We start from the raw sequence: 56912 nt of genomic DNA on the forward strand, positions 1-56912 counted from the left end.
TAGAGCCGGTAGTTGCTCACGCCCTGGTCGTCGAGCAGCAGGGCGAAGAAGATGACCACCGCCCCCAGAAACGAGATGCGCGCCAGGCGGATAATCTCGCCCACCCGGGACTTGCGGAAAATGTCGCGGTACTCGCCGATGAGCGCGTACAGGGCCACCCAGAAGGCGGCAATCATCAGGGCCGAGCCCGTGAGGGTGAACAGCTGGTCGCCGGTAAAGCGGTAGCCGGCGTTGATTTCGCTCAGCAGGTACTTGCGCAGCAGGTAAAAGCAACCCCAGGCCAGCAGGCCCGCCCCGAAATCGGCGGCCAGCAGCTTAAACTTTTGCAGGGAGCGAATCAACGCGGCAGAAATGAAAATCGTAGAGAACCGAAACTCGACCGGCGGCACCAATACCGCGCCGCCGTAGCTTTGCGGGAGGAAACCACCGCCCGCCGCGCGCAAAGGTAGGGCGGTTTTGTCCGCCGTCCGCCATGCCCGCCTTCCCCACCTCTCCCGCCGACTCCGCCCCCGACTCCTACCGCCACCGCGGCCAGCGCCGCGCCCTGGTGACGGAGCTGAACCGCAAGGGCATCCGCGACGAGCGGGTGCTCGGGGCCATCGGGCAGGTGCCGCGCCACCTCTTCTTCGACCCGGCCTTCGAGTCGCACGCCTACCACGACAAGGCCTTTCCCATCGGCGAGGGCCAGACGATTTCGCAGCCCTACACGGTGGCCTGCCAGACCGAGCTGCTGCAGGTGCAGCCGGGGCAGCGCGTGCTGGAAGTGGGCACCGGCTCGGGCTACCAGTGCGCGGTGCTGCTCACGCTCGGGGCCGAGGTGTACACCATCGAGTACAACCGCGTGCTCTTTGAGCGCACCCGGCAGCGGCTCGGGCAGCTGGGCTACCGCGGCGCCCACCTCTTCTGCGGCGACGGCTCGGTGGGCCTGCCCGCCCACGCCCCCTTCGACCGCATCCTGGTGACGGCCGCCGCCCCGGCGCTGCCCCGCCCCCTGCTGGAGCAGCTGCGCGTGGGCGGCCTGCTGGTGGTGCCCGTGGGCTCGGAGCAGACGCAGCGCATGGTGCGCGTCACGCGCGAATCGGCCGAGGGCTTTGCCCGCGAGGATTTCGCGGAGTTTCGTTTCGTGCCGCTGCTGGGGGCAGCGGGCTGGGGCGGATAAGGGGCTCGTGGCGGGGCAAATCTGCCCATTTGTGCGTATCTTGGGCAACCCTTTGACCTTTAGCGTGGTCAGTAGGGCGGCGGGCTTATTTGGCGCGTCTACCACCCCCTTTTCACCCTAACCCCCTTCATGTTACGCAAAGCTCTACCCGCCTTGTGGCTGGCCGCTGCGGCCCTGTTTGGCTCGGCCACTGAGGCTGTAGCCCAGCGCCAGCTGCGCCCGGCCCACACCTACGGCTTCCGCTGCGCCTACGACAGCGTGCAGCAAGACGCGTTCCAGCGCAACCCCGGCATGGAACAGGACTACAACAACTTCCTGAAGCGCGTGGCCCAGATGTCGCCGGCCGAGCGGGCCCGCATCAACGCCGCGCCCGACGTGGTGGTACCGGTGGTGTTTCACGTGATTCACAACGGCGGGGCCAGCAACATCTCCGATGCCCAGGTGCTGGACGCGCTGCGCATCATCAACCGCGACTTCAACAAGGAAAACCCCGACACGGCTACCATCGACGCGCGCTTCGTGGCGCTGGCCGCGCGCCCGGGCTTCCAGTTCCGCCTGGCGCAGAAAGACCCCAATGGTAACTGCACCACCGGCATCACGCACACCTACTCGACGGAAACGCTGGTGGGCGACGCCAACATCAAGAACGTCATCCGCTGGGACGTGAACCGCTACCTCAACGTGTGGGTGGCGGAGCGCGCCAACGGTGCCGGCGGCTACGCCATCCTGCCCTGCGGCGGCGGCTCCACCCTCGACGGCATCGTGATTACCAACACGCAGTTCGGCAGCATCGGCCGTTCCTGCCGCACCAACTTCTGCATCCGCTCGCTCACCCACGAGCTCGGCCACTACTTCGGCCTGCGCCACACCTGGGGCCCGACGAACACGCCGGCCGACCCGGCCAACTGCAACGTGGACGACGGCATTGCCGACACGCCGAACACCATCGGCTCCTCGGGCGGCTGCAACCTGAACGAGGCCTCCTGCGGCCCGGTGGCCAACACCGAGAACTACATGGACTACGCCAGCTGCGCCAAGATGTTTACCATCGAGCAGCGGGCGGTGATGCGCGCCTCGCTGGCCCTGTCCTGCCGCTCCACGCTGGTATCGGCCGCCAACCTGGTGGCCACCGGCACCAACACGGGCTACGTGGCCCCGACCTGCCCGCCGGTAGCCGCGTTCAGCGCCACGAGCAGCGTCATTTGCCCCGGCGGCAGCGTCAACTTCGTGGATGGCTCGTACGGCAACCTGGGCACGGTCAGCTACTCCTGGAGCTTCCCCGGCGGCTCGCCCAGCTCGGCTACCACCCAGAACGCGACGGTGACCTACGCCACGCCCGGCACCTACAACGCCACGCTGACCATCACCGGTCCCAACGGCTCGAGCACCGTCACGCAGCAGCAGGTGGTGCGCGTGCTCGGGACCAACGCGGCCTTCCCCGCCCCGTACGCCGAAACGTTTGAGAACGACACCTGGCTGGCCAATGCCTCGGACGCGGACAAGAACTGGCGTAACGAAGCCGCCGGCAGCGGCACCGAACGCTGGACGCGCCTGAACGGCGTGAACGGCCCGAGCGTGGCCGGCACCTCGGCCCTGCGCCTGCGCCCCACCAACATCAGCGCCGGCGCCGTCACTACGCTCTACTCGCCGCTGTTCAACCTGACCTCGGCCGGCGGCGTCAGCGACTACCAGGTATCGTTTGATTACGCCTACGCCCGCCTGAACTCGTCTTCTTCTGACGTTTTGCGGGTAGCCTTCAGCTCCGACTGCGGCGTGACCTGGACCACCAACCTGACCATCGCGACGGGCTTGCTGGTGAGCAACACCGGCGGGCAGCCGGTAACGGGCAGCTTCGTGCCCACGGCCTCGGAGTGGCGCACGCGCACCATCACGGTGCCCACGACCATGCAAGGCGCCGCGCGCCTGCTGGTGCGTCTTGAGCAGGTGGCCGGCGGGGGCAACAACCTCTTCCTGGACAACTTCCGCGTGACCTCGCCGACGGCCACGCGCACCCGCGACATGAGCACCCGCAACTTCAGCGTGATGCCCAACCCGCTCACCCACGAAACGGCCGTGCAGTTCACCCTCGACCAGCCCGCAACGGCCCAGGTGCAGGTGCAGGATCTGCTGGGCCGCACCGTGCTGAGCTTGCCGGCCCAGCGCTTCGGCGCCGGCCAGCAGCAGATTGCGCTGGGCACCGAGGGCAAGCGCCTGAGCCCGGGCGTGTACCTGGTGCAGCTCACCCTGGGCGAGCAGCGCCTCACCTCGCGCGTGCTGGTGCAATAGCCCCAGGCTCCGCGTCGAACCCCGCAACCGCCCCCGCGCCGAAAGGTGCGGGGGTGGTTCATTTTTGGGCCGGGGCCGCGGCGGGGCGGCCGGGGCGCTATCTTTGCGGCCGAATTTTCCGTTTTCCCTGCTATGCGCAAACAGAAGCCCGTCAGCGAGTCCTCCGTGCGAATGACCGAGCTGGTGCTGCCCAACGATACCAACACGCTCAACAACCTGATGGGCGGCCGCATGATGCACCTGATGGACGTGGCCGCCGCCATTTCGGCCCAGCGCCACTCCAACCGCATCGTCGTGACGGCCTCCGTCGACAATGTGTCCTTCCGCGAGGGCATCAAGCTCGGCAGCGTGGTCACGCTCGAAGCCAAGGTCACGCGCGCGTTCAGCTCGTCCATGGAAGTGCACATCGACGTGTGGGCCGAAGACATTCCCTCGGGCACCAAGATCAAGTCCAACGAAGCCTTCTTCACCTTCGTGGCCGTCGACCAGTCGGGCCGCCCCATCGACGTGCCCGAGGCCGTGCCCGAAACGAGCGAGGAAATCAACCACTACGACGGGGCCCTGCGCCGCCGGCAGCTGCGCCTGGTGCTGGCCGGCCGCCTCAAGCCCCAGGAAGCGACCGAGCTAAAAGCCCTGTTCGACTTGGAATAGCCCGCGGATTCCTGCCCGCCGTTGGGTATCTTCGGTGGCCGACGCCATTCGTTTCGCCTAGCTTTTTTTCGCCCGTGGACGACGCCACCCTCGCCTTTTACCAGCAGCTCTACGCCGGCACGCCCCTGTACGTGGTGCCCGAGCCCGGCGCTGCGCCGCTCACCGCCCCGGTAGCACCGGTGGCTCCAGTGGCAGCAGCTTCGCAGCCCGCGGCGGCTACTCCGCCGGCCGCTGTTTCTCCGCCGGTAGCTCCGCCTACGCCGCCGGCCCCGGTACCCCAGCTCGGAGCTGTGGCCGTTCCGCCCGCGCCTGCGCCCGAACCGGCCCCAGCTGCACCCGTCCGGCTGCCGTCGCTGGCCGATCTGCGGGCCGCCCGTACCGCGGCCGCTTCGCCCCAGCCGGAGCCCGCGGCCGCGCCCCCTACTCCGCCGCCCGCGCCAGCTTCCGTACCGCCCGCCGCAGCGGCACCCGCCCCGGCTGCCCCGCCCGCGCGCCAACCAGTCCCGTTCGATACGCTGGGCAGCAACGCCAACGGCCTGGTCCTGCTCGTGCGCCTCGACGACCCGGAGCGGCTGCCGCGCATTCAGCGCAACGTGTTCCTGAACAACATGCTCAAGGCCATTCAGCGAGTGATGGAGGAATGCGTCGTGGTAAACGTCCGCTCGCCCTACCCGGTGAGCCTGGAAGACCTGCGGGCCCGTGGCCTGGCGGTGCGCGAGGTTATCGGCTTCGGCAAAAACCTGCTCGACGTGGCCACCAAGCGCACCGAGCCCTACGAGCCCGTGCGCATCGGCGACGTGGCCTACCTGCCCGCCGCCGAAGTGGAAATCATCGAGTACGACAACGGCCGCAAGAAACAGCTCTGGCAGGCGCTGCAACGGATGTTTCTGGGATAGTTGCCAGTTGCCAGTTGCCAGTTGCCAGTTGCCAGTTGCCAGTTGCCAGTTGCCAGTTGGTGTACTAGCCTGCTGACCAGGAGTTACAAAAAAAGGCTCGCGGCTTGCGCTGCGGGCCTTTTTTGTTGCCATCAGTCTGACAACCGGCAACTACCAACTGACAACTTACTTCAGCACCGTGGCCAGCTTGGCAGACAGGGCTTCGCCGCGCAGGTTTTTGGCGATGATGCGGCCCTGCGGATCGAGCAGGAAGTTCATCGGGATGGACTGCACGCCGTAGGCCTGCCCGGCGGCTGACTGCCAACCCTTCAGGTCCGAAACGTGGGTCCAGGTCAGGCCGTCGGCCTGGATGGCCTTTTCCCACTTGCCCTTGTCCTGGTCAAGCGAGACGCCGTAGATGGTGAATTTCTTGTTTTTGAACTGCTCGTAGGTCTTCACCACGTTGGGGTTTTCCTGGCGGCAGGGGCCGCACCACGAGGCCCAGAAATCGAGCAGCACGTACTTGCCGCGCAGCGAGCTAAGCGGCACCACTTTACCCGCGGGGTCGGTCAGCTGAATGTCGGGCGCGACGGTGCCGATGGCGGTTTTGCGCAGCGGTTCCAGCGTCTGCACCAGGGCCTTGGTGTAGCGCGACTCGGGCTGGGCCTTCTTCAGCTGCGTAGCCATCGAGTCGGCGAAAGGGAAGTTCTCGTCGGCGTTGAAAATCTGGGGCGTGCCCAGGGCAAAGGCCGACACCACCGAGGTCGGGTTCTGGCGGATCAGGTTCTTCAGCGCGCCGGTGTTCCGGGCCTGAGTGCTCATAAACCGGGCTTCCAGCACCTTCATCGAGTCCTGGCGGCCGGCCTGGGCATTGGCCTGGTAGCGCTCCATGATGCCCTGCAGCTGGCCGCTGCTGCGCTGCATCTGGCGCGTGAGCTGCTGCATCATCTCCGAGTCCTTGGAGCCCTTCACCGAGTAGTCGGCGGCCAGCTTCTGGGCGTCGCCGCTGAGCTGCATTTTGGTTTTGTTGTCGAGCACCAGCCACACTTCCTGCTTCTCGCCTTCCAGCTTCAGCTGGTAGAGGGCGGGCTCGGAGGCGGTGCCTTTCAGCGTGAAGCGGCCCTGCGCGTCGGTCGTGGTCGACTCGCGGGCCACGAACTGGTTGTCGGTCAGCTCGGCCAAGGACACCTTGGTGCCGGCCGTGGCGTTGCGCAGCTGCCCGCTGATTTCGTAGCCGGTCTGGGCGGCGGCTTCGGTGGTCGACGACGAGGCGTCGGTGCAGGAGGTGGAGGAAAGGCTCAGCAGCGAGGCCACCAGAATCAGGCTGGTCATAGGGTATTTCATGAAATCAGAAGTCGACGGCGGCGCGCCGGCAGACGCACCGAAGGCAGAACGACGCAAGTTGCCGATTTATGGTGATTTGTACACCAAAAGCCACCTGCCACAGCCCGGCTACAGCGGCGGGCCGGCGTTTGGTTCCCGGCCGGGCACGCTCAGTTCAGCAGCGCGGCCACTTTCCGTTCCAGTTGCCGGCCGCGCAGGTTTTTGGCGATGATGCGGCCCTCGGGGTCGATGAGCACGGCGGCCGGAATGGCCCGCACGCCGTAGAGCTGCCCGGCCATCGACTGCCAGCCCTTCAGGTCCGATACCTGGGGCCAGACCAGCCCGTCGGCCTGAATGGCCTTCACCCACTTGTCGCGCTCCTGGTCGAGCGAGACGCCGTAGATTTCGAAGCCCTTGGCCTTGTAGGCGTTGTAGAGCCGGACCACGTTGGGGTTTTCCTGGCGGCAGGGCCCGCACCACGAGGCCCAGAAGTCAATCATGACGTACTTGCCGCGCAGGCTACTCAGGCTCACCACCTTGCCATCGACGCCGGCCAGCTGGATATCGGGGGCCGGGGCGCCCACGGCGGTGGCGCGCAGGCGGGCCTGGTTGGCCAGCAGGGCTTTGGTGTAGCGCGACACCGGCTCGATTTTCTGGTATACGGCCGTCACCGAGTCGAGAAAGGCCGCCTGGGCTTCGTCGCCCAGCAAACTCAGGGCGGCAAACGGTGCCAGGTAGGTAGGCCGGCGGGCCAGCGCCCGGGCCGCCGCCAGCTGGGCGGCTTCCAGCGCCCGCCGCTCCTGGTTGAGTGCGGCCCGGGTGGCCGCGTCCTGGGTGGCGTTGTAGCGCTGCATCAGCGCCTGCATTTTCTGCACGTTGGCCAGCCGGGCCTGCTCGTAGGCCATCAGCGCCTCCGCCTCGGGCGTGCCGCCTACTTTGCCGGTGCTGCCCAGCCGCTCGGCGTCGCCACTGACGTCGACGTGGGCACCCGGGGCCAGCGGTACGGCCAGCAGCTCGCGCTTCTCCGGCACGGCCACGTAGTACACGGCCGCCTCGCTCACCTTGCCGCGCACCGTGAAGTGCCCCTTACCGTCGACGGTGCCCGAGCCGAGCACAGTTGCCGGTTCGGCCTGCGTATCGACCACGAACACCCGACTGCCGGCCGGCAGGCTCTGCAGGGTGCCGCGCACCTCGAAGCGGGAGTCGGCTTTGGCGGGCTTTTCGCGCTTCTGGGCCAGCGCGGGGGTGGTCAGCAGGGCAGCCAGGGCCAGCAGCGGGTACACGGGCTTGTTCATCGGCTAACGGTAATGAATTGAGCCGAAAGATACGCGCCGGGCGTCAGCCTTGCACCAGGCCCGTGCGGCGAGTTAGTCGAGCGGAATGTACTCGGCTATTTTCTGCCCCAGCACCCAGCCCTGCAGACCCCGGGCCAGGATGCGGCCGTCGGGCCCGATGAGCACGGTGTGGGGCAGCGGAAACGTGCCGAGCCCGTAGGCACCGGCCACCGGGCTTCGCTGCCCCGCTAGCATCGCCGCGTGATGTCCCGGCAGGGCGGCCCGGTAGGCGGACGACCCAAACTCCCCTACCGACACATGCACAAAGCGCAGCCCGCGGCTGGCAAAATGTTGGTGCAGCCCGCGCAGGCCCGCCCACTGGCTGGCGTTGTAGGGGTCGGCCGGGTCCCAAAAGCTGAGCAGCACGTAGCGGCCCCGAAAGTCAGCCAACCGTAGGTCCCGCCCGTTGGTATCGGGTAAGCTGAAATTTGGAGCCTGTTTTCCGGGGACGGTTTGCTGCACGGCCCGCAGCCGCCGCAACAGCTCGCGGGAGACGCGCGCTTCGGGCTGCTGGCGGCGCAGCTGCTGACTGATTTCCAGCAAAAAGGCGTACTGGCCGGGGTCGATTATCAGCTCCCGCAAGGCTAGATAAGGGCCCAGATACTCCCGGGGCTGTTCCTGTCGCCGACGCTGGAGGTGGGCCGCCAGTTGGCGGCGCCAAGCGGTGTGCAGCTGTTCCCTCTCTATCAACCAGGTTGCCAGCCGCTCATCCGATGGACGCCGATACACCGTCTCCCCGTAGCCGCTGGAGTAGCTTACCGTCTCTGCCGGTCCCAGCAACTGCTCATGGCGGCGCTGGACGTTGGCTTGGTGCCGGGCTTGCAAGCGTTGGTATTCCATCCAGGCGGCAGCAGCCGGGGTGCCGCGCAGGGGCACGTAGGAATGCGGCTGGTACCGCTCCACACGCCCGACTTCCACCGTGTCGCCATTGGCCAGGGGCACGGGAGTGTATGGAGTAAGCCAAGTTGGGCACGAGGGGCAAGCCTTCCAGCCTGCCATCAGCTGATACACGCCCGGCTCCGGCACCCGGCCCTGCAGCACAAAGCTGCTGTCAGGCCCCACCCACGCGGAATCCAGCCGCGCCGCGGGTTGCCCGGGCAGCTGGTCCACGAGGTACACGGGCGTAACGGGCGGAAAATCCGAACGGGCTTGGCGCAGTACGTAGCCCGGCTCCTGAGCCCCTAGGGGGACACACCCCGCGCTACCCAAGCCCAGCAGCAGCCAAATTGTATTTCGGATCATAAATGAATACGGTGTGCCCAGGTAACGCTGCTCCCAGTGTTTGCGTGTGGGCGGCCGGCTGAATCACCCCAAGCTCAGCAGGACCTGGCACCGGAGTAAAAGCAGCGGCAAACTGCGACCGGAAACACAAAACCCGCCCGCCGTACTCCGGCTGGCGGGTTTGATGACTGCCTGGAAAACGGCCCCTTACGCCTGCTCCAGCTTGTCGCGCAGCAGCTGGTTAGCCAGCTTGGGGTCGGCTTTGCCCTTGGTGAGCTTCATCAGCTCGCCCATAAACATGCCGGTCAGCGACTTTTTGCCGGCGCGGTACTCGGCCACTTTGGCCGGGTTGGCGTCGATGACCTGCTGCACCAGGGCTTCCAGCTCGCCCGAGTCGGCTTGCTGCAGCAGGCCCAGCTGCTCGGCGGCGTGGGCGGCCGACTGCACCGGGTGCTCCAGCAGGTGCGGGTAGAGCTGCTTGGAGGCCACCGAGTGGTTGATTTTGCCCGCGTCGATGAGGCCAATGATGTCGGCCAGCTGCTGGGCGCTGAGCGGGAAGTCGCCGATGGTCACGGCCCGCTCGTTCAGGAAGGACTTCACCGGGCCCGACATCCAGTTGGCGGCGGCCTTGGCGTTCGGGGTCAGGCGCGTCAGCTCGTCGAAGAACAGGGCAATTTCCTTTTCGGCGGTCAGCACGTTCGCGTCGTAGTCCGAGAGGCCCAGCTCGCCGGTGAAGCGGGCGTAGAGCTGCTGCGGCAGGGCCGGCAGCTCGCTTTGCACGCGGTGCAGCCAGGCGTCGTCGACGATGACCGGGGGCAGGTCCGGCTCCGGGAAGTACCGGTAGTCGTTCATCGTCTCCTTGGTGCGCTGGGCCTGGGTGGTGCCGGTGGTGGCGTCGAAGCCGCGGGTCTGGCTGATGACTTCCTCCCCGGCCTCCAGCAGCGCAATCTGCCGCTCGATTTCGTGCTCGATGGCGCGCTGCACGTTGCGGAAGGAGTTCATATTCTTCACCTCCACCTTGGTGCCGAACTTCTCGGCCCCGCGCAGCATCACCGAAATGTTGGCGTCGCAGCGCAGCGAGCCTTCCTCCATGTTGCCGTCGCAGATGTCGAGGTACTGCACCAGCTTCTTGATTTCGGCCAGGTAGGCGTAGGCCTCGTCGGCGTCGCGGATGTCGGGCTCCGACACGATTTCGATGAGCGGCACCCCGGCGCGGTTCAGATCCACCAGCGTCTCCGTTTCCCCGGCCAGGTGCATCGACTTGCCCGCGTCCTCTTCCATGTGGATGCGGGTGATGCCCACCGGCTTCACCGTACCGTCCGAGAGCCGGATGTCGACGTGGCCCTTGGTGCAGAGCGGGGTCTTGTCCTGGGTTATCTGGTAGCCCTTGGGCAGGTCGGGGTAGAAGTAGTTTTTGCGCGCAAACAGGTTGTCGCGCGTAATCTGGCAGTTGGTGGCCAGGCCCATCTTGATGGCGTACTCCACGGCCGTGCGGTTGACGCGCGGCAAGGTGCCGGGGTGGCCCAGGGTGATGACGGAGAGGTTGGAGTTGGGCAGGGCGCCGTACTCGTTTTCGTCCGACGAGTACATTTTGCTGCGCGTGAGCAGCTGCGCATGCACTTCCAGGCCAATAACGGGCTGGTATTTCGATTTGATGCTGTCGTCCATGAATCACTGGTTTCCGCGAAGCCGACCGGCCCCAGAAACTGGGTTAGTCGAACTACGGGGCGGAATGAGGGGCGTAAAAGTACGAAGCCGAACGGCTTGTTGGGTGGGCTTATTCGAGGCGAAACGTGACCGGTACGCCAAACTGCACGTCGACCACGTCGCCGTCGAGGCGGGCGGGCGTCCAGCCGCTGAGTGTGCGCACTACGCGCAGGGCTTCCGCGTCGAGCAGCGGGTGAGCGGCCTGGCTCACGTTCGCGTTCTGCAGGCGGCCCTGCCGGTCGACCACGAAGCTGATGAAGACCTTGCCCGTAATGTCGTTACGCTGGGCCTTGGCGGGGTAGCGGGTGCGCGTGGCTATTGCCTGCATCAGGCCCGTAATGCCGCCCGGAAATTCCGGAAACACCACGTAGGGCGCGTACGGCACGGTTTGCCCATCGGGACCGAAGCACTGGGCGGCGGTTTGCTGGCCGTCGGCGTACTGCTCCTGCCGGCGCAGCTGCCCGGTGGGATAATACGTGCGCAGCCAGCCGTGGCGCTTGTTGTTCACAAACTCCTCCTCGGCCAGCAGCTGCCCGCTCTCGTAGTAGCGCCGCTCGGTACCCTCCACAATTTTCTTGCGCACGTGGGCGTAGGGCATCACCTGCCACACCTTGCCCGAGGGGTAGTAAGAGGTAATGATGCCGCGCACCGAGTCCAGCAGCTGCGTTTCGTCGCGGAAGCTGTGTCCGGGGCCGAAGCCAAAATCAGCGTTGAGGCCTTGCGCTTGGAAATGCTCATTGACCGTCCGGCCGCCCATGCCCTGCGCGGCCGACTCAGCCACGCCACCGGGCAAACTGACCAGCATCAGCAGGGCGCCAGCCGCCCCAAGGGCACGCTTCACAGAAGTACAAATCATGGGAGTATCGGATTATTCCTCCCGGGCCGCCGTGCGCCGCGCGGGGTAATAGAAAAAGTCGCCCTCCAGCACGCTGCTCACCGGCTGGTCTTCGGCGGTGGCCGGGGCCAGGCGCGGCAGCTTGCGCACGGCCTCCAGCGCGGCGGCGTTCAGCTGCGCGTCGTCGGAGGCCAGCACGCGGGCGCCCTGCACGTAGCCCAGGCTGTCGACCTGAAACGCGACGTGGACCACGGCGTCGGTGGCGCGGGCGTAGGTTTTGGGCACAAACTGCGCGAACTGCTTCTGCAGGCTCTGAAACACCGCGGCCTGCCCGGCACCCTTGCCGGCCAGCCTGGCGCTGCTGCGGTAGCCGGGGCACACGTCCAGCGCCTGCCCGTCGGGCCCAAAACACTCGCTCTTGACCACGGCGCCGGCTTTGTTCTGCTGGTCGCGGCGCAGCTTGCCCGAGGCGTAGTAGGTTTTCATGGGGCCATCGGGCTTGCCGAGGCGGTAGCTCACCTCCTCGCGCAGCTGCCCGTTCGGGTACCACTCGCGCACCCGGGCGTGGGGCACCTGGCCGGGCAGCTCGCCGGCGTAGCCCGCGTCGAGCAGGGGCTGGTGGCCCTGCACGGTGAAGCGGCGCACGCGCCAGCGCACACCCAGGCTGTCGGCGCGGCGCAGGATGTCGTAGGCGTAGGCGCCCTCGGCCGAGGGCAGCGGCACCAGATTGCGGTCGAGGTAGCGCAGGGCCACGCGCTGGCCCTCGAGCTGGTCGAGGCGGGTTACCACTTTCACCTGCGCGGTGGCCGCGCTGCTCAGCCCGAGGGCCAGCCCGGCCGCGCCGGCCAGGGCGGCGCGGCGTTGAACATGTAGAGTAGCCATGCGGGCAAGATACGAAGGCCGCCCGCTAAGCCCAGGTTACGCTTTTCGCTCAGGGCTTGCGGCGCTTGGCCACGGCAGGGCTGTAGAGCACGAAGCCTTCGATGGGGTCGGGCGCGAGGCGACCTTCCAGGCGGGCCGGCTCGAAGCGCGGCAGGCGGCGGATGGCCTCCAGCACGGCCGCGTTCAGGGCCTCGTCGTCGCCGCGCAGGATGCGCGGGGCGGTGGCCCGGCCCAGCGTGTCGACGTAGAACGCGAAGTACACGATGCCCTTGCCGGGCCGGGCGTAGCCAGCGGGCAGGTAGTGCGGGTAGTCCTGGCTGAGCTGCTGCTGCACGTCGGGGCTGCCGCTGGTGGGCTGGGCGAAGGTGTGGTAGGGCGGGCACTCGGCCGGGTCGCCGGTGGCGGTGTAGCACTCGGCCCGCACGGCTTTCTGCTTGTAATAGTCTACGAGGCGGCGCGTCTCGCCGTTGGGGTAATAGGTCTGCAGGCGGCCCTCGGCCATACCCTTGCGGTAGCTGGCCTGCTCGCGCAGCTGCCCCGAGGGGTACCACTGCCGGCTCGGCCCCTCGGGCACGCCCCAGGGCAGCGCCCCGCCGAAGCCCAGGGCCAGCAGCGGGCGGCGCGTGGTCAGGTCGTAGCGGCGCACACGCCAGCTGATGCCGGCGCTGTCGAGGCGCTGCAGCACTTCGTAGCTGGCGGCGCCCGCGGCCGCGGGCAGCGGGGCGCCGGCCGCGTCGTAGTAGCGCAGGCCGGCGCGCTTGTCCTGCAGCTCGTCGAGCACGGCCACGACGGGCAGATCGGGCACGGGATTATTTTGGGCGCGGGCGGCCAGGGGCAGGGCGGCGAGGCAGGTCAGCAGCGGCAGGCGGAGGGTCGAGCGTAGGGCCATAGGCGGGTGGAGCGGTGGTTGGGCAGGCCTATAAACGCAGCGCCCGCGCTTCCGTTGGGCGGAAGCGCGGGCGCGGGTAGTCGAACTGACCGGGGCAGCCGTTTAGGAGCGGCGCTGCGGGGGCCCACCGGCGGGGCCGCCGGCGGCGGGCAGCTGCTGCATGGCCATCAGCTGCTGAATGCTTTTCTGCATGCCCTCGTTGGAGCCGTCGAGGAAAATCACGTTGCCCTTGCCCTGCTCGGCGAAGTGCTTGATGGCCTCGGTCCACATCGAAAAGTACACCAGGGAGGGGTCGAGGTTGTTTTCCGTCAGCTCCTGCACGGCGTGGGCCATGCCCTTGGTGACTTCCTCGCGGAACAGGGCCACGCCCTGCCCGCGCAGCTGGGCGGCCACTTTCTCGGCTTCGGCCGCAATCTTGATGGCGTTGCCCTCCGCCTCGGCGGCCTTGGTTTTGGTGATGAGCAGGGCCTGGCCCTCGTTTTCAGCGGCGGCGCGCAGGTTGCTGCTGGCCACCACCTTGGCCATGGAGCGGATGATTTCCTCGTCGAAAGTGATGTCGTTGAGCTGCAGATCGATCAGGTGGTAGCCCCAGCTTTCCAGCGTCGCGTCGAGCTGCTCCTTCACGTGGGCCACGATTTCGCCGCGCAGGCTGAGCACGGCCGCCTGCCGCTGGGTGGCCACGAAGGTGCGGATGCTGCCCTCCACGGTGCGCACCAGCGCCTGCATCAAACTCATTTCGTCGACGAACTTAAAGGCCACGTTCTTGATGGCTTCTTCCTCGTGGTTGAGCACCGCGTACACCAGCATGGCCTTGAAGTTCACGTTGGCCTGGTCGGAGGTAATGGCCTGGAACTGCAGTTCCAGGGAGCGGTTTTGAATGCTGATGCGCTTGTAGACGAACTCGATGAAGGGAATCTTGAAGTTCAGCCCCGGCCGCATGATGCGCTGGTACTTGCCGAAAATGGTGATGACCGCCACGGTGCCCTGCTGCACCACGACGAAGGAGAGAAACAGAAGCAGCCCGAGCAGGAGCAGCGGAACCAGCAGAAAAGGCATACGGCGGGAATAAGGTGAGAGTGCGGCCGGAAAGTAAGCGGAATAAAACCAATCGGCCGCTACAGCCCCAGCTGGCGTATGGCTTTGATAACGCCGGGCGCCTTGAAGGTGATGGGTACCAGCATGGCCATGGGTACCCGCTCCCCGTCGACGCGGCCGGGCTCGAAGGCCGGCAGGGTGCGCACGGCGGCTACGGCCGCCGCGTCCAGCTCGGGGCTGATGCCGGACTGCACGCGCACGTCCGTCACGTCGCCGCGGGCCGTCACGTTGAAGGCCACCAGCACCTGCCCCTCGCCCACGTCGGTCAGGGACTTGGGGTACGTGAGGTGGGCCTGCAGGTAGCTGACCAAGGCCGTGTTGCCGCCGGGAAAGGCCGGCTCCTGCCGAAACGGAATGTGCGGCTCCACCAGCTGGCCCTCGGGCGTGAAGTACTGGCCCTTGACCAGCCGGCCGTGGGCAAAGAGGTCGTTGCGCCGCAGGCTGCCGTCGGGGTAGTAGGTGCGCAGGTAGCCGTCGATTTTCCCGTCGTCGGAGCGGTACTCCAGCCGGGGCTGCCCGTCGGGGTACCAGGTGCGCACCGGGCCCTGCACCACGCGCCGGTCGGGGGCGCTGTAGCTGACCTCGGAGTAGAGGCGGCCGTCGGGGAAGAAAATCTGCGTCACCACGGGCGCCCCGGCCCGGGCGGGCAGTTTCACTTGGGTGTAGTGGGCATTGGCCGGCTTCACTTCCAGCAGATCGGTATCGTAGAAGCTCACCAGCGAGTCTTTGATGCAGTCCTGGGGCGCCTGGGCCCAGGCGGGAGCCGCGCCCAACAGGCCACCGGCAACGAGTAATAGCACTTTCATAAACAATCGTTTGGGTAAAAATAACACCTCCAGGCCGGATGATTGTCGGCGGCAGCCGGAAGAAAAATAAGCGGCCTCGCCTTCGGGCTTCCGCCGGGCGGTCAGCGGCCCGGGCCGGCCGGCCCCGCCAGCAGCTCTTGCAGCGCGGCAGCTTCGGTTTCCAGGGCTTCGGCCCGCAGGCGCAGCAGGTGGTATCGGGCGCTCAGGTCGGAGCGGAGCGCCGGTTCGCGGATAGCCAGCCAGCGGTGCCGAAACCAGTTCAGCCAGGCCGCCCGGCTGACGCGGATATCGGGCCGGTCCGCGTCAGCCGGGCCGGGGTCGGGCGCCAGGGCGGCCCGCAGGGCGGGCAGCGCGGCGGCCCAGTGGCCGGCTTGTTGGGCCTGCTCCTCCAGGGGCCGCAGCTCCCGGCGCAGGCGGCGGGCGTGGTGCTGGCAGTAATCAAGGCGGGCTTCGAGCGGAGCCCGTTCGGGTGCCTCCAGTACCGGGGGCGGCGGCGCGGCGGTGGCCGCGTCGAGGGCGGCCATAAAGGGTTCCAGCCCGTCGAATACTGCCTGGTTCAGCCCCCGCTCCCCCGTACCCATGCGGCTCAGCAGCGTCGCATCAACGCCTACGTACTGGGCCAGCTCGTAGACTTTTAACCCAAAATGCGCCCCCAGACGCGAAAAGCGGGAGTGTGTAGCGGGACGGGCCATAGCTTGTCAGGAATTTTGACTCAAGATGATGAATTCTTGACAACAGCTGTCATTAATTCCCAACAGACATGCAGAATTCTTGACAGCGCTTGTCAAGAATTTTCGGCAATGAACTGTAATTCTTGACAAGTCATGCGCACGCACAAATGCAAGGTGGCGTCCTCACATCGTTCAAACGGTCCTGAAACGCCAACGGCCCCGGACGTTGCCGCCCGGAGCCGTTGCTTGATTTAGTATCAGTCAGGAATTAGCCCAGCAGCCCGCTCACCAGCCCTTCGGCCTTGCCGATGGCCGCGTCCAGCCCGGCCGCGTTCTTGCCGCCGGCGGTGGCGAAGAACGGCTGTCCGCCGCCGCCGCCCTGGATGTCCTTGGCCAGCTCGCGCACCAGCTGCGAGGCGTTGAGCTTGCCGCCTTTCGCCAGCTCGTCATCCAGCATCACGGCCAGCTGGGGCTTGCCGTCGATGTCGGCGCCGAGCACCAGCACCAGGTTTTCCGTCACCTGCCGCAGGCCGAAAGCCAGGGTTTTGAGCGCGTCGGCGGAGCGGGCGGGCACTTTGGCAGCCAGGAAGTTTACGCCGCCGAGCGGCTTCACCTGGGCGGCCAGCTGGTCCTTGAGCTGCCCGAGCTGCTGCTGCTCGGCCTGCTCCAGCTGCTTGCGCAGGGCGGCCGTTTCCTCGCTCAACTTCTGGATGGTGGTGGTCAGGTGCTGGGGGTTGCCCAGCAGCTCGCGCACCTGCGCCAGCAAATCCATCTGCTCGTCCACAAACTGCTCAGCCAGCTCGGCCGTTACGGCTTCGATGCGGCGCACCCCGGCCCCCACGGCCGACTCGCTCACAATCTTGAAAAAGCCGATTTCGCCGGTGTTCGGGGCGTGAATGCCGCCGCACAGCTCTACCGAGTAGTCGGCATCGAAGGTGATGACGCGCACCACGTCGGCGTACTTCTCGCCGAACAAAGCCGTGGCGCCCCGTTCCTTGGCCACCTGCAGCGGCACGGCGCGCTCCTCGCCCAGCGGAATCTGCTGGCGGATGCGCTGGTTGACAATCTGCTCCACCTCGCGCAGTTGGGCCTCGGTCACCTTGCTAAAGTGCGAAAAGTCGAAGCGCAGCAGCTTTTCATTGACCAAGGAGCCGCGCTGGGCCACGTGCGTGCCGAGCACCTGGCGCAGGGCCGCGTGCATGAGGTGGGTGGCCGAGTGATTCTTGCGAATCTGCTGGCGCCGGGCCTCGTCCACCTGGGCCGTCACCGGGGCGTCGATGTCCTGCGGGAGGTCCAGGGTGGTGTGCACGATCAGGTCGTTTTCCTTGCGGGTATCGATGACGCGCACCTTGGCCAGCGGCGTGAGCAGGTAGCCCGTGTCGCCCACCTGCCCGCCCGACTCGGCGTAGAACGGCGTCTGGTCGAGTACGATCTGGTACTCGGTTTTGCCCTTCTGCGTCACGGCGCGGTAGCGCAGGATGCGGGCCTCGGCGGTGGTAGCGTCGTAGCCCACGAAGCGCGGCTGCTCCTGCGACGGTTCCACGATGGTCCAGTCGCTCTGCTCCTGCTCGGAGGCGTTGCGCGAGCGGGCCTTCTGCTGCTCCAGCTCCTTCTTAAACTCCTCCTCGCTCACGGTCAGCCCCTTTTCGCGGGCCAGCAGGGCGGTCAAATCGAAGGGGAAGCCGAAGGTATCCGACAGCTCGAAGGCTGACTTGCCGTCGACGTGGCCGCCGTGCTGGCGGAAGCCTTCTTCCAGGGCATCGAAGCGGCGCAGGCCGTTTTCGAGGGTGCGCAGGAAGGCAATTTCCTCCTCCTCAATCACGCGCGTGACGAACTTCTCCTGGGCTTTGAGCTCGGGGAAGATGCTCTTCATGTGGTCGGCCAGCACCGGCACGATCTTGTAGAGGAAGGGCTGCTTCTGGTTCAGCGACGAGAAGGCGTAGCGCACGGCCCGGCGCAGGATGCGGCGGATGACGTAGCCGGCCTTCACGTTGGAGGGCAGCTGCCCGTCGGCAATGGTGAAGGCGATGGTGCGGATGTGGTCGGCAATGACACGCACCGCAATGTCGGTTTTCTCGTTTTCGGTGGCCGGCGGGGTGTTCACCGTGGCCGGGGCCGTGCCGTGGTACTCCACGCCGGCTTCCTTGGCAATGAACTGAATCAGCGGCTGGAACACGTCCGTGTCGTAGTTGGACTTCACGCCCGACACGGCCATCATCAGGCGCTCGAAGCCCATGCCGGTGTCCACGTTCTGCTGCGGGAGCTTGATGAGCGACTTATCGGCGCGGCGCTCAAACTCCATGAACACGTTGTTCCAGATTTCGACCACCTGCGGGTGGTCGGCATTCACCAGCTCGGCGCCGGGCTTGGCGGCCCGCTCCTCCTCGCTGCGAAGGTCGACGTGGATTTCGGTGCAGGGGCCGCAGGGACCGGTGTCGCCCATTTCCCAGAAGTTGTCCTTCTTATTACCTGGAAGAATCCGGTCATCCGAGGTGTACTGGCGCCACAGCTGCTGGGTCTCGGTGTCGGCGGCGGTGCCGTCGGCCTGGTCACCCTCGAAGTAGGTCACGTACAGGCGGTCCTTGGGCAGCTTGAACACGTCGGTGAGCAGCTCCCAGGCCCAGGCAATGGCGTCGGTCTTGAAGTAGTCCCCGAACGACCAGTTGCCCAGCATCTCGAACATGGTGTGGTGGTAGGTGTCGTAGCCTACCTCCTCCAGGTCGTTGTGCTTGCCGCTCACGCGCAGGCACTTCTGCGTGTCGGCAATGCGCTTGTAGGGGGCGGGCTTGTTGCCCAGGAAATAGTCCTTGAACGGGGCCATGCCCGAGTTGATGAACATCAGCGTCGGGTCGTCCTTCACCACGATGGGCGCCGAGGGCACGATGTGGTGGCCCTTGGAGGCGAAGAAGTCGAGGAACTGCTGGCGGACTTGAGTGGCGGATGGGAGCGACATGAGCGGCGTAGCGCGAAGTTTCACTTCGCGTCTTTCGGTTGGTATCTTTAGAAGGAGCGGCGCGGCTAACTTGGCCGCCGCCGGTTTTTGGCTACTTTTCGGCTTCCGAAGCCGCCGCTGCGGCCCCGGAAAGCACTTCCGGCAAAGGTAGAAAGGTATTAGGTATTGGGTAATAGGTCGTGGGACATTGTTTCACGCCCCACCACCCAGCCTTTTTATCCTGATACCCACTACCCCCTACCTACTACCAGTCCATGCCCTACAAAGAGCGCGACATCGAGAAGCAGTACTACACCATCGGCGAGGTGGCCGCGCAGTTCGACGTGGCCCCGTCGCTGATCCGCTTCTGGGAAACCGAGTTCGACGACCTGAAGCCGCGCAAGAGCAAGAAGGGCAACCGCCTCTACTCCCCCCAGGACATCGAGACCTTCCGCACCATCTACCACCTGGTAAAGGAGCGCGGCTACACCATCCCCGGCGCCCGCGACATCATGAAGCAGCGCGGCCCCCAACTCAAGGAAAAAGTCGACGTGATTCACTCCCTGGAGAAGGTGCGCAACTTCCTGGTGCAGCTGCGCAAGGAGCTGGACGTGGCGGGGAAAAATCAGCCGGGCGCGTGATGGAACGCCCCAGTCAGCCCGAGCGGAATACTGCCGAACCGTGGTGGTATGCGGTTCTCTCATTTTTTCTGGCTGCGATGACGGCAATTGCCGCCTTGGTTGTGGGCTTGGTTACCGGCTATTCAAACTCTGATGGCCGCGACCGGACCTCAATGGGAAGCCGTGGCTCCGCTATTCTGCACTCTATCCTTATTTTTTGGATGTTAGGCTGGCGGCCCTTGCGACTCACTGGCTTCGCAAGGGCAGATATGCCAGTGCGGCGGGTCTGTTCATAGGTTTGTTAATCTTTGTAATATTCTACCTGAGAATTTTAAGCGTTTATTACCGTGTCTGATACCTCTCTCCTATCCGAAGTCGCCCTGACGCTGCTGCCCGGCATCGGGCCGCTGGTCACGCGCCAGCTGATTGGCTACCTGGGCTCGGCCCAGAACGTACTTAATGCCGGCCCCAACCAGCTGCTGAAAGTGCCCGGCGTGGGCCCGGCGCTGGTGCAGGTGCTGCGCAACAGCACCCAGGCCCTGCGCCAGGCCGAACAGGTGCTGCACCGGGCCGAAAAAGACGGCGCCCGCCTGCTCTACTACACCCGCCCCGACTACCCCGCCCGCCTGCGCCCCGTGCCCGACGCGCCGGTGCTGCTCTACTACCAGGGCACGGCCGAGCTGAACAACACCCGCACCCTGGCCGTGGTGGGCACCCGGCAGGCCACCGACTACGGCCGCGAGCAGACCGAAAAGCTCATCAAAGGCGTGGCGCCCTACCAGCCGCTCATCGTCAGCGGGCTGGCCTACGGCATCGACATCGTGGCGCACCGGGCGGCGCTGCAGGAAAACCTGCCCACGGTGGCCGTCATGGCTACGGGGCTGGACTCGATTTACCCGCCCGCCCACCGCCGCACGGCCGAAAAGATGCTGGAGCAGGGCGGCGGCCTGCTCACCGAATTCACCTTCGGCACCCCGCCCGACAAATACAACTTCCCCGCTCGGAACCGCATCATTGCCGGCCTCTGCGACGCCACCGTAGTAGTGGAAGCGGCAAAAAAAGGGGGCGCGCTCATCACCGCCGAGCTGGCCCAGGACTACAACCGCGAGGTGCTGGCCGTGCCCGGCCGGCTCGATCAGCCCGCTTCGGAGGGCTGCAACCACCTGATCCGCAGCCAGCGGGCCGCTATCTATACCGGGCCGCAGGACGTGGAGCAGCTCCTGAACTGGGACGGCGCCCTGCAGCCCGCCGCCGTGCCCGTCGGGCTGAATCCGGCCGACTTCACACCCGAGGAGTTCAGCCTGCTCGAAATCCTGCTGGCTCATAAGGAAAAGCAGATCGACGAGTTGAGCTGGCAGGCTCAGCTGCCCATCAACCAGGTATCGACCTTGCTGCTGGGGCTGGAGTTTCGGGGCGTGGTACGGGCGCTGCCGGGCAAGAAATTCGCGCTGGTATAGTACTATTCCGAAGCTGTTGGATCAGCTTTTTGCCGTAATTTTCCGCCCGCTTTTCATTTTCCTCTTTTATCATTTTTTAGCAGACTGTTTATGCAAACAGCTCGACTCATTGTGGTAGCGGGCCTGCTGGCCCTGTTTGGCCGCCCGGCCGTAGCCCAGACCCTCGACCCTACCTTTACCCCACTGACTGCGTACGCCGCCGGCACGGTGTACGCGGCCCTGGAGCAGCCCGACGGCAAACGCATCGTCAACGGCGCCTTCTCGCGCATCAACGGCACCCCCGTTAGCTCCCGGCTGGTACGCTTCAATGCCGACGGCAGCCTCGACAACGCGTTTCTGCAGAATGTGGGCGCGGCCACGGCCGTGCAGCGCATGCACCTGTTCAGCAACGGGCAGGTGCTGCTGATCGGCTTCGGCGGCTCGGCCATGACGGCGGGTGGCGTATCGCGCAGCGGGGGGCTGCTGCGCCTGAACGCCGACGGCACCGGCGACGCCAGCTTCGACGCCGGCTCGGGCCCGACCAGCCAGCAGTATAACGTTACGTACCTCGACGACGCGGCGGCGCTGCCCAACGGCAAGGTGGTGGCCGTGGGGCCTTTCGACCACTTCAACGGCGCCGCGACCAACAACATCGTGGGCCTGAACGCCAACGGCACGCTGGACCCCAGCTTCAATCCCGGCACCGGCGCCAACGAAGAAGTACTAACCATCGTGCCGCTGCCCTCGGGCAAAATGCTGATCGGGGGCTACTTCACCAGCTACAACGGGTATAACTGCGACGGCCTGGCCCGCCTCAACGCTGACGGGAGCTTCGACACGAGCTTTACCGCCACTACCAACGGCGGGGTCGAGAACATCACGGTGCAGCCCGACGGCAAAATTCTGCTGACGGGCTCGTTTTACCCCGCTACCACCAACGTTACCCTCATTCGCCTGAATGCCAACGGCACCTCCGACAACACCTTTACCGCACCAACCCAGGCCTACTTCCCCGCTTCCTATTACGGCGACGCCATCCAGGTGCAGGCCGATGGCAAGATTGTAGCGCTCGGCGGCAGCGGCGGCAGCCCGTACCTGACGCGCCTTACTGCCAATGGCGCCATTGATGCCTCCTACCAAGTGGGCAGCGGGCCGAATACCGTACCGTACTCGCTCACGGCGCTGGCCAACGGCGGCATGCTGGTGGCGGGCAATTTCAGCAACTTCAACGGTACGCTCGACCGCACCCTGATCCAACTCACCAGCGCCGGTGCCGTCGACGCCGCGTTCCAGCCGAAAATTCAAACCAATGCCGGCATCTACGCCGTGGCGCGCCAGGCCGATGGGAAGTACGTCGTCGGGGGCACCTTCACCGAAATCTACGGCCAGCCGGCCCGGCGCCTGGCTCGCATTAACGCCGACGGCTCGCTGGACCAGCCGTACGGCTATAACGCCGGGGGCCTGGATGCTACCGTCAACGACATCGTGCTGCAAAACGGGGCAGCCCTGGTGGCGGCCGGCACGCAGGTGCGCCGCTACCTGAGCACCGGGGCCATCGACAACACATATACCACCGGGGTAGCCAGCGGGACGGTGAACCGCCTGGTGCTGCAGCCGGACGGCCGCTTATTGGCTGGGGGTGGCTTCAGCATCTACAACAACCGCACTGCCCCCGGGCTGGTACGCCTCGACGGCGCTGGGGTTTACGATGCTACTTTCGCCCCGGTCACGACCGGCGCCAACTACATTATCCAGTTCCATAACATGGCGCTGCAGCCCGATGGCAAGCTGCTGGTAGCCGCGTACGCCCGCACGACCGGCTCGTCCACCTCGCGCGTCATGCGTCTGCTGGCCAACGGCACCGTTGACGCCAGTTTTACCGCCCTGCCCCTTACCAACACGAGCGGCGCCAACTCGTCGGGTTACCGCGCCAACGCCCTGGTGCTGCAGTCCGACGGTAAAGTTCTGCTGGGCGGTGCCTTCGGCGCCGTGGGTGGCACGGCCCGCGCCAACCTGGCCCGCCTGAACGCCGACGGCACCCTCGATTCCGGCTTCGTGCCCGCGACCCTCACCGGCACGGTCTTCAGCCTGGCCTCACAGCCCAACAACCGCATTCTGGTCGGCGGTACTTTCACCAGTACGGCCGGCCTACCCACGAACCTGGCCCGCCTGAACCCCGACGGCACGGCCGACGCCAGCTTCGCCGCTACCGCCGTGCCCAACGGCACCGTGCGTAGCCTGCTGGTGCAGCCCGACGGCGCCATCGTGGTTGGCGGCCTCTTCAACGCCCTGAGCGGGCAGTCGGACCACGCGCTGGCCCGCATTACGGCCCCGAACGTGCTGCACGCTGCCCTGCCCCAGGCCGTGGCCGACCGCACCCAGGCCTGGCCGGTGCCCGCCCGCACCACCCTGCACGTGAGCCTCGACCCGGCCGCCCGCGCCCAGACGCTGGAGCTGCTCGACGTGCTCGGCCGCCCGGTGCGCCGCCAGGCGTTGGGCACCGCCGCCGATGCCACCGTGGCCGTCGACGGGCTGCCGGCCGGCCAGTACCTGCTGCGCGTCAACTACGCCCAGGGCACGGTCTCGCGCCGCGTCAGCGTGCAGTAAACACCTGCTTCACCGCTTTCCGAAAAAGGATGAGCCGGCGGGCTCATCCTTTTTTTTCGTGGCGTGTGCGCCGACCGGGCTATTTTGCCGGCCTATGTCCCTGGTTTTATTCGACGGTGCGCTGCTTCCGGCTGCCGACCTCGCCCTGCCGCTGCCCAACCGTGGCTTGCAGTTCAACGACGGCTTTTTCGAAACGCTGGTGCTCCGCAACGGCCACCTGCGCTATGCGGCCGACCACGCGGCCCGCATGCGCTGGGCGGCCACCGCCCTGCATCTGCACCTGCCCGCGGCCCTGAGCACGCCCTCGGGCCTGGAACAAACCATGCGGCACCTGGCCGACGCCAATGACTTAACCGCGGCGTGCCGCCTGCGGCTGCAGCTTTGGCGCGGCGGCGGCGGGCTCTACGCCCCCGTGACGGCCGCTGCCCACTGGTTGGTCACGGCAGTGCCGTTCGAGGCTGGACCGACCACACCCGCCCGGGCGGCCTTCGCCGGCAGCATCCGCACGCATTTTTCGCCGGTGTCGTTTTGCAAGGGGCCCTACGCGCTGCATTATGTGCTGGCCGCCCAAGAGCGCGCCGCCCGGGGCCTCGACGACCTGCTGCTGCTCGACGGGCAGGGTCACGTGGCCGAGGCAGTGGCGGCGGCGGTGTTCTGGCTACGGGAAGGGGTGTTGTACACGCCGGCCCTGGAAAGCGGCTGCGTGGCCGGGGTGCGGCGGGCCCACCTGCTGCGGGTGGCGCAGCAGCGGAGCCTGCCGTGTCAGATAGGTTTGTTTCCGGCCGAGGCGGTGCTGGCGGCCGAGGTGGCCTTTACGGCCAACGTCGCCGGTATCCGGCCATTGGCCAGCATTGGCGAAACGCCGCTGGCCACAATGCATCCGCTGCTGGAGGCGCTGCGGCGCTGGGAGGCCGTTTAGGCGGCCGAAGCGCGCCGCCGGCGGCGCATGCGCAGCCAATCGGCTTGGAACTCCGCCAGGTCGGCTTCGGTCACGTCGTTGACGGTGAGAATTTCGGTGCGGGACTGCCGGCCAAGCTCCAGGGCGTACAACGCTATGAGCACCCGGTGGCGGCGGGGCAGCGGAGCGGAGTCAGCGAACAGGTGTGGGTTGGTGAATTTCACGGCGGTAGTGGAGTCTGCGCCGTTTGATTGGATTCTGGCGGACAGGTTTAATTTCCCCGGTGCAAAGATCAAGCCTTTTTTTGGAGTCATCATCATACTGGCCGCGTTTGTGTTCCGAAATTTATCCTACAACGCTACAAGCCGTGCAAATGATGCATCCATTTTAAAAAAATATGATTCTACCCCAAGAACATAAGCACCAAGCGCTGCTAAAAGCGCTTTTGATGATAGCTAATATTTTATTTTACAGAATCTTTTACACTGATATATTCGAAATATTGAGCTTAATATTCTAAACAAAGTACCAATCAAGAACAAGCAAGCCCCCGACAGCGACGCAAGGTGCTGACCGGGGGCTCATCTGGGATAAAAACCTGCTCGCCGAAGTTGCCTACACGGCCACCGGGGCCTTGATGGCCGGCCAGGGGTCGTAGTTTTCCAGCTTGAAATCCTCGTACCGGAAGCCGAACAGATCGTTTACCTCCGGGTTCAGGCGCATCTGCGGCAGGGGGCGCGGCTCCCGGCTCAGCTGCTCCCGCGCCTGGTCCAGGTGGTTGGAGTACAGGTGGGTGTCGCCGCCGGTCCAGATAAACTCGCCGGGCTGCAGGCCGGTGACCTGGGCCACCATCAGCGTGAGCAGGGCGTAGCTGGCAATGTTGAAGGGCACGCCGAGGAACACGTCGGCGCTGCGTTGGTAGAGCTGGCAGGAGAGCTTGCCGTCGGCCACGTAGAACTGAAACAGGGCGTGGCAGGCGGGCAGCTTCATGGCCGGCAAGTCGGCCACGTTCCAGGCCGACACCACCATGCGGCGCGAATCCGGCTGATTTTTCAGCTGCTGCAGAATCTGGCTGATCTGGTCGATGTGGCCGCCGTGGCCGTCGGGCCAGCTGCGCCACTGGTAGCCGTAGACGGGGCCCAGGTCGCCGTTTTCATCGGCCCACTCGTTCCAGATTTTCACGCCGTTCTGCTGCAGGTAAGCCACGTTGGTATCCCCTTTCAGAAACCAGAGCAGCTCGTGAATAATACTTTTCAGGTGCGCTTTCTTGGTGGTAACCAACGGGAAGCCCTGGCTCAGATCAAACCGCATCTGGTAGCCAAAGACCGACATGGTGCAGGTGCCGGTGCGGTCGGTTTTGAGCGTTCCGGTGTCGAGAATGTGCTTGACGAGGTCGAGGTACTGCTTCATGCGGCGGGTGAGGTTGGGGTAGTCGACAAAAATAGGAAAAGCCGCCTGGGATGAAGGCGGCTTTTCGTTTGAAGCTCGATTTGTATAGTTTATTCTTCCCGCCGCAACTCCCGTCACTACTTTTGCGCTACCTGCCTTATCCTCGGTACAACTCCTACCCGCCCCACCGGGCTTTATCCCTGGTTTTTCCGCTACTTAGCTTTACCCGCCCAGCCCTTCTTCCAAACCCGACTCTCCCGCCGCTTTGCGAATACTTCTGCTCCTTCTCCTGCTTGTTCCGGTTGCAGCCTTTAGCCAGCATTTTCGCAAGGTGGTTCCCAAACGCGGCGACGTGATTTCGACGCTGCTGGTGCGCCACGGGCTGAATCCACGGTATTACGAGCGGGAGTTTGTGGCGCTGAACAAGCCGCTGCTGGGGCCGCGCAACAGCCTGCGGGCGGGCAAAGCCTACCGCCTGCCGCTGCGCAAGACGGCGGCGCAGCTGGCCGCGAAAAAGCCCACGGCGGCTAAAGCATCGACGGCCGCGCCGGCCGAAAAAGTCAAGGCGGTGAAGGGCCGCAGCGGCAGCACGGCCCTGCTCTTTGGCAAATACGGCCGGCCCTCGGCCAGCGACCAGGCCCTGGGCGGGGCCGTGTTCTACCTCATGTCGGGGCACGGCGGGCCCGACCCGGGCGCGGTGGGCCAGTACGGCACCTACAAGCTGGCCGAGGACGAGTACGCCTACGACGTGACCATCCGGCTGGCCCGGGTGCTGATGGAGCACGGCGCCACCGTGCACATGATCGTGCAGGACCCCGACGACGGCATCCGCGACGAGGGCGTGCTGAAGATGGATTCGGACGAGCTGACCTACCCCAACCTGACCATTCCGCTGAGCCACGTGGCCCGCCTGCGCCAGTACACCAACGCCGTCAACCGCCTGCACGGGCGCTACGGCAAGAAAACCTACCAGCGCATGATTACCATCCACGTCGACAGCCGCTCGGCGGGCCTGAACACCGATGTGTTCTTCTACCACCACGAGAAAAGCGCCGTGGGCCTGCGCCTGGCCAAGAACATACATCAGGTGTTCAAGCGCCGCTACCTGCGCTACCAGCCCAACCGGCCCTACGTGGGCACCGTCTCGCCGCGCACCAGCCTGTACGTGGTGCGCAACAGCTACGCGCCTACCGTGTTCATCGAGCTGGGCAACATCCGCAACAGCAAGGACCAGCGCCGCTTCGTGCTGGCCCAGAACCGGCAGGCCCTGGCCAACTGGATCTGCGAGGGCGTCATCAACGACTACCAGCGCAAGACGCTGGAGGGGCAGTGAGGTAGCGTGCCTGTAGCGCGAACCGCAGGTCGACGTAGTCAACTTTTAGTTCGCGCTACAGGCAAACGGCCCCGCGTCAGCTGGTGACGCGGGGCCGTTTGCGTTGGGCAAAGGGTGCTTACTGCGCGACGGGCTTGGCGGCCGGGGCGGTGGAAGCGGCGGCCGAAGCACCTTTCTTCATGCAGCAGGCGGGGGTGCCGGCCGTGGCGCCTTTCGAAGCGCAATGGGCTTTCATCTCGGCCGAGCAGTTTTCTTTCTTCGCGCCTTTCTTGTCTTTGTCTTTGCCGTCGGTGGCGGAGGCGGTACCGACGAAGGCGAACAGGGCCAGGGCGAGCAGGGCGTTTTTCATGGGGCGGAAATGGAGAGGTGGAAAAGGAAACAAAAGCCGGAAAAGGGTGGTTGGCTCAGCGCCGGCCCTAATCTACGCAACGACTTCGATACCGCCGCCGGCCCCGCATAGTTCCCCCGCCTCTGCTACCCCGTGCTCCAACCCCGCTCCCTCAGCCTGCTCACCCTGGCCGCCCTGGCCCTGCTGGGCCTGCTGGCCCTCACCGGCCTGCTGCGCCTGCGCTTCAACTACAATTTCAACGACTTCTACCCCACCGGCGACCCGGACCTGGCCTACTACCAGGACTACGCCCGGCGCTTCGGCAACGACAATGACTACGTGCTGGTGGGCCTGCAGGCCCCGGCCGGCCGCACCGTGTTCGACGCCGGCTTTGCCCGCCGCGTCGATGCGTTTACGCGCTTTGCCCAAGGGCAGCGCAACGTGCGGCAGGTGGTGTCGCCCACCACGGCCAGCAACCCCATCGTGGAGGGCCTGGGCGTGTTCAACGTGCCCTACCTGCACCTCGACCAACTCGGCCGCGACCCGGCCAGCCGCGCCCGGGACTCGGCCCTGATCTACCGCACGCCCGGGCTGGTGGGCAACCTCTTCGCCCCCGACGCGCGGGCCGTGGCCGTGGTGCTGCAAACCACGCCCGACCTCAAGAAGCCGCCCGGCGACACGCTGCTGGCCGCGCTGCGCGGGGAGCTGCGCCGCCTGGGCATTGGGGACGAGCAGATTCACTTCGGGGGCAAGATGGTGGCGCAGTCGGTGTTTGTGGACCGGCTGCGGGTGGAAATGGCGGTGTTCGTGTCGCTTTCGGTGCTGCTGGTGATGGGGCTGCTCTGGCTCACGTTCCGGGCCTGGTGGGGGGTGGTGCTGCCCCTCTCGGTGGTGGCCGGGGCCACGGTGGGCGGACTGGCGCTGGTGGGCTGGTCGGGGGCGGGCATCGACTTGATGACCGCCCTGCTGCCGGTGATGATGTGCGTGGTGGGCATTGCCGACTCGGTGCACCTGCTCACGCGCTACGTGACGGAAACCGGCGAAGGCACCCCGACGGTGCCGGCCCTGCGCATCAGCATGCGGGAGTCGATGTTTGGCTCCGGGCTGTCGGCCCTGACGACTTCGCTGGGCTTTTTCACGCTCACGACCAGCCACATCCGCCCCATTCACAACTTCGGGCTGTACACGGGCCTGGCGGTACTGATTGCCTACGCCCTGTCGTTTACCTTGCTGCCGGCCCTGCTGGTGCTGCTGCCGCGCCCGCAGCAGAAGTTCGGGGCCGGGCGCAGCTGGGACGGACCGCTGATGCGCCTGCTCGCGTGGGTGCTGCGCCGGCGGGCCCTCATCGTGGGCGCGGCGGCGGTGCTGGTGGTGGGCGCCCTGACGGCGGCCTCGCAGGTGCGCATCGAGTCGCGGCTGCTGGACGACTTGGCCGACGACGACCCGGTGCAACTGGACTTCCGCTTCTTCGAGCGGGAGTTTGCCGGCGTGCGCCCCTTCGAGCTGCACCTGCTCCCGCAGGGCGGGCGCACCGTCTACAGTCTCGACGTGCTGCGCGAAACCGAGGAAATCGAAACCTACCTGCAACGCCAATACGGCCTGCGCTTCGTGGCCTCGCCGGTGACGGTGGTCAAGTCCCTGCGCAAGGCCCTGAATGGCGGGGCCCTGGAAGAGTACCGCCTCCCCGATTCGGAGGCCGAGCTGCAGCGCCTGCTGCGGCGGCTGCGGCCGTTTCGGAAGAAGCCCGAGTTTCGGGCCCTGGCCCTCGACGACGCCCGGCAGGGCCGCCTGACCGGCCGCATGCCCGACCCGGGCAGCACGACGGTGGCCCGCCTGAACCGGGGGCTGCAGCAATTCCTGCGCACCCACACCGACCCGGGCGTGCTGCGCACCCGCCAGACCGGCTCGGCCCTGCTCATCGACAAGAACAACCAGAACCTCACGCGGGACATGCTGCTGGGCATCGGGATGGACGTGGTGATGGTCACCATCATCGTGCTGGCGCTGTTCCGTTCCTTCCGCATGGTGCCGGTGGTGCTGATTCCCAACCTGCTCCCTATCGTGGTGGTGGGCGGGGTGATGGGCCTGTGCGGGGTGCCCATGAAAGTCAGCACCAGCATCATCTTCACCATTGCCTTTGGCATTGCCGTCGACGACACCATTCACTTCATCACCAAGCTGCGCCTGATGCTGGGCAAAGAGCCCACGGTGGAAGCGGCCGTGCGCCACACCTACCGGCTGGCCGGCAAGGCCGTCATCGTCACCTCCCTCATCCTGGTCGGCGGTTTTAGCACCCTGCTCTTCTCCTCCTTCGACGGCACGTTCTACGTGGGCCTGCTCATCGGCCTGACGCTGCTCTTCGGCGTGGTGGCCGAGCTGACGCTGCTGCCCATCCTCATTCTGCATTTCTACAAGAAGCCCCGCGTGGGCCGGGCCCGACACGCGGCCACGCGGTAAGGCCCCGGCCGACGGTTATACCCTTGCCGCGAATGGCGACAGCGTATCCGCACGGCCCGACCCTGCTGCCGCCGTTCGCGGCAGTAGGTACTACGATGTATTTCCTACTGCCGCCATTCGCGGAAGCATGTACTACAGTGTAGTCCCAGCTGCCGCCGTTCGCGGCAGTATGTATTACGGCGTAGTCCCTGCCGCCGCCATTCGCGGCAGTATGCACTACGCCGTAGTTCCTGTTGCCGCCGTTCGCGGAAGCATGTACTACGACGTAGTCCTAGCTGCAGCCGTTCGCGGAAGTGTATCTGGCGCTTCCGACCCTGCTCCCGAATGATTCGGATATATGGTCGACGCTTCCGACCACGTTCCTGAATCATTCGGATGCAGGGTCGGAGGCGTCGACTACGTCGCCGGATTTTTCGACCTGACTTGGGTAGAGCTGCCGGCCAGGTGGGTAGGCGGGGGACGGGTAGCCGGGGACGAAGTTGGTAGCCGAGTCGGGGGCCGGGGAGCGGCGGCCCTTCGTTGATGGCATCTGAGCGGTGGCGGGCGGTGTCGGCGGAGCTGCGGGAAGTGGCCTTTTTGGCCCAGTACCCAACCAGCGCGGCCGGCCTACGTACTTTTGCCCAGCTATGAAATACCCCGTTTGCCTGCTGCTGGCCGCCACGCTGGCGTTTCCGTCCGTTGCCCAAACGCCCCCGCCGCCCGACGACGCGGTGCCCGGCCTGATCCGGGAGCGGGAGCAGCTCATCAAAGAATACGAGGCCGCCAGCGCCCAGCGCAACGCCTTTCTGGCCAACAAGCCTTCCAAGAAAGACCTGGAGGAGGTCATCGGCGCGCTAAAGGGCATCATCCGCAAGGATTCCGAAATCGTGCAGGCGCTGAAGGCCGGGGAGCTGCGCCGCCAGGCCAGCATCGTGGCCGAAAAGCAGCAGGCCGTGCAGCAGGCCACCGTGGCCCAGACCGACCAGACCTCCACCAAGGAGCGGTTCTACGACCTGGAAAACCAGATTGCCAACCTGGAGCTGCGCGACAAGCAGCGCGAGAAAAAACTCCGCGAAGCCGAAGCCGCCGCCCACGACGCCCAATCGGGCCGCACCACGCCCCAGCTGCTGGCCGTGGGCCTGGCCCTGCTCAGCCTGGGCCTGCTGGGCTACGTAGCCAAGCTCCGCGGCCGGCTGAATGGCGCCCCCCGCCGCAGCCCTAAGCGCCGCTAGCGCCGGCTGGATACTCAGAACGTCATCCTGAGCGCAGCGAAGGACCTTCCTCGCACCCTGCACCGCCGCCGCCTACGAAGTGCAGACGCTTTTCCAATAATGCCGAAGCGCGGCCACCATAGCTCATACATTGGGCGTTGGTGGCTGCGCTTGGGCGTTGGTGCAGGGTGCGAGGAAGGTCCTTCGCTGCGCTCAGGATGACGTTCTGGAATAGCAGCAATGCGTTCAGCCACTTTGGCGGCGCCTCCGGCTGAACGAATTAGGTACCAGCCCGCCTCGCGGCCCCTACCTTTACGCCGATGCTCGTGGTAGCCGCCGAATACCTGACGTACGCCGAGGCCGTGGGCCTCTACCACCGCCTGCACGACGAGGCCGCCATCGTGAGCCTGGTGAAAAACTACGGCCCGGCCACCCTGCCCTTCGGCGACGGGCTGTATTTCCGCCTGCTCATCGAAGAAGCCGACGTGGGGGCGGCCCAGGCCATCGTGGAGGAGTTTGAGCAGCGCCGCACCGAGCGGGCCGCCGTGCGCTGCCCGCGCTGCGGCTCCTACCAGGTGTGGCCCGCCCCGGCCGGGGCCCGGCCCTGGTACAAGCGCCTGTTCTATGCCGGCACCACCCTCTACCACTGCCAGCACTGCGGCTACGACTTTTCGGCCTGAGCCGCCCCCGCCGTTGGGGGCGGCGTGGCCGGCCGCTGCTATCTTGCCACCGCCTATGGCCGTAGCCCTTCTATCTATTCCCTGCTGCTGATGTGGACCGAAGACCAGGCCCGCGCCCTCGTACCCGATGCCGGCACGCTCAAGCGCGGGCTGGAGCTGGCCACGCCGCCCAAGTGGCAGCACCTGGGCCAGACCGATACCGCCGCCTGGGGGGAGTGCCAGGGCAGCGGCGCCAAGCCCTACCAGACCGGCATCGACCTGACGGAGCTGGCGTTTAAGTGCTCCTGCCCCAGCCGGGTGTTTCCGTGCAAGCACGGCGCGGCCCTGCTGCTGCTGCTGGCCCGCCAGCCCCAGCTGTTCGGGCCCGCCCCCCCGCCGCCCTGGCTGAAGGAGTGGCTGGACAAGCGCCAGCAAACTCAGGCGAAGAAAGCGGCGCCCGCCGCCGCCCCGGCGGCCCCGGCCGAAGCGCCCGCGCCGGACGCGGCCCCGGAGCCGGCGCCGGGGGTGGCCGTGAGTGCGGCCCGGCTGGAGCGCATGCAGCGCGGGGCGGCTGAGCTGCAACATTGGCTGCACGATTTGATCGGGGCGGGCCTGGCCCAGACGGAGAAGCGGCCCGCCAGCTTCTGGGAAAACCAGGCTGCCCGCCTCGTGGATGACCAGCTACCGGGGCTGGCCACCGCCCTGCGCGAGCTGCCCGACCTGCGCCACCAGGGCCCCGACTGGCCCGCCCGCCAACTGGCCCGCCTTGGTGAGCTGTACCTGCTGGCCGCCGCCTTCGGGCGCCTGGCCGAGCTGCCCGAGGCCCTGCGCGCCGACGTGCTGCAGCTGGTCGGGGTGAACGTGAAGAAGGACGACGTGCTCGGCCGCCAGCCCGCCGTGGCCGACAGCTGGCAGGTGCTGGGCCAGGTGACCAGCGAAGAAGACCGGCTGCTGGCCCGCCGCAGCTGGCTGTGGGGCCAGCGCACCGGCCGCTACGCCCTGGTGCTCGAATACGCCTTCGGTGGGCAGGCCTTCGGCACCGCGCTGGTGCCCGGCGGGCAGTACCGGGGCGAGTTGGCCTTCTACCCCGGCGCCCGCGCCCTGCGCGCCGTGGTGGGTTCCACCTGGACGTTCGAGGGCCTGCACGACGACCTGCTGGCCCCCGGCCTCGCCCCCGCCGAGCTGCTCGACGCCTACGCCACCGCCCTGGGCCAGCTGCCCTGGCTGCGCGAGTGGCCCGCCACCCTGGCCGGCGTGGTGCCCCGGCCCGGCCCCGACGGCACGGTGCAGCTCGGCCACCCCGGCAGCGGCGCGCTACTGCCCCTACACCCGGCCAGCGAACTGGGCTGGGAGCTGCTGGCCGTCAGCGGCGGCTACCCCATCACCGTATTCGGCGAATGGGACGGCCGCGCCCTGCTGCCCATCACCTACACCGGCGCCGCCGCGCCCTCCACCCCGTCCGCCGCACCATGAACCCTTCCTCCGACTGGCAACAGCTGCTGCAGCTGGCGCTGCTGGGCACCCGCCACGGCGGCGGGGCCCCGGTGCCCGCCCTGCCCGAGTTGCCCGCCCCGCCCGACGCCTCCCGCGAAGCCCAGGTGCTGCGCAGCGCCGGCGCGCTGGGGCTGCTGCACCGGGCCGGCTACCAGTCGGCCACTGCTACCGAGGCCCCGCCCGCCGCAGCCGGCCCCGAAACCCAGCCGACCCTCGGCCCCCAGGGGCAGGATGCGCTGCGGCAGCTGCTCGGCGGCCACCACGCCGAGGTGCTGCCCGACTACCTGCGCGAGCTGGCCCGCCACGGCCGCCGCGTGCCGCACCGCCTGCTGGTGTCTTTGCTCGACCACGCCCACGGCCGCCCCGAGCTGCGCGAGGCCACGGCCGCCGTGCTCGGCGAGCGGGGCCGCTGGCTGCTGGGCCTGAACCCCGCCTGGGCCGCCCAGCACGCCGCCACCGCCGCCGATGATACAGCTTGGGACAACGGCACGCCCGCCCAGCGCCGCGACTACCTGCTCGGCCTGCTCCCGCGCGACCCGACGCGCGCCCGCGCATTGCTGGCCGCCGCCCTGCCCCAGGAGCCGGCCCGGCAGCAGGCGGTATTGCTCGGCACCCTGGCCGCCCAGCCCGAGGGCCTGCTCGCCGCCGACGCCGCCCTGCTGGAGCCCTACCTAGCCTCCAAAAGCAAGGACGTGCGCCAGCAAGCCGCCAGCCTGCTGGTGCGCGTGCCCGGCAACTCCCTGGTGGACCGTCTCTGGCAGCACGCCGCGCCCCTCCTCACCCTGAAAAAGCCGCTGCTGGGCGCCGCCCGCCTGGAAGTCAGCCTGCCCGAAGCCTGGGTGCCCGCCTGGCAGGCCAACGGCATCGAGCCCAAAGACGGCCGCTTCAGCGGCGAAAAAGCCGCCTGGCTGGGTCAGCTGCTGGCCCTGCTGCCGCCTACCTGCTGGGCCGCCCACTTCGGCCAGACGCCCGACCGGCTACTCGCCCTGGCCGCCGATGGCGAGTGGGCCGCCCTGCTGCTGACGGCCTGGCGCCACGCCCTGCAACTGCACCGCGCCGCCGACTGGGCCCGCGCCTACCTCGTGCTGCAGCTGGAGCGCGACGACGTGCCCCCGCTGCCCACCGACGCGCTGGCCGAGCTGCTCAGCCCCGCCGAGCTAACCGAAATCCTGCTGGCCCAGCTGCCCCGCCAGCCCCGGCTCAGCCAGCCCGAGGCCCACTGGGAGCAGCTGCTGCTGAGTTTGCCCGCCCCCTGGCCCGCGGCCCTCACCGAGCAGGCCCTGCGCATCCTCGATAACACGCTGACGGTGCCCGCCGCGGGCCAGCGCTACGCCCTGCATTACCGCCTCACGCAGCTGCTGCGCCACATGCAGCTGGTGGTGCCGCCCGGGCAGTACGCCCGCTGCGCCGAGGTGCTCAGCCCGCTGCGCGAAGTGGAAACCAACCTCCACAACCCCATCAACCAGCTGCTCGACACGCTGTACTTCCGCCAGCAGCTGGCCGCCACCCTCACCGAGCCGCCCGGCGCGGACAGTTGACGGGGTAGCGCACAATAGAACGTCATCCTGAGCGACGCGAAGGACCTTCCTCTAACCAAGCACCGCCGCCAACACCCAAGTACTGATGCTAGAACAGTTGCAGACCAACTATACAACGCCCTTTACCTCAGGGTTCGTCGCTGGGACTTATCCGTTGGTGCAGGGTGCGAGGAAGGTCCTTCGCTGCGCTCAGGATGACGGGCTGGTGGCGCGCTGGAATGCTCCTCACGACGTAACAAACCTCCTCCAAACCCAGCCCAGTCGCAGCCGGTAACCAGACCCAACGGTCGTCTTCGTCATCCGCCCTCCCTTTATTTACGCTTTACCTTCTCCGCCATGGCCGCCACGCCCAACACCGATAACATCCTGCGCCCCCACGCCGAGGTGCAGTACGCCGAAGAACTAGCCGCCCTGCGCGCCGCCGACGACCGGCCTAAACCGCCCGGCTGGCAGCTCTCCCCCTGGGCCGTGGTGACCTACCTACTCGGCGGCCAGCTCGACAACGGCTTCGCCATCGAGCCCAAGTACATCGGGCAGCGGCGGCTGATGGAAATAGCCGTGGCCACCCTGGCCACCGACCGCGCCCTGCTGCTGCTGGGCGTGCCCGGTACGGCCAAAAGCTGGGTATCGGAGCACCTGACGGCGGCCATCAGCGGGCACTCGAACCTGCTGATTCAGGGCACGGCCGGCACGTCGGAGGACGCCATCCGCTACTCCTGGAACTACGCCCGCCTGATTGCCGAAGGACCCTCGGCGGCGGCGCTGGTGCCCTCGCCCCTGCTCAAGGGCATGCAGGACGGGGCGCTGGTGCGCATTGAGGAGCTGACGCGCATCCCGGCCGACGTGCAGGATACCTTGATTACGGTGCTGTCGGAAAAGGTGCTGCCGGTGCCGGAGCTGGCCACCGAGGTGCAGGCCACGCGCGGCTTCAACGTCATTGCCACCGCCAACGACCGGGACAAGGGCGTGAACGAGCTGAGCAGCGCCCTGCGCCGCCGCTTCAACACGGTGGTGCTGCCCCTGCCCACTTCGGTGGCCGAGGAAGTGCAGATTGTGCAGAGCCGGGTGGAGAAAACCGGCCGGGCCCTGCAGCTGCCGCCCACCACGGCCGCCCTGGAGCAGATCAGCCGCCTGGTGACCATCTTCCGCGAGCTGCGCGGCGGCGTGACGGAGAACGGCAAAACCAAGCTCAAAAGCCCCAGCGGTACGCTTAGCACCGGCGAAGCCATATCGGTGCTCAACAGCGGCCTGGCCCTGGCCGCCTACTTCGGCGACGGCACCCTGCAGGCCGCCGACCTGGCCGCCAGCCTCACCGGCGCCGTGGTGAAAGACCCGGTGCAGGACCGCGTGGTGTGGCTGGAATACCTGGAAACCGTGGTGAAGGAGCGCGACGGGTGGAAAGATTTGTACCGAGCCTGTCGGGAGGTGGTGGAGTAAACAGTAACGGTTTTATGAACTTACTCCGCCTGCACAAAAACTTGCTGCCATTGCTGGCCTTGGCCGCGTTGTGCCTGTACACTATTCTGGTAACGCTTTTCAGTAAAGTGTACTACGAGGGAGCTTACTTCACCCGGACTTTTGACTTCCGCCATTACCTGGCTTTTGCCGCCGTGGCGCTGAACCTGGTTGTGTATTTCTGCGCACGACCCTGGTTTAAGTTCACGCTTATCGGTATGCTGTTGCCGGGGCTGCTGGATTTGCTCAGCTTCACGCCGGACCGGATCAGCCTTGGCTTTGGCGTAACGGATGCGTTTCGGCTGAGCATTCAGCCGCTCTCATTGCTGTTCATCGCGGCTTATTACTTCCTCAATCGCACCAGCTCCCGGCGCTTCTTGCGGGCTTATGTTCTGCCAGCTCCCACGCAGCAGCGGGCCACTCACTATCAGGAACAGGTAACACAGTTCAAGGCTACGTTGGGCCGGAAGCCGGATGACAGCTTGCGCCTGATGCTGCACGACGAAAAGCTGGTTGCTGCGGCGCGGGAAGCGGCAAAGCAACTGCTGCACGAAAGGGAAAACACGAAAAGTTCGATTTCCGGAAAGACTGAGAATTAACCGCATCTCGACCCGCTAGCGGCTTCTGACCTACATGCCCACCGACCTGCGCCTCTTCGGCATCCGCCACCACGGCCCCGGCAGCACCGCCTCGCTGCTGCAGGCCCTCGACGCCTACCAGCCCGACATCGTGCTGCTGGAGTGCCCCGCCGACGGTGAAAAGGCCCTGGCCGAAGTAGCCAACGCGGCCCTGCAGCCGCCGGTAGCCCTGCTCGTCTACAACCCCAAGCAGCACCAGCAGGCCACTTTCCTGCCCTTCGCCTACTTCTCGCCCGAGTGGCAGGCCGTGCGCTGGTGCCAGCAACACGGCGCCCACCTGCGCGCCTTCGACCTGCCGATGACTCTACGCTTCGCCCTGCCCGACTCGGTGGAGCACCTGCCCGGCGAAGCTTTCCCAATAGAAATCCAAGAAGTACCCGCAGAAGAGGCCGACGAAGCTGCCCAGGCCGCCGAAAACGAAGCCGCGCCGTCAGGCTCCCCCGCTCCCTCGGAGAGGGGGCCGGCCCCGGGGGGTGAGACTCCGTTGCGCCTCGACCCCATTGCCCACCTCGCCCGGCTCGACGGCTACGCCGACGGGGAGCGGTGGTGGGAAGCGCGCATCGAGCACTCGGCCGGCCACGCCGACGCCTTCGAGGTGGTGCTGCAGATGATGACGGCGCTGCGCGAGGAGCTGGCCCAGCCCGAATCGGCGGAAACCCTGCTGCGCGAGGCCTACATGCGCGAGACGCTGCGCAACACGCTCAAGCAGGGCTACCAGCGCGTGGCGGTGGTGTGCGGGGCCTGGCACGCGCCCGTGCTGCGCGCCGAGGAGCTGCCGGCCTACGCCAAGGACGACAAAGCCCGGCTCAAGGGGCTGAAGAAAGCGCCCACCGAAGCTACCTGGGTGCCCTGGACCTACGAGCGGCTGGCCCGGCAGTCGGGCTACGGAGCGGGCGTTTTGTCGCCGGCCTGGTACGAGCTGCTGTTTGAGCAGCCCCACGCGCAGGTGGTGACGCACTGGATGGTGCGGGCGGCGCACCTGCTGCGGGCGCAACAAATCGATGCCTCGTCGGCCCACGCCATCGAGGGGGTGCGGCTGGCGGAGGCGCTGGCGGCCGTGCGCGGGCTGGCCCTCCCGGGCATCGAGGAGCTGCAGGAAGCGGCGGTGAGCATCTTTGGGGGCGGTTACGCCGAGGCGCTGGAGCTGGTGCACCAGCAGCTGGTCATCGGTGAGAAGCTGGGCGAGGTGCCCGAGGAGCTGCCGGCCTCGCCGCTGCAGCAGGATCTGGCGCTGCAGCAGAAGGCCCTGCGCCTCAAGCCCGAGGCCGCCGCGAAAACCCTGGCCCTGGACCTGCGCAAGGACACCGACCTGGGCCGCAGCCACCTGCTGCACCGCCTGCAGCTGCTCGGGGTCCGCTGGGGACGGCCGCAGCGGGTGTCGGGCAAGAGCGGCACCTTCCACGAGGTGTGGGAGCTGCAATGGAAGCCTGAGCTGGTGCTGGCCGTGCTCGAAGCGGGTCGCTGGGGCAATACCATCCTCACCGCCGCCAGTGCCGCCGCCGGCCACCGCGCCCACGAGGCCCAGGACCTGGCCCAGATCAGCCAGCTGCTGGAAGAAGCCCTGCGCGCCGACCTCGCCCCCGCCCTGCCGGCCCTGGTGGCCCGGCTCGAAACCATCAGCGCCGGCACCCGCGACGTGGCCCACCTGCTGGCCGCCCTGCCCCCGCTGGTGCAGGTGCTGCGCTACGGCAACGTGCGGCGCACTGAAGCCGGGCAGGTTGTCCAGGTGGTGCACCACCTGGTGCCGCGCCTCTGCATCTCGCTGCCCCTGGCCACCACCGGCCTCGACGTGGACGCCGCCCGTGCCCTGCTGGAACGCCTCGAAGCGGCCCACCAGGCCGTGGCCCTGCTGCCCGACGACGCCCAGCAGGCCGACTGGTACGCCGCCCTCAGCACCGTGGCCCGGCAGCCGGCCAGCAGCGGCCTGCTGGCCGGGGCCGCCGCCCGCCTGCTCTTCGACGCTCAGCAGCTGGCCCCCGACGACACCGCCCGCCTGCTCGGCCTGGCCCTGGCCCCCGCCCAGCCCACCGACTACGCCACCGCCTGGATCGAAGGCTTCCTGCGTGGCTCGGGCCTGCTGCTCATCCACAACCGCGTGCTTTTCGACCTGCTCGACTCCTGGCTGGCGGGCCTGGCGGAAGACGTTTTCCAGGAAACCGTGCCCCTGCTGCGCCGCGCCTTCACCGATTTCAGCCCGCCCGAGCGGCAGCAGGTGCTGGCCCTGGCCGTCAGCGGCCCCGGCACCGGCCCGGCCACTCAGCTCGTCGAGGTGGATATGGAGCGCGGGCGGCGGGTGCTGCCGGTGCTGCGCGAGCTGCTGGGTGTGGCCTGAAACCTTTCGGCGGCACCGCTGCCCGGCTTGGTCTACTATCATTCTTTCGTTTTTAGCCGCTTTCCCATGAGCACTACCACCCGCTGGAAGCTCGTCCTCGGCTCCGCCGCCGACGCCGACAACTCGGTTCAACTCTCGCCCGACTACGGCCGCATGGACGAAGTGCTGACCCAGCTCTACGACCAGCAGAACCAGGAGCGCAAGGGCGGCCTGGGCGGCTCCGCGCCCCGCGTGTCGCGCTGGCTGGGCGACATCCGGCAGTATTTCCCCTCCTCGGTGGTGGCCGTGATGCAGAAGGATGCCATGGAGCGCCTGGGCCTGAACCAGCTGCTGCTGGAACCCGAGATTCTGCGCTCGGTGCAGCCCGACGTGCATCTGGTGGGCCTGCTCATGTCGCTGGGCCGGGTGATGCCCGCCAAGGCCCGGCACACCGCCCGCGAAGTGGTGCAGCGCGTGGTGCGGGAGCTGGAGCAACGGCTGGCCAACCCGCTGCGCCAGGCCGTGCAGGGTGCCCTGAGCCGGGCCGTGCGCAACCCTCGCCCCCGCTACGCGGAAATCAACTGGAACGCCACCATCCGCGCCAACCTCAATCACTACCAGCCCGCGCAACGTACCATTATTCCGGAGCGGCTGGTGGGCTACGGCCGCCGCGGGCAGGCCCTCAAGGAAATCGTGCTGTGCGTGGATCAGAGCGGCTCGATGGCGGCCTCGGTGGTGTACGCGGGCGTGTTCGGGGCGGTGCTGGCCTCCATCAAAGCCGTGCGCACCCACATGGTCGTGTTCGATACCAGCGTGGCCAACCTCTCGGAAGACCTGCAGGACCCGGTGGACTTGCTGTTTGGGGTGCAGCTGGGCGGCGGCACCGATATCGACCTGGCCCTCAGCTACTGCCAGCAGCTCATCACCCGCCCCACCGACACCATCCTGGTGCTCATCAGCGACCTGTACGAGGGCGGCAGCCCGGCCGGCCTGCTGCGCCGGGCCGCCGAGCTGCAGGCCAGCGGCGTGACCGTGGTAGTGCTGCTGGCCCTGAGCGACGAGGGCGCCCCGAGCTTCGACCGCACGGTGGCCGAGAAGCTGGCCGCGCTGGGCATTCCGTCCTTCGCCTGCACCCCCGATAAGTTTCCGGCGCTGATGGCGGCGGCCATTCAGGGCCAGGACGTGACGAAGGCACTTACTACCTGACCCACAACTGCTTTCGGCTCCACGCGACCCATGAAAAAAGCCGCTACCTTTCTTCTGTTGCTCGTCGTTTGCCCGCTGCTGGCCGGACTCTACGGCGCCGTGAACGACCAGTTGACCTATACCCTCGCTCCGGAGTATTTCACGAAGTTCAAGTACCAGCAATTCGGGCTGGAACCGGCCTGGTTTGGCGGCGCCCGGCCCACGGTAGCCATTATCGGCTTTCTGGCGACCTGGTGGATGGGGCTGCTCGTCGGCTTCGTATTCAGCCTGCTGGCGCTGCTGCTACCCGATGCCCGCACCATGCGCCGGGCCGTACTGCGCGCCGTGGGCCAGGCACTGGCCCTTACCGCCGCCGCGGGCGTACTCGGCGGGCTGTACGGGCGGCTGTACCTTGTCGACGCAGGTGTGGAGTGGTGGCTGCCGGCCGACCTGGTAGACCGGGCCGCCTTTATCACCGTTGGCTCGATTCATAACTTCGGTTACCTGGGCGGGTTGCTGGGGCTGGTAGCAGGCCTGCTGACCATCCTGCGGCGACGGTCGGCACTGGCAACGGCCCCGCGCCGCTCAACGGAAACCCTTTCCGCGTAACCCGGCTACTACCCACTCCTCATGACCCAGTCCATCCCGACGTACCGGCTTGAAAGCCTCTCCCCGCAGGACGAGGCCCAGGGCGTGTATTTCATCGACCAGCACACCCCGACGGCCGGGCCGCCGCTGGGCCGGCCCTACCGCGGCAACTACTACAAAATCGGGCTGTGCCTGCGGGGCACGGCGACGCTGAAAGCTAACCTGGAAACCTACGCCATCGGGCCGGGCAGCCTGATGGTCGTCACCCCGCACGTCATCAAGGAGTGGACGGATTTTTCGGCGGACCACGAGGGGCTGTCGGTGTTTTTCACCCGGGAGTTTATCACGGCCAGCCACAACATCGACATCGGCAACTTTAACTTCCTGGAAAACGCCTCCACCCACGTGCTGCAGCTGACGCCCGGGCAGTTGGCGGAGCTGCAGGCCTCTTTTGAGTTTCTGCGGCAGAAATACCACGCGCCCCACGCCTACCGCGCCAGCATCGTCAAGAACCTCATCAACAACCTGCTCTACGAGGTGGTGGCCGTCTACGACCAGCAGCGCGCCGCCCAACGCGCCGGCCTCTCGCGCGGCCAGCTGCTGGCAGCCGGCTTCAAGCAGCTGCTGGGCCGGCACGGCGTCACCGAGCGCAGCGTGAAATTCTACGCCGAGCAGCTCTGCATCACGCCCAAGCACCTGACCGACACGGTGAAGGACGTAACCGGCAAAACCGCCGGCGCGTGGATAGCCGAGGTGGTGGTGCTGGAAGCCCAGGCCCTGCTGCAGAACCAGCAGCTGACCGTGGCCCAGATTTCCGACCTGCTGCACTTCACCGACCAGTCGGCCTTCAGCCGGTTTTTCAAGAAGAGCATCGGCCTCTCGCCCACGGCCTACAAGCAGGCCTGCTAAGGACCGGAGCAGCACGGCCTCGTTGAGCGAGCAGTCACGGATGGCATTCCGATTTGCGGCCCTGCCGCCGACCCGCGCTTTCCGCCATTTAGCCCAATCTTGCCGCCGTCTGGCCCTTCCGCCCACTGCGCCGCGGCCAGACCTTTGTCGCAGAAACATTCCAGCTGTTTTCTGCCGCAACGCCAGGAGGCGGCGCCCGGAAAATGGCTACCACCAATTCCCCATTCCCCAGCCATGATTCTAATCACCGGCGCCACCGGCCACATCGGCGCGGCCGTCATCCAGCAGCTGCTGACCAAACTGCCCGCCAGCCAGATTGCCGCCCTCGTGCGCGACGAAGCCAAAGCCACCCACCTGCAAGCCCAGGGCGTGAGCCTCCGCGTGGGCGACTACCGCGACCCGGCCGCCCTCGACCGCGCCATGCAGGGCGTGGAAAAAGTGCTGCTGGTATCGGGCGGCGGCGAGGCCGACGGCCTGCAACTGCACCAAAACGTGGTGGACGCCGCCCGGCGGGCCGGGGTGCGCTGCCTGGCCTACACCGGCCGCGCCCTGCACGACCGCCACACCCTGACCAACGAGCTGATGAAGCGCCACTTCCTGACGGAAGACTACATCCAGGCCAGCGGCCTCGATTACGTGCTGTTTCGCAACATCCTCTACATGGACACGCTGCCGCAGTTCGTCGGGCCGAAGGTGCTGGAAACCGGCATCCACCTGCCGGCCGGCGAGGGCCGCGTGTCTTTCGCCCTGCGCCGCGAAATGGGCGAGGCCATTGCCAACGTGCTGGCGGAGGGTGACTGCGCCAACCGCATCTACACCTTCACCAACTCGGACGCCTACTCTTTCCACGACGTAGCGGCCGCCCTCACCGAGCTGTCGGGCCGCGAGGTGCGCTACACCGACATCGAGCCAGCCGCATTCGTGGCCGGAATGCAAGCGCGCGGCCTGCCCGAGTTCGTGGTGAACCTCACCCTGGGCTTCATGACCGATATTAAGAATGGGCAGGAAAGCGCCGTTACCAGCGAGCTGGCCGAGGCGCTGGGCCGGCAGCCGGTTTCGCTGAAGGAAGGGCTGCGGGAGCTGATGGGGCTGTAGCCTGTTGACAAAAGCCCGGTTCGACACTGGTTCGAGCCGGGCTTTTGAGGGAAGTGGATTGTGGAATAAGCGGCGGGCGCGCATCTGATAGGTAGCTTCGGCCCTTACTTATTGCACCAAACCATGACCTGAATGCTTGCAACTACAGCTTTTTATTCCCGCTTGGCTATCCTTATTGGAATGACTTATTGCGGACTGGCAACTGCCGGGCTGGCGCAAACGCCACGTGAGGCACAAGGTCGCTACCGTGCCGCTTTCCGCTTCATCCGTCGCAGTCCGAAGTTTCAGGAGTTTGCAGGCAGGCATCCCAGAATAGCTGTGTATGACTCCATAGTGCCCATTTTTGGGATGGGTAACTTCTTTAAGGAGATTCGTACAGCCCGGCCCCACTCCCGTTTGACGGATGGGGAGCTTATCGATTCTCTAACGCGGGCAGATGAGGCCCAACCGCCATCTTTCTATTCGCCCGCCGTGGCCCGAATTACCCGGCGAAGCCCTTTACCGAAAGGCACCGTTATGGTGGCATTTTCAGCTCGAAGCGAAGAGTTCGTGCTGGCCGAAGTAACACGTAATTGGTATGGTCCCGCACGCTTCGCCCGGGTTCAGATGTTTGACCAGTCTATACTTTATTTAATCCGCTTCCCTTCCCAAGGCCAGCCCGAAATAATCCGGGCTATGGAGATATGCTATAACTGAGTCTTTCGCTCTATCCCAATCATTCCGCATTTCTCCCCGACCTTCGGCCGCACGTTTGCCGTTCAACGACTGTTGACCCGGTTTACACCCTGACAAGAAGCCCGAAGAAGTTGGCCGAAACCGCCCCCCATACCCCTACCGACTCCGTTTACGAAGAACTCCGCCGCGTCCAGGCTTTGCTGAAGCTGGAGCAACAGGAGGATTTGGAGCAATACCGCCTGCGCAACGCCAAGAGTACCATTTCCGAGCGCGTGCACCGCGGCCTGAGCTGGTACCCCGTTAAGATTACCAAGGAAGACATCGGCTTCGGCGGCAAGCTGGTGCTGGAGCTGGAGCGCCCCGCCGGCCAGAGCCAGCAGCTGCACCTGTTTCAGGTGGGCAAAAACGCCGCGCTGTTCGGCAACATCCCCGGCCGCGGCGGCTCCGACAAGCCCACGCTGCAGGGCGTCGTCACGTCGGTGCGGCGCAACAAGATTACGCTGGCGACCAACAAGGAAGACCTGCCCGACTGGATTGACGAGGGCAAGCTGGGCATCGACCTGACCTTCGACGAGGTCAGCTACCGCGAGATGGAGTACGCCCTGCAGAAGGTGCAGGGCGCTTTCGGGCGGCTGCAGGAGCTGCGCGACACCTTGCTGGGCCACCGCCCGGCCGAATTCAAGCCCGAAGCCGAAGCGGAGAAACTGTACTACCCGAACCCGCTCAACGCCTCGCAGCTGGCGGCGGTGCAGCTGGTCATGGCGGCTAAGGACGTGGCCATCATCCACGGCCCGCCCGGCACCGGCAAAACTACCACGCTGGTGCAGGCCATCCTCGAAACCATCCGCCGGGAGCGACGGGTGCTGGTATGCGCCCCGAGCAACACGGCCGTGGATTTGCTCACCGAAAAGCTGGCCGAGCGCGGCGTCAACGTCATTCGCATGGGCAACCCCTCGCGGGTGTCGGACCTGCTGCTGGAGCACACGCTCGACGCGCAGGTGATGGCGCACAAGCACTACCCCGAGCTGCGCAGCCTGCGCCAGACGGCCGAGCAGTACCGCGAGGAAGCGGGCAAATTCAAGCGCAACTTCGGCTGGGAGGAGCGGCAGCAGCGCCAGCATCTGAAGGAGCAGGCCCACCAGATGCTGCAGGAGTCCGATCAGCTCGAAAAGTACATCACCGAGGATTTGCTGGAGAAGGTGCAGGTGATTACCTGTACGCTGGTGGGGGCCGCTAACCGCGCCATTCGCCACCTCACCTACGAAACGGTGTTTATCGACGAGGCCGCCCAGGCGCTGGAGCCGGGCTGCTGGATTCCGATAACGAAAGCCGAGCGCGTGGTGCTGGCCGGCGACCATTGCCAGCTGCCGCCCACCGTCAAGAGCGAAAAAGCCGCCGCCCAGGGCCTGCGCGAAACCTTGTTCGAGAAGTGCATTACCCGCCAGCCCGCCACCGCCCGGATGCTAGAAGTGCAGTACCGCATGCACGAAGACATCATGCGCTTCAGCTCCGACCAGTTCTACGGCGGGCGCCTGGTGGCCGATGAGCGGGTGCGCCGCGCCGACCTGCACGCCTTCGACCTGCGCTTCCCGCCCGAGCCCGGCGCAGTGGAGTTTATCGATACAGCCGGCTGCGGCTTCTCCGAGCTGGGCATCCTCGACTCGCCCTCGGTGGCCAACCCCGAGGAAGCCGACCTGCTGCTGCGCCGCCTGGTGGAGCTGCTGCAGGATTACCACCCCGTCGACCACGAGCATCAGCCTCTGAGCATCGGCATCATCGCCCCGTACCGCGCCCAGATCAACTACCTCAAGGACCGCGTCGACGAAATTCCGGAGCTGCTGGAGCTGCAGACCAGGCGCCAGCTCAGCATCGGCACCGTCGACTCGTTCCAGGGCCAGGAGCGCGACATCATTGCCATTACGCTCACGCGCTCCAACGCCGCTTCCGATATCGGCTTCCTGGCCGATATCCGCCGCATGAACGTGGGCATGACCCGCGCCCGCCGCAAGCTGCTGATGACCGGCGACTCGGCCACGCTCAGTTCCAACAAGTTCTACCGCGAGTTCGTGAACTACGTGGAGGACATCGGCGCCTACCGCACGGCCTGGGAGTTCCAGGATTTGTAGAGGCGGTTTGGGTGGCAGACGGTAGCACCCCGCTGTCATTGCGAGGCGCAGCCGCTGCAATCTTTCCTCTAGCAGCAAAACGGTACAACTGGCAGAAACCGAAAATCCGTCAGCGGGTATTGCATCGACGGTGCTACTAGAGGAAGGATTGCTTCGTCGTACCTCCTCGCAATGGCAGCGGGCGCCGCTGCCGCGCTCCGGCTTTTCGCCCAACCAAACCGCCGCCCAACGCGTTATTTTCCGTTACTTGCCGCCAGTTTCACTTATTTCCCTCCCTAGCCACAGCCCCATGCAGATTGCGGACCACAAGGTCGTGACCCTGACCTACGATTTGAGCGTAACCAACGACGAGCAGGAAAAGACGCTCGTAGAAAAGGCCGAAGCCGACTCGCCGATGGTGTTCCTGTTCGGCATGAGCGGCCTGCCCGAGGAGTTTGAGCAGCAGCTGCAGGGCAAGCAGCCCGGCGACTCGTTCAGCTTCACCCTCTCGCCCGAACAGGGCTACGGCGAATACGACCAGGACGCGCTGGTGGACCTGCCCAAGCAGGTGTTCGAAGTCGACGGCCAGACCGACCCGGAGATGCTGCAGATCGGCAACTACCTGCCCATGTCGGACAACCACGGCAACCACCTGCAGGGCAAGGTGGTGTACGTCGGCAACGACACCGTGAAAATGGACTTCAATCACCCGCTGGCCGGCATGACCATGCACTTCGACGGCCAGGTGGTGGACGTGCGCGAAGCCTCGCAGGAGGAGCTGGACCACGGCCACGTACACGGCGAAGGTGGGCACCACCACTAAGCCGCTACGACGTTAGCAGTACTGAAAACGGGGCCTCGCGGCCCCGTTTTTTTGTTGCTGATGGTACCGGGGCCCTAGGGCTTCAGGGCGTACACTCGCACAGCCCCACCGAGTACCTGCGGCTGCTCCAGCACCAGGGCCGAGCGGTCGGCAAAGGCCGACACGAACAACTGGTGGTAAGGGTACGGCGCGCCAGCGGCCCGGCGCAGGGCCGCCAGTTGGGCGTACACCGGTGCCCCGGTCGCCTCCCCTGGCCCGAAGGATTTGGTTTCGGGCCGGTTGCCCTGCCAGGGCTTGTAAACCCAGCTTCCCGAGGCAAATTTCACGTTCGTGACCAGGATCTGCTGACTGGCTTTGCGCAGGAGCAGGCCGGAGCGCTGAAACGCCAGGTCCTGGTCGTAGTACAGACTGGCGTATCCGCCGTCACCGGCGAAGCTGAGCACCGGGGCCTGGGTAAAGGGGTCGTAGAGGAAGTGCAGTCGGCGGTTTTGCCACATGCCCTCGTTGGCCTGATCCTGGGCTTTGATTTCTTCTTTGCTATAGGCATGTAGGCCCTGCTGCTGCAGCTTGCCATCGGGCCCGAAGCGGTAGATGAACGAGCCCTGCCGGGTGGCGCCCCGCGCCAGCGTGGGCAGCGCGTACGGGCCGTACTCGCCGAACAGCAGCACGTCGCCGGTGGCGTAATCCAGGTAAAAGTCGCCGAAGATACCCGTGCTGATGTTCCACTCGTCCAGGGTTTCGTCGTAGCGCTTCAGCGGGTCGAAGTTGGATTGGTGCGCGACGGTAATGGCCCGCGGCACGTGCGTCTGTTCCAGCAGGCTGGGCATCAGCCCAGCCGAGTACACCGGACTGCTGCCCTTGGGCAAGGCCAGGGTAGTGGTGAAGCCGCCGGTAGCCGCGCCCGCGTTGTCGAGGGTCAGGACCTGATACTCCAGCGGCTGGCGCCCGAACGCCTCGCGGTTTTTGCTGCCCACGCGCCGGAACAGGTACGTTTGATTGGGTCGGTGGCCCAGGTAGGCCCAGTCGTTGTACACGCGCGCGGCGGCGGCCGGGGTTTCGGGCAGGGTCAGCGGCGTGCGTTGGATGGCGCGCGTCTGCAGGTCGTAACGCTCGGTGTAAAATGCCTGAGCGTCGCCCTTGCCTTCTTCCCGCACCAGCTCCACGTAGGCGCCGCCCTCGGCGTAGCGCCCCAGGGTGCGGACGGCCGTTTTGCGGGGCGGCGCCTCAAATACCACCCGCGTCAGCTCGCCCCCGCCCCCGAGGCGCTGCACCACTACACTGTTCTCGCTCAGGCCATTGGCGGCCAGCAGCTTCTTGGCGACGCCCAGGCGGATAGCTTCGACGGTGTAGACTTCGTTGCCGTCCGTAAACACGTCCATGGGCTCAAGCTGAACGGAGGCTTGCTGGCGCCGGAATTCCTCGTCCTTGCCCGGACCAATGACGTTATACCTCGGCAGCCGGGGGCTGTCGTAGTAGCCGGCGGTTTGCTGGTAGCGCGGCAGATCCTTCTGCCACAGCGTACGGCCGTCGGCGCCCAGCCCCACCGCGTGTACCTGGGGCGTGGCGGTGCTCACCATAAACACCACGGTGGTGCGGTTGGGCAGGCTTACGGCGGCGCTTAGGCCAGTTTGCGGGTCCAGGGTAATCGTTTGCACCGGCTGGGGCGCCGGCCCGTCTTCGGTTTGGGCCCGAAGGGTAACTGCCTGCAGGCCCAAGGTTGCTAGCAGAACATACTTATGCAGCATGTAAAAAGAGAAAATAAACAGGATTGAACGCGGCAATATCGCCACGCAGCCGGAGATTTGGACATTATTGCCCCCATCAACCAACAACTTTCATAACGGCCTGCGGTGCTCCGCTGCCGTCTTCTGCAACCGCATTGGCACGCCACTACCCAGCGGGCCGGCTAGTTTTGCCTTCTCATCCATCTTCTCCCGCTTATTTCGCCCGTATGCTCCGATTTGCCAGTTTGCTGCTGTTTCTCAGTCTTGCCACCTCCGCCCTGGCCCAACGCGTAGTGAGTGGCCGCGTGGTGGCCCAAACCACCAAGGAGCCCCTGGCCGAGGTAACCGTGCGGGTGGCAGGGCAGCCCGGGGCCGTCGTCACTGATAAGGCCGGGCGGTTTTCGCTGACGGTGCCCGCCGCCGAGACGCCCCTGTCGTTTTCGCACCTGGGCTTCCAGCCCGTGACGGTGCCGGCCGGGCAACTCGGCCCGGAAGTCGGCCTGGCCGAGCAGAGCTACCTGATCGGCGAGGTGCAGATCAGCTACGTGCAGCTGCAGAAGCTGCTGCTCCGCCAGTGGCGCATCGCGCCGGCTTCGCTCGATGCCGCCGCCCGGCTCGTTACCGCCCGCACGCGCGCCAAATCCGGCGACAAGGCCGAAGTGCTGGAGAAAAACCCCGACGCCGTGCGCCGGATCATGGAGTCGGCCCGCTTCGATTTCCGGCCCGATGGCATCGTGAAAACCAAGATGATGGTGGTCAGCCACAAGCTGCGCTGGCAGCTGGACGAGGAAAACCGCACGCTCACCGTGGTGGACGAGGAAGGCGGGCAGCGTGCCATCAGGGTGCTGGAGCTGACGGCCGAGCGCATGACGCTGCTCAGCCCAGATCCCAACGCCCCGGAAATCACCTACGTGCCGGCGAAGTAGGAGCGTCTATCCCTGAGTGCCGGTGGCCAGGTGAACCGCCGCCCGCAGCTCGGGCCAGAACTCCCGAAAATCTGCTTCATAGGCCGGCAGCTTGGCCAGAAACGCCGGCCCGCCCGTCGCCAGCACTTCGGCGCCCGGTACGCGCCGGCTCAGGCCCTGCAACGCGCGTTTCAGCCCTTCGGGGTAGGCGTAGCCGCTCAGCCAGTCGCCCTGGTGCATGTACGGCAGCATCTGCCGCAGGCGCTCGGGCAGCTCCTGGCGGCGCTGGAGCAGTAGCATATACATGCGCTGGGCAAATACTGGCAGCGGCTCCTGCGGGTCGTAATGATACCGGGCGAAGTCGCGGGCCAGCAGGTGGTCGTAGCCTACGTCGGCCACCACCCCGGCCCACTTGCCCAGGCCGGCGGCGCGCAGGCGGGCGGTGCTGCGGCGCACCACCGGGTGCTCGTCGGTGAAGCTGTCGATGAGGCGGTGCAGGCGGATGCCGCGCTGCACGGCAGGCGGATAGGCTTCGACGGCGGCGCGGCCGCGCACAGCTTCGGCGGCGAAGTTGCCGAAGAGCAGGTCTTCGTCGTGGGGACCGGAAAGGACGAGGTGGGCGAGGAAATTCACAACGGGGCGGCGCGGGTGACGGGGCCGGCGGCGAGGCCTGGCAGTTAACTACAATGTTTTCACACCAATAGTTATGCGGGCTGAACCCCGCGGCGCTGCGGCCCGTAAGCCGGGGTAGTTATTTCTCCCTGATTCCACACCAAAACACCCGCCCCATGTCCGAGAAAACGCCCGTGACGCACGACCTCTCCAAGCTGTTCGAGAAAATCAAGGACGTGCGCATTGCCATGCTCACCACCGCCGACGAGCAGCACCAGCTCCACTCGCGCCCGATGTACACCATCAAGCCCGAGCACGACGGCTCGCTGCTCTTCTTCACCGACGCCGACTCGGCCAAGGTGTTCGAGGTGCGCCGCGACGACAGCGTGAACCTGAGCTACGCCAACCCCGACGACAACGTGTACGCCTCCGTAACGGGCAAGGCCTCAGTGTACCACGACCAGGCCAAAATCAGCGAGCTGTGGTCGGAGCCGATGCGCGCCTGGTTCCCCAAAGGCAAGGAAGACCCGAGCATCCGCATCCTGAAAATCGTCATCGACAAGGCCGAGTACTGGGATTCGCCCAGCTCCGTCCTCTCCCAGGCCTACGCCTACGCCCGCGCCGTGGTGACCGGCGAAAAAAGCAAGGACGACGACGTGAACCAGCACGCGCAGGTAAAGGCCCGCTAGCGGCTATTTTCAGCCTGACACCGATTATTGAGCGGGACGGAAGCCATTCCGTCCCGTTTTTTGTGGCCTTGTCCCGCCTCTTTTCGCTCGCACTGCCCTTGTCCGCCGCCACGCTTTCCATCATCACCGTTCGGCCCGAGGCCCGCCGCTGGGCCCTGGCCCGCATGGGCACCGTGCCCGCGCAGCTGCGCCGGGTGCCAGGCCTGGGCTTCTACAAGCTGCTCGGCTCCGGCTTCGACTTCGGCCTGCGGCCCAACTTGCAGCGCTACGGCTTCCTGGCCAGCTGGGCCGATGAGGCGGCGGCGCAGGCGTTTTTCGCCGGGCACCCCGTCTGGCAGGCCTATCAGCAGCGCAGCCAGGAGCTATGGACGGCTTACCTCGCGCCCCTGCAGGCCCACGGGCTCTGGGACGGCCAGGCACCGTTTCCCGCATCGGCTGATGGTGCTACCCCCGCGCCCGATGCCCCCGTGGCCGTGCTCACGCGGGCCAGCATCCGGCCGCTGCGGGCCTGGAGCTTCTGGCGGGCCGTGCCCCCGGTGAGCCGGACGGTTGCCGCCGCCCCGGGGCTGCTGGCCGCCATCGGGCTGGGCGAGCTGCCCGTTGTGCGGCAGGCCACGTTCAGCCTGTGGGAATCGGGGCGCCTGATGCAGCAGTACGCCTACGGCGCGCAGCACGAGGGCCGGCACCGCGACGTGGTGCGCCGCACCCGGCAGGAAGGCTGGTATTCGGAGGAGCTGTTTGCCCGCTTCGCCGTGCGGCGCACGGAGGGGCTCTGGGACGGGCGCAACCCGCTGCCGCTGGGCTAAGGGCACAAAAAAAGAGCAGGCCACCCGTCACGGCACGACCCCACACCTGAAGTCGCGCCATGTTGCCGCATTTGACGGGCAGCCTGCTCACGACAAAGGTGCGACATCCGCCGGCCCCGCCAAACCGCATTTCTACGGGTTTTAATCAGTTATTTGTACGGAGTCCGGCCGAGCTCCGCGACGCACTTCGGCTTGTTTTTGCCCAATAAAGGCAATCCACCACGTGCCGCAACTACGTAGTAGCCGCACCCATTTCCGGTTTATTGGCCGTTGCAGTTTCTAAACTTAGCAGTAAATTTACATTATATAGAATTGTGTCAAGGACCTGCCATTTTGTTTGCTGTTATGACTTCCGATGAACTGGCCCAGGCCGGATTTCTCTCTGCCCGTTCAATAACGTCCGCTCCCCAGTACACCGAGGGCCGCCTTTATGTCCGCCTCACCTCGGCCGGCTCCCTGCGCATGTTCGTGCCTTTCGACACCAGCCAGGAAGTGGAGCTGTCGACCGGCAACCTGCTCCACCCCGACGTGCTTTACCGCGGTTCCGTGCGCGACGCGGTGGCCCTGGTGCAGTTGGCCCAGCACTGGAGTGAGTCCTGATTGGTCGCAACGCAACCAGGACAAACCCCGATTTTCCGGCTGGCCGCCGGCTTGCCGCCATTTCCGCGTATTTTCGCCGGCTCAACGCATTTGATTCCGACGACCATATGCCCGGCTACCGACCGCAGGAGATAGAGAAGAAATGGCAGCAGTTCTGGCAGCAGAACCAGACCTTCCGCGCCCAGAACCACTCCGATAAGCCCAAGTACTACGTGCTCGACATGTTTCCCTACCCCTCCGGGGCCGGGCTGCACGTGGGGCACCCGCTGGGCTACATTGCCTCCGATATCGTGTCGCGCTACAAGCGCCACCGCGGCTTCAACGTGCTGCACCCCATGGGTTTCGACTCCTTCGGCCTGCCGGCCGAGCAGTACGCCATCCAGACCGGGCAGCACCCCGAAAAGACCACCCGCGAAAACATTGCCCGCTACATCGAGCAGCTCTCGGCCCTGGGCTTCAGCTACGACTGGTCACGCGAAATCCGCACATCCAACCCTGACTACTACAAGTGGACGCAGTGGATTTTCCTGAAGCTGTTCAACTCTTGGTACAACCTCGACACCAATAAAGCGGAGTCGATTCGGACCCTGCAGGAGAAGTTTGCCGCCGAGGGCTCGAAGGGCGTGCGCGCCGTGTGTGACGAGGAGGAAGTACACGACTTCTCCGCGGGCCAGTGGCAGATGATGACGGAGGCTCAGAAAATTGCCGCCGTGCACCCCTACCGCCTGGCCTACCAGTCGGAAACCTACGTGAACTGGTGCGCCGGCCTGGGCACGGTGCTGTCGAACGACGAGGTGAAGGACGGCGTATCGGAGCGCGGGGGCTTCCCGGTGGAGCGCCGCCTGATGCCCCAGTGGAACCTGCGCATCACCGCCTACGCCCAGCGCCTGCTCGACGGCCTCGACCACCTCGACTGGCCCGACGCGGTGAAGGAAATGCAGCGCAACTGGATCGGCCGCTCGGTGGGCGCCGAGGTGCGCTTCGAGGTCGAAAACCACCCCGAGCTGCCGCTGACCGTGTTTACCACCCGCCCCGATACGCTGTTTGGCGTGTCGTACCTGGCGGTGGCGCCCGAGTCGGAGCTGATTGACGTGTTGACCACCCCGGAGCAGCGCGAGGCGGTGACGAAGTACGTGGAGTACGCCAAAAACCGCTCGGAGCGCGACCGGATGGCCGACGTGAAGAACATCACCGGCGAATTCACCGGCGCCTACGCCCTGCATCCGTTTAGCGGCGAAAAGCTGCCCATCTGGGTGGCCGACTACGTGCTGGCCGGCTACGGTACCGGCGTGGTCATGGCCGTGCCCGCCCACGACACCCGCGACTACGCCTTTGCCAAGCACTTCGCGCTGCCCATCGTGCCGGTGGTGGAAGGCTACGACGAAGCAGCCGGTGAAGCCTACGCCGCCAAGGAAGGCCGGGTCATCAACTCCGACTTCCTCAACGGCCTCGACGTGAAGCCCGCCATCCAGGAAGTCATCAAGCGCCTGGAGGAAAAGCAGATCGGCAAGGGCAAAATCAATTACCGCCTGCGCGACGCCATTTTCGGCCGGCAGCGCTACTGGGGGGAGCCAATTCCGATTTATTACCGCGACGGCATGGCCTTCGGCGTGGCTGAGCAGGATTTGCCCCTGGTGCTGCCCGAAATCGACGAGTACAAGCCCACCGAAACCGGGGAGCCGCCGCTGGGCCGCGCCCAAGGCTGGAAATACCGCAACGAGTTTGAGTTCGAGCTGAGCACCATGCCCGGCTGGGCCGGCTCCTCGTGGTACTATCTGCGCTACATGGACCCCAAGAACGAGGACCGGTTCGTGGGCGAGGAAGCCGAGCGGTACTGGCAGAACGTGGACCTGTACATGGGCGGCGCCGAACACGCCACCGGTCACCTGCTCTACTCCCGCTTCTGGCACCTGTTTTTGAAGGATTACGGCCTGGTAACGACCGAGGAACCCTTCCAGAAGCTCATCAACCAGGGCATGATCCTGGGCCGCTCGAACTTCGTGTACCGCATCAACGGCACCAATACGTTCGTGACGCTCGGCAAAAAGGACCAGTACGACACCACGCCCCTGCACGTGGACGTTAACATCGTGGAAGACGACGTGCTCGACGTGGAAGCGTTCAAAAAGTGGCGCGACGACTTCGCCAATGCCGAATTCATCCTCGAAGACAACGGCACCTACGTCTGCGGCGTCGAAATCGAGAAGATGTCGAAGTCGAAGTACAACGTGGTGAGCCCCGACACGCTGACCGAGCGGTACGGGGCCGACGCGCTGCGCCTGCACGAAATGTTCCTCGGCCCGCTGGAGCAGTACAAACCGTGGAATACCCAGGGCATGACCGGCGTCTCGGGCTTCCTCAAGAAGCTCTGGCGCCTCTACTTCCCCGAGGACCGCGACTGGGCCGTGACCGACGAAGCCCCGACGCCGGCCGAGCTAAAAGCCCTGCACAAGGCCATCCGCAAGGCGCAGGAGGACATCGAGCGGTTCTCGTTCAACACCTCCGTCAGCACCTTCATGATCTGCGTGAACGAGCTGTCGGCGCTGAACTGCCGCAAGCGCGCCATCCTGGAGCCGCTCGTCGTGCTCATCTCGCCCTACGCCCCGCACCTGGCGGAGGAGCTGTGGGAAGCCCTGGGCCACCCGGCCGGTTCGCTCAGCACCGCGCCCTTCCCCGAATTCGAGGAGAAGTATCTGGTGGAAGACACCGTGAACTACCCCATTGCCATCAACGGCAAGGTGCGGGAGCAGATGCAGTTTGCCGCCGACGCTTCGGCGGCCGACATCGAGGCCGCCGTGCGCGCCACCGACATCCTGGCCCGCTTCGCCGAGGGCAAGCCCGCCAAGAAGGTCATCGTGGTGCCCGGCCGCATGGTGAACGTGGTGGTGTAAGCTGCTGACGTTTCAGGCAACGAAAAGCCCGCTGGTGTTGCACCAGCGGGCTTTTTGCTTTCAGAACGATTGAAGACATAACGTCATCCTGACGAAGGAAGGACCTTCCTCTCACCCTGCACCGGCGCCTGAATCCAGGCACTGAGGCTTGCCGTTGCGGCGAAAATGCAGAAGCGCAGCCGCCGTGGCCCGTACGAGGGCATTGGTAGCTGCGTTTTTGTCGTCCAGCCGATTAGCGTCCGCGCATTGGCATTAGTGTCAGTGCAGGTTTCGAGGAAGGTCCTTCGCTTTGCTCAGGATGACTTTCTTGTTTCGTCGCTTTGCCGACTTAATACGCCGCCGTAAACCGCTGCCGGCTGAACTGGTGCTTTTCCACCTCGTCGAGCACCGCCACGGCCAGGTCTTCGCCCGAGAGGATGCTGCGGCCCTGCTCGTTGAACACCGGGTTTTCGGTGCCGAGGCGGTACTGCCCGGTGCGGCCGGTGTCGATGCCCTGGTGCATCTCGATGGCGGGGCTCACGAAGGTCCAGTCGAGCTTGTCGTTCTTGCGCAGCTCCGTGAGGTAGTCGCGGGCGGCGGTGGCGCCGGGCTTGTACTCGGCCGGAAACTGCGGGCCGTCGACCAGCTGCGCGTCGCCGATGTAGAGGCTGCCGGCCCCGCCGATGACCACGAGGCGTGGCACGCCGGCCTGCTCGGTGGCTTTTTCGATGGCGCGGTTGCCGGCCAGCGAGTCTTCGTACAGGTTGGGGTTGGTCCAGCCGGCGTTGAAGGCGTTGACGACCACGTCATGGCCTTTCAACTGCTCGGCCAGCTGCGCGGGCTGGTTCACGTCGCCCTGCACCACGGTGAGGTTGCTGGGCTGTTCGGTGATTTTGCTCGGGTCGCGCACGATGGCGGTTACCTGGTGGCCGCGCTGCAGGGCTTCGCGCAATAGGTTGGAGCCGACAAAGCCGGTGGCGCCGAGAAGGGCAATTTTCATGGGTTCAGGAATTAGAGTTGGTGTTGCAAAGGAACAACCTATTGTAACCACAATTGTTACAATAAGCGACAAAAAAATTTCAGCCCACCCCTACCGCGGCCTTGGCGGCAATATCCAGGGCCACCTGCTGCAGACTTACCGCGGCCAGCTGCTGCTCCAGCGCGGTTTGGGCCCGTTGCAGGGTCTTGTTCAGCGCCGCCTGGATATTGCGGCCTACCGGGCAGGCCGGGTTGGGCTGCTCGTGGATGCTGAACAGCTGCCCGGCTTCCACCACTTCGGTGGCGCGGTACACGTCAAGCAGGCTGATGGCGGCGGGCTGGCGCGAAAGAAAGGTACCGCCCGAGGCGGGGCGCACTTCCACCAGCCCGGCCTTCTTCAGCTGCCCCAGGATGCGGCGGATGACCACCGGGTTGGTGTTGACGCTGCCCGCCATACGCTCCGAGGTCAGCAGCCCGTCGGTGGGGCGGTGCGTGGCCAGCAGGGCCAGCACGTGCACGGCGACGGAAAAGCGGCTGCTGATCTGCATGGGTGGAGGAGAGTGAGGGCCGACACGGGCCGGCGTTGCAACTGTAACCAAGCGGGTTACAGTAATGTTCCACGGGAGCGGATTTACTCTTTTTCGGCTTCGGCCAGCTCGGCCTGCACGGCGCGGGGCAGGGAGGCACGCACCAGGTCGTAGGAGTGGTCGATAAACTCGCGCAGCTGCCGCACCGTGACGCCGGTTCCGATGAGCACCGTGTTCCAGTGCTTCTTGTTCATGTGGTAGCCGGGCAGCACGAAGTCGTGCTCCTCGCGCAGCTGGGTGGCGCGCTCCGGGTCGCACTTCAGGTTCACGCTACTGAAGTCGTCAATGCTGGTGAGGGCGTAGATTTTGCCGCCGACTTTAAACACCAGCGTGTCGGGGCCGAAGGGCGTTTCCTCACTGGTGCCGGGCTTGGCGAGGCAGTAGTCGCGGAATTCTTCGATGTTCATGAGGGCAACGAACGGCGGGGCAGTTAGCGCAGGATGACGAACTTGAAGAGCATGTAAATCAACCCGGCCAGGAACATCAGCATCGATATCTTATTGATGGTGTGCATGGTGCGCAGGTTGAAATTGGTGTGGCGGTTGGGGTCTTTCTTGCGGAAGAAATAGCCGAACACCGGGCCGAAGTCGAATAAGCCTTTGGTACGCATGAGACAGAATCAGTGGAGCCGTGGAAAAGCGAAGGTAGCAAAACCCCGGCGCCGGCCGCCGGCGCGTGGGGTCCTTGGTAACAGCGCAGCGGGGCGGATAGTTGCCGTACCGCCCGCTCGCTTGGTCACCGT

Annotated in this window: 51 protein-coding genes (2 of these 51 only partly in view); 29 read left to right on the forward strand and 22 right to left on the reverse strand. The window is 66.0% G+C overall.

Annotated elements, in window-relative coordinates; genetic code table 11:
- Positions 1–341, reverse strand: the start of a protein-coding gene (locus FDY95_RS14260; RefSeq protein ID WP_111476871.1) for a sugar transferase. The gene continues 1078 nt to the left of window position 1, outside the view; only the first 341 of its 1419 coding nucleotides appear in the window; it begins with the start codon at positions 339–341; its stop codon lies beyond the left edge, outside the window.
- A 131-nt stretch (positions 342–472) separates the two neighbouring features.
- Between FDY95_RS14260 and FDY95_RS14265 the strand changes: the two genes are divergently transcribed.
- From FDY95_RS14265 to FDY95_RS14280, 4 genes are all read left to right on the forward strand, one after another.
- On the forward strand, positions 473–1159 hold the full coding sequence (locus FDY95_RS14265) for a protein-L-isoaspartate(D-aspartate) O-methyltransferase (protein ID WP_138078619.1): 687 nt from the start codon (positions 473–475) through the stop codon (positions 1157–1159).
- A gap of 129 nt (positions 1160–1288) precedes the next feature.
- Positions 1289–3445, forward strand: coding sequence for a M43 family zinc metalloprotease (locus FDY95_RS14270; protein WP_138078621.1), 2157 nt, complete (start codon positions 1289–1291; stop codon positions 3443–3445).
- A gap of 132 nt (positions 3446–3577) precedes the next feature.
- Positions 3578–4096 (forward strand): acyl-CoA thioesterase, encoded by a 519-nt coding sequence (locus tag FDY95_RS14275; protein ID WP_138078623.1) that lies wholly within the window; start codon positions 3578–3580, stop codon positions 4094–4096.
- A 74-nt stretch (positions 4097–4170) separates the two neighbouring features.
- The gene (locus FDY95_RS14280) at positions 4171–4992 is read left to right on the forward strand and encodes a hypothetical protein (RefSeq protein ID WP_138078625.1); all 822 of its coding nucleotides are present in this window, start codon (positions 4171–4173) and stop codon (positions 4990–4992) included.
- A 165-nt stretch (positions 4993–5157) separates the two neighbouring features.
- Here the strand turns inward: FDY95_RS14280 and FDY95_RS14285 are convergent, their stop codons facing one another.
- From FDY95_RS14285 to alaS, 11 genes are all read right to left on the reverse strand, one after another.
- Positions 5158–6315, reverse strand: a complete 1158-nt coding sequence (locus FDY95_RS14285) for a TlpA disulfide reductase family protein (RefSeq protein ID WP_138078627.1) — start codon at positions 6313–6315, stop codon at positions 5158–5160.
- A 149-nt stretch (positions 6316–6464) separates the two neighbouring features.
- Positions 6465–7589 (reverse strand): TlpA disulfide reductase family protein, encoded by a 1125-nt coding sequence (locus tag FDY95_RS14290; protein WP_138078629.1) that lies wholly within the window; start codon positions 7587–7589, stop codon positions 6465–6467.
- 72 nt (positions 7590–7661) lie between these two features.
- Positions 7662–8570 carry a peroxiredoxin family protein gene (locus tag FDY95_RS14295; RefSeq protein ID WP_171025683.1) on the reverse strand — a complete coding sequence of 303 codons (909 nt, stop codon included), beginning with the start codon at positions 8568–8570 and terminating at the stop codon, positions 7662–7664.
- Between the two features lie 486 nt (positions 8571–9056).
- Positions 9057–10517 carry an Asp-tRNA(Asn)/Glu-tRNA(Gln) amidotransferase subunit GatB gene (gene gatB, locus FDY95_RS14300; RefSeq protein WP_138078633.1) on the reverse strand — a complete coding sequence of 487 codons (1461 nt, stop codon included), beginning with the start codon at positions 10515–10517 and terminating at the stop codon, positions 9057–9059.
- Between the two features lie 109 nt (positions 10518–10626).
- Entirely contained in the window at positions 10627–11412 is a 786-nt protein-coding gene (locus FDY95_RS14305; RefSeq protein ID WP_138078635.1) for an energy transducer TonB, read from the reverse strand.
- 12 nt (positions 11413–11424) lie between these two features.
- Entirely contained in the window at positions 11425–12273 is an 849-nt protein-coding gene (locus FDY95_RS14310; protein ID WP_138078637.1) for an energy transducer TonB family protein, read from the reverse strand.
- A 49-nt stretch (positions 12274–12322) separates the two neighbouring features.
- Positions 12323–13162, reverse strand: a complete 840-nt coding sequence (locus tag FDY95_RS14315; RefSeq protein WP_138078639.1) for an energy transducer TonB — start codon at positions 13160–13162, stop codon at positions 12323–12325.
- A gap of 102 nt (positions 13163–13264) precedes the next feature.
- The gene (locus tag FDY95_RS14320) at positions 13265–14218 is read right to left on the reverse strand and encodes an SPFH domain-containing protein (protein ID WP_138078641.1); all 954 of its coding nucleotides are present in this window, start codon (positions 14216–14218) and stop codon (positions 13265–13267) included.
- 59 nt (positions 14219–14277) lie between these two features.
- Complete coding sequence (locus FDY95_RS14325) at positions 14278–15063, reverse strand: energy transducer TonB (RefSeq protein WP_138078643.1); 786 nt, start codon at positions 15061–15063, stop codon at positions 14278–14280.
- A gap of 101 nt (positions 15064–15164) precedes the next feature.
- Complete coding sequence (locus FDY95_RS14330) at positions 15165–15755, reverse strand: hypothetical protein (protein WP_138078645.1); 591 nt, start codon at positions 15753–15755, stop codon at positions 15165–15167.
- A gap of 247 nt (positions 15756–16002) precedes the next feature.
- Positions 16003–18687, reverse strand: a complete 2685-nt coding sequence (gene alaS / locus FDY95_RS14335) for an alanine--tRNA ligase (protein WP_138078647.1) — start codon at positions 18685–18687, stop codon at positions 16003–16005.
- Between the two features lie 254 nt (positions 18688–18941).
- On the opposite strand from alaS, the gene FDY95_RS14340 reads away from it, so the two are divergent.
- The 4 genes from FDY95_RS14340 to FDY95_RS14355 all read left to right on the forward strand — a co-directional run bounded on the left by FDY95_RS14340 (position 18942) and on the right by FDY95_RS14355 (position 24248).
- On the forward strand, positions 18942–19307 hold the full coding sequence (locus FDY95_RS14340) for a MerR family transcriptional regulator (RefSeq protein WP_138078649.1): 366 nt from the start codon (positions 18942–18944) through the stop codon (positions 19305–19307).
- Positions 19308–19633: 326 nt separating this feature from the next.
- Positions 19634–20743 carry a DNA-processing protein DprA gene (dprA, locus tag FDY95_RS14345; protein ID WP_138078651.1) on the forward strand — a complete coding sequence of 370 codons (1110 nt, stop codon included), beginning with the start codon at positions 19634–19636 and terminating at the stop codon, positions 20741–20743.
- Between the two features lie 90 nt (positions 20744–20833).
- Complete coding sequence (locus tag FDY95_RS14350) at positions 20834–23329, forward strand: T9SS type A sorting domain-containing protein (RefSeq protein WP_138078653.1); 2496 nt, start codon at positions 20834–20836, stop codon at positions 23327–23329.
- A gap of 94 nt (positions 23330–23423) precedes the next feature.
- The gene (locus tag FDY95_RS14355) at positions 23424–24248 is read left to right on the forward strand and encodes an aminotransferase class IV (RefSeq protein WP_171025684.1); all 825 of its coding nucleotides are present in this window, start codon (positions 23424–23426) and stop codon (positions 24246–24248) included.
- Here FDY95_RS14355 and FDY95_RS14360 read toward each other — a convergent pair.
- The gene (locus FDY95_RS14360; protein WP_138078657.1) at positions 24245–24451 is read right to left on the reverse strand and encodes a hypothetical protein; all 207 of its coding nucleotides are present in this window, start codon (positions 24449–24451) and stop codon (positions 24245–24247) included. The genes FDY95_RS14355 and FDY95_RS14360 overlap by 4 nt on opposite strands.
- A gap of 391 nt (positions 24452–24842) precedes the next feature.
- Positions 24843–25637, reverse strand: coding sequence for a thymidylate synthase (locus FDY95_RS14365; protein WP_138078659.1), 795 nt, complete (start codon positions 25635–25637; stop codon positions 24843–24845).
- Positions 25638–25947: 310 nt separating this feature from the next.
- On the opposite strand from FDY95_RS14365, the gene FDY95_RS14370 reads away from it, so the two are divergent.
- A complete protein-coding gene (locus tag FDY95_RS14370) occupies positions 25948–26949 on the forward strand; it encodes an N-acetylmuramoyl-L-alanine amidase family protein (protein WP_246074038.1) in 1002 nt (333 codons plus the stop codon).
- A gap of 118 nt (positions 26950–27067) precedes the next feature.
- Here the strand turns inward: FDY95_RS14370 and FDY95_RS14375 are convergent, their stop codons facing one another.
- Positions 27068–27298, reverse strand: a complete 231-nt coding sequence (locus FDY95_RS14375; RefSeq protein ID WP_138078661.1) for a hypothetical protein — start codon at positions 27296–27298, stop codon at positions 27068–27070.
- 132 nt (positions 27299–27430) lie between these two features.
- On the opposite strand from FDY95_RS14375, the gene FDY95_RS14380 reads away from it, so the two are divergent.
- From FDY95_RS14380 to FDY95_RS14450, 15 genes are all read left to right on the forward strand, one after another.
- Positions 27431–29734: an efflux RND transporter permease subunit gene (locus FDY95_RS14380; RefSeq protein WP_138078663.1), complete on the forward strand. Its 2304-nt coding sequence runs from the start codon at positions 27431–27433 to the stop codon at positions 29732–29734.
- Positions 29735–30360: 626 nt separating this feature from the next.
- Positions 30361–30945, forward strand: coding sequence for a hypothetical protein (locus FDY95_RS14385; protein WP_138078665.1), 585 nt, complete (start codon positions 30361–30363; stop codon positions 30943–30945).
- 299 nt (positions 30946–31244) lie between these two features.
- The gene (locus FDY95_RS14390; RefSeq protein ID WP_138078667.1) at positions 31245–31604 is read left to right on the forward strand and encodes a hypothetical protein; all 360 of its coding nucleotides are present in this window, start codon (positions 31245–31247) and stop codon (positions 31602–31604) included.
- Between the two features lie 90 nt (positions 31605–31694).
- On the forward strand, positions 31695–33056 hold the full coding sequence (locus tag FDY95_RS14395; protein ID WP_138078669.1) for an SWIM zinc finger family protein: 1362 nt from the start codon (positions 31695–31697) through the stop codon (positions 33054–33056).
- Positions 33053–34615: a DUF5691 domain-containing protein gene (locus tag FDY95_RS14400; RefSeq protein WP_138078671.1), complete on the forward strand. Its 1563-nt coding sequence runs from the start codon at positions 33053–33055 to the stop codon at positions 34613–34615. The genes FDY95_RS14395 and FDY95_RS14400 overlap by 4 nt, the downstream gene beginning before the upstream one ends.
- A 336-nt stretch (positions 34616–34951) precedes the next feature.
- Positions 34952–36052, forward strand: coding sequence for an ATP-binding protein (locus tag FDY95_RS14405; protein WP_138078673.1), 1101 nt, complete (start codon positions 34952–34954; stop codon positions 36050–36052).
- Between the two features lie 14 nt (positions 36053–36066).
- Entirely contained in the window at positions 36067–36669 is a 603-nt protein-coding gene (locus FDY95_RS14410) for a hypothetical protein (protein WP_138078675.1), read from the forward strand.
- 34 nt (positions 36670–36703) lie between these two features.
- Positions 36704–39040, forward strand: a complete 2337-nt coding sequence (locus FDY95_RS14415; protein WP_138078677.1) for a DUF5682 family protein — start codon at positions 36704–36706, stop codon at positions 39038–39040.
- A 66-nt stretch (positions 39041–39106) separates the two neighbouring features.
- Positions 39107–40225: a VWA domain-containing protein gene (locus FDY95_RS14420; protein WP_138078679.1), complete on the forward strand. Its 1119-nt coding sequence runs from the start codon at positions 39107–39109 to the stop codon at positions 40223–40225.
- Between the two features lie 30 nt (positions 40226–40255).
- A complete protein-coding gene (locus FDY95_RS14425; protein WP_138078681.1) occupies positions 40256–40813 on the forward strand; it encodes a hypothetical protein in 558 nt (185 codons plus the stop codon).
- Between the two features lie 21 nt (positions 40814–40834).
- On the forward strand, positions 40835–41701 hold the full coding sequence (locus FDY95_RS14430; protein ID WP_138078683.1) for an AraC family transcriptional regulator: 867 nt from the start codon (positions 40835–40837) through the stop codon (positions 41699–41701).
- A gap of 234 nt (positions 41702–41935) precedes the next feature.
- Positions 41936–42796 carry an SDR family oxidoreductase gene (locus FDY95_RS14435; RefSeq protein ID WP_138078685.1) on the forward strand — a complete coding sequence of 287 codons (861 nt, stop codon included), beginning with the start codon at positions 41936–41938 and terminating at the stop codon, positions 42794–42796.
- 132 nt (positions 42797–42928) lie between these two features.
- Positions 42929–43492 (forward strand): hypothetical protein, encoded by a 564-nt coding sequence (locus FDY95_RS14440; RefSeq protein WP_138078687.1) that lies wholly within the window; start codon positions 42929–42931, stop codon positions 43490–43492.
- 176 nt (positions 43493–43668) lie between these two features.
- Positions 43669–45597: an AAA domain-containing protein gene (locus tag FDY95_RS14445; protein WP_246074039.1), complete on the forward strand. Its 1929-nt coding sequence runs from the start codon at positions 43669–43671 to the stop codon at positions 45595–45597.
- A gap of 289 nt (positions 45598–45886) precedes the next feature.
- On the forward strand, positions 45887–46399 hold the full coding sequence (locus tag FDY95_RS14450; RefSeq protein WP_138078691.1) for an FKBP-type peptidyl-prolyl cis-trans isomerase: 513 nt from the start codon (positions 45887–45889) through the stop codon (positions 46397–46399).
- Between the two features lie 74 nt (positions 46400–46473).
- Here FDY95_RS14450 and FDY95_RS14455 read toward each other — a convergent pair whose 3' ends face one another.
- Complete coding sequence (locus FDY95_RS14455) at positions 46474–48144, reverse strand: hypothetical protein (protein ID WP_138078693.1); 1671 nt, start codon at positions 48142–48144, stop codon at positions 46474–46476.
- A gap of 206 nt (positions 48145–48350) precedes the next feature.
- Between FDY95_RS14455 and FDY95_RS14460 the strand changes: the two genes are divergently transcribed.
- Positions 48351–49049, forward strand: a complete 699-nt coding sequence (locus tag FDY95_RS14460; protein ID WP_138078695.1) for a carboxypeptidase-like regulatory domain-containing protein — start codon at positions 48351–48353, stop codon at positions 49047–49049.
- A 6-nt stretch (positions 49050–49055) separates the two neighbouring features.
- Here the strand turns inward: FDY95_RS14460 and FDY95_RS14465 are convergent, their stop codons facing one another.
- Positions 49056–49661: an acyl carrier protein phosphodiesterase gene (locus FDY95_RS14465; protein ID WP_138078697.1), complete on the reverse strand. Its 606-nt coding sequence runs from the start codon at positions 49659–49661 to the stop codon at positions 49056–49058.
- Positions 49662–49816: 155 nt separating this feature from the next.
- Here FDY95_RS14465 and FDY95_RS14470 point away from each other — a divergent pair, with 155 nt between their 5' ends.
- The 4 genes from FDY95_RS14470 to leuS all read left to right on the forward strand — a co-directional run bounded on the left by FDY95_RS14470 (position 49817) and on the right by leuS (position 54626).
- Positions 49817–50329, forward strand: coding sequence for a pyridoxamine 5'-phosphate oxidase family protein (locus FDY95_RS14470; RefSeq protein ID WP_138078699.1), 513 nt, complete (start codon positions 49817–49819; stop codon positions 50327–50329).
- 98 nt (positions 50330–50427) lie between these two features.
- Positions 50428–51135, forward strand: coding sequence for a spheroidene monooxygenase (locus tag FDY95_RS14475; RefSeq protein WP_246074040.1), 708 nt, complete (start codon positions 50428–50430; stop codon positions 51133–51135).
- 345 nt (positions 51136–51480) lie between these two features.
- Entirely contained in the window at positions 51481–51735 is a 255-nt protein-coding gene (locus tag FDY95_RS14480; RefSeq protein ID WP_138078701.1) for a hypothetical protein, read from the forward strand.
- Between the two features lie 107 nt (positions 51736–51842).
- Positions 51843–54626, forward strand: coding sequence for a leucine--tRNA ligase (gene leuS, locus FDY95_RS14485; RefSeq protein WP_138078702.1), 2784 nt, complete (start codon positions 51843–51845; stop codon positions 54624–54626).
- 328 nt (positions 54627–54954) lie between these two features.
- On the opposite strand, the gene FDY95_RS14490 is transcribed toward leuS, so the two are convergent.
- The 5 genes from FDY95_RS14490 to FDY95_RS14510 all read right to left on the reverse strand — a co-directional run.
- On the reverse strand, positions 54955–55605 hold the full coding sequence (locus FDY95_RS14490; protein WP_138078704.1) for an NAD(P)-dependent oxidoreductase: 651 nt from the start codon (positions 55603–55605) through the stop codon (positions 54955–54957).
- Positions 55606–55684: 79 nt separating this feature from the next.
- Positions 55685–56131, reverse strand: coding sequence for an Rrf2 family transcriptional regulator (locus FDY95_RS14495; RefSeq protein ID WP_138078706.1), 447 nt, complete (start codon positions 56129–56131; stop codon positions 55685–55687).
- An 83-nt stretch (positions 56132–56214) separates the two neighbouring features.
- Positions 56215–56577, reverse strand: coding sequence for an MmcQ/YjbR family DNA-binding protein (locus tag FDY95_RS14500; protein WP_138078708.1), 363 nt, complete (start codon positions 56575–56577; stop codon positions 56215–56217).
- A 23-nt stretch (positions 56578–56600) separates the two neighbouring features.
- Positions 56601–56780 carry a DUF6728 family protein gene (locus FDY95_RS14505; RefSeq protein ID WP_138078710.1) on the reverse strand — a complete coding sequence of 60 codons (180 nt, stop codon included), beginning with the start codon at positions 56778–56780 and terminating at the stop codon, positions 56601–56603.
- Between the two features lie 131 nt (positions 56781–56911).
- On the reverse strand, position 56912 holds a 1-nt sliver of the coding sequence (locus tag FDY95_RS14510) for a GNAT family N-acetyltransferase (protein ID WP_138078712.1). The gene runs 527 nt beyond the window's last position; a 1-nt sliver of its 528-nt coding sequence is all that appears in the window; its start codon lies off the right edge, out of view — the gene reads right to left on this strand; only part of the stop codon is in view: it crosses the right edge, with 1 base visible at position 56912.

It is taken from the genome of Hymenobacter jeollabukensis, assembly GCF_005771675.1.
Taxonomy (GTDB): Bacteria; Bacteroidota; Bacteroidia; order Cytophagales; family Hymenobacteraceae; genus Solirubrum; species Solirubrum jeollabukense.

What these genes read in the sequence shown, in the direction of transcription:
- FDY95_RS14265 (WP_138078619.1), top strand. Translation starts at nt 473, where the DNA reads ATGCCCGCCTTCCCCACCTCTCCCGCCGACTCCGCCCCCGACTCCTAC.
- FDY95_RS14270 (WP_138078621.1), top strand. Translation starts at nt 1,289, where the DNA reads ATGTTACGCAAAGCTCTACCCGCCTTGTGGCTGGCCGCTGCGGCCCTG.
- FDY95_RS14275 (WP_138078623.1), top strand. Translation starts at nt 3,578, where the DNA reads ATGCGCAAACAGAAGCCCGTCAGCGAGTCCTCCGTGCGAATGACCGAG.
- FDY95_RS14285 (WP_138078627.1), bottom strand. Translation starts at nt 6,315, where the DNA reads ATGAAATACCCTATGACCAGCCTGATTCTGGTGGCCTCGCTGCTGAGC.
- FDY95_RS14290 (WP_138078629.1), bottom strand. Translation starts at nt 7,589, where the DNA reads ATGAACAAGCCCGTGTACCCGCTGCTGGCCCTGGCTGCCCTGCTGACC.
- gatB (WP_138078633.1), bottom strand. Translation starts at nt 10,517, where the DNA reads ATGGACGACAGCATCAAATCGAAATACCAGCCCGTTATTGGCCTGGAA.
- FDY95_RS14305 (WP_138078635.1), bottom strand. Translation starts at nt 11,412, where the DNA reads ATGATTTGTACTTCTGTGAAGCGTGCCCTTGGGGCGGCTGGCGCCCTG.
- FDY95_RS14310 (WP_138078637.1), bottom strand. Translation starts at nt 12,273, where the DNA reads ATGGCTACTCTACATGTTCAACGCCGCGCCGCCCTGGCCGGCGCGGCC.
- FDY95_RS14315 (WP_138078639.1), bottom strand. Translation starts at nt 13,162, where the DNA reads ATGGCCCTACGCTCGACCCTCCGCCTGCCGCTGCTGACCTGCCTCGCC.
- FDY95_RS14320 (WP_138078641.1), bottom strand. Translation starts at nt 14,218, where the DNA reads ATGCCTTTTCTGCTGGTTCCGCTGCTCCTGCTCGGGCTGCTTCTGTTT.
- FDY95_RS14325 (WP_138078643.1), bottom strand. Translation starts at nt 15,063, where the DNA reads ATGAAAGTGCTATTACTCGTTGCCGGTGGCCTGTTGGGCGCGGCTCCC.
- FDY95_RS14330 (WP_138078645.1), bottom strand. Translation starts at nt 15,755, where the DNA reads ATGGCCCGTCCCGCTACACACTCCCGCTTTTCGCGTCTGGGGGCGCAT.
- alaS (WP_138078647.1), bottom strand. Translation starts at nt 18,687, where the DNA reads ATGTCGCTCCCATCCGCCACTCAAGTCCGCCAGCAGTTCCTCGACTTC.
- FDY95_RS14340 (WP_138078649.1), top strand. Translation starts at nt 18,942, where the DNA reads ATGCCCTACAAAGAGCGCGACATCGAGAAGCAGTACTACACCATCGGC.
- FDY95_RS14350 (WP_138078653.1), top strand. Translation starts at nt 20,834, where the DNA reads ATGCAAACAGCTCGACTCATTGTGGTAGCGGGCCTGCTGGCCCTGTTT.
- FDY95_RS14355 (WP_171025684.1), top strand. Translation starts at nt 23,424, where the DNA reads ATGTCCCTGGTTTTATTCGACGGTGCGCTGCTTCCGGCTGCCGACCTC.
- FDY95_RS14365 (WP_138078659.1), bottom strand. Translation starts at nt 25,637, where the DNA reads ATGAAGCAGTACCTCGACCTCGTCAAGCACATTCTCGACACCGGAACG.
- FDY95_RS14375 (WP_138078661.1), bottom strand. Translation starts at nt 27,298, where the DNA reads ATGAAAAACGCCCTGCTCGCCCTGGCCCTGTTCGCCTTCGTCGGTACC.
- FDY95_RS14385 (WP_138078665.1), top strand. Translation starts at nt 30,361, where the DNA reads ATGAAATACCCCGTTTGCCTGCTGCTGGCCGCCACGCTGGCGTTTCCG.
- FDY95_RS14390 (WP_138078667.1), top strand. Translation starts at nt 31,245, where the DNA reads ATGCTCGTGGTAGCCGCCGAATACCTGACGTACGCCGAGGCCGTGGGC.
- FDY95_RS14395 (WP_138078669.1), top strand. Translation starts at nt 31,695, where the DNA reads ATGTGGACCGAAGACCAGGCCCGCGCCCTCGTACCCGATGCCGGCACG.
- FDY95_RS14400 (WP_138078671.1), top strand. Translation starts at nt 33,053, where the DNA reads ATGAACCCTTCCTCCGACTGGCAACAGCTGCTGCAGCTGGCGCTGCTG.
- FDY95_RS14405 (WP_138078673.1), top strand. Translation starts at nt 34,952, where the DNA reads ATGGCCGCCACGCCCAACACCGATAACATCCTGCGCCCCCACGCCGAG.
- FDY95_RS14410 (WP_138078675.1), top strand. Translation starts at nt 36,067, where the DNA reads ATGAACTTACTCCGCCTGCACAAAAACTTGCTGCCATTGCTGGCCTTG.
- FDY95_RS14415 (WP_138078677.1), top strand. Translation starts at nt 36,704, where the DNA reads ATGCCCACCGACCTGCGCCTCTTCGGCATCCGCCACCACGGCCCCGGC.
- FDY95_RS14420 (WP_138078679.1), top strand. Translation starts at nt 39,107, where the DNA reads ATGAGCACTACCACCCGCTGGAAGCTCGTCCTCGGCTCCGCCGCCGAC.
- FDY95_RS14425 (WP_138078681.1), top strand. Translation starts at nt 40,256, where the DNA reads ATGAAAAAAGCCGCTACCTTTCTTCTGTTGCTCGTCGTTTGCCCGCTG.
- FDY95_RS14430 (WP_138078683.1), top strand. Translation starts at nt 40,835, where the DNA reads ATGACCCAGTCCATCCCGACGTACCGGCTTGAAAGCCTCTCCCCGCAG.
- FDY95_RS14435 (WP_138078685.1), top strand. Translation starts at nt 41,936, where the DNA reads ATGATTCTAATCACCGGCGCCACCGGCCACATCGGCGCGGCCGTCATC.
- FDY95_RS14440 (WP_138078687.1), top strand. Translation starts at nt 42,929, where the DNA reads ATGCTTGCAACTACAGCTTTTTATTCCCGCTTGGCTATCCTTATTGGA.
- FDY95_RS14450 (WP_138078691.1), top strand. Translation starts at nt 45,887, where the DNA reads ATGCAGATTGCGGACCACAAGGTCGTGACCCTGACCTACGATTTGAGC.
- FDY95_RS14455 (WP_138078693.1), bottom strand. Translation starts at nt 48,144, where the DNA reads ATGCTGCATAAGTATGTTCTGCTAGCAACCTTGGGCCTGCAGGCAGTT.
- FDY95_RS14460 (WP_138078695.1), top strand. Translation starts at nt 48,351, where the DNA reads ATGCTCCGATTTGCCAGTTTGCTGCTGTTTCTCAGTCTTGCCACCTCC.
- FDY95_RS14470 (WP_138078699.1), top strand. Translation starts at nt 49,817, where the DNA reads ATGTCCGAGAAAACGCCCGTGACGCACGACCTCTCCAAGCTGTTCGAG.
- FDY95_RS14480 (WP_138078701.1), top strand. Translation starts at nt 51,481, where the DNA reads ATGACTTCCGATGAACTGGCCCAGGCCGGATTTCTCTCTGCCCGTTCA.
- leuS (WP_138078702.1), top strand. Translation starts at nt 51,843, where the DNA reads ATGCCCGGCTACCGACCGCAGGAGATAGAGAAGAAATGGCAGCAGTTC.
- FDY95_RS14490 (WP_138078704.1), bottom strand. Translation starts at nt 55,605, where the DNA reads ATGAAAATTGCCCTTCTCGGCGCCACCGGCTTTGTCGGCTCCAACCTA.
- FDY95_RS14495 (WP_138078706.1), bottom strand. Translation starts at nt 56,131, where the DNA reads ATGCAGATCAGCAGCCGCTTTTCCGTCGCCGTGCACGTGCTGGCCCTG.
- FDY95_RS14500 (WP_138078708.1), bottom strand. Translation starts at nt 56,577, where the DNA reads ATGAACATCGAAGAATTCCGCGACTACTGCCTCGCCAAGCCCGGCACC.
- FDY95_RS14505 (WP_138078710.1), bottom strand. Translation starts at nt 56,780, where the DNA reads ATGCGTACCAAAGGCTTATTCGACTTCGGCCCGGTGTTCGGCTATTTC.